Origin of the sequence: Bilophila wadsworthia ATCC 49260 (genome assembly GCF_000701705.1) — a bacterium.
GTDB lineage: Bacteria > Desulfobacterota > Desulfovibrionia > Desulfovibrionales > Desulfovibrionaceae > Bilophila > Bilophila wadsworthia.
Window position 1 is genome coordinate 1 of record NZ_JNJP01000023.1, and the last position, 50,618, is coordinate 50,618.

Sequence of the window (50,618 nt, forward strand, 5' to 3'; positions counted from 1 at the left end):
CACATGTTACTGTCGATTCCACCTAAATATGGGGTGGCAGAAGTAGTGGGCTATTTAAAAGGAAAAAGCGCTATTGAGATAGCGAAACATTTTGAAAAAGTTTGTAAAATAACAGGAGCGAGTTTCTGGGCGAGAGGATATTTTGTAAGCACGGTAGGAGTAGGAGAACGGGAAATTCGGCTCTACATAGGGAACCAGGAAAAAGAAGACAGGAAGGTGGAGCAGCTTAAGCTGCTGTAATTCGCCGTAGGCGAATAGCAAAAACCGCTTTGAGCGGTTACCGCGTTTCAAGCCCCCGGCTTTGCCGGGGGTTTTGACAGTCTTGGGAAAAGGAGGGATGGGGGTTCGGGGGAAGGGAGGGGAAACCTTTCTGAAGAAAGGTTTCCCCTCCCTTCCCCCGATTTTCTCCTACTGCATCTTGTTAATAGGCGAACCGTAACCCTGCACGCGGCGGACGGCGAGCTTGTGCTGGACGGCGCGGGTGTGGCCGCTTCCGGGTTGATCGTCGCGGTAGTTTTCGTGGAAGGCGCGGAGCCGCCGTTGCATACGGAGGATGCGGCGCATGATCTCGCTCATGCCGAAGTAGGCGGCGGAGAACAGCACGCTGCAAAAGAGCAGCAGGAACGCCCCGTAGATAAACAGCTTGTTGGTTTCCGCATCCGGGCTGTCCGTCTGCCAGAGAAGGACGAGAAAACCGATGGTCCCCACCAGCCAGAGCAGGTGGCCGCAGGCTTTCAGGAACGTCTCCATCGGCATCCGGGTATAGGGGTTGACCTCCACGAGGCCGATCCACTCTTCACTGCCGCATTCAGGGCAGCGGGCCAGATAGTCGGGGAAGATGGCCTTGCAGCGGGAGCACTGCAATTCGCGCTCGACTTTGACCTCGACGGAAGTGGAGGACGAAGAGCCGCGCGAGATCAAGCGCTTGCGGCGGAAAGGCGTTTTGGTCCTCATGCTGCGGCCTCCGTGGTCTGCGTGGTGCGGGCGTGCTGCATGTAGGCGAGCAGGCCCATGATGCCGATGCCGATGAGGTAACCCCAGTACCGCTGATCATGCGGCAGGAAGAAGCCCGTCAGCAGGGCCGGGTAGAGCATGATGATCGTGGAGCACGCGAGGAGCAGGGCATCCGGCAGGGTGTTTTTGGCGATGAACCAGCCCTGCGTGAGCGAGGCGAAGGACATGCAGCCGAGCACCGTCATGAAGAACAGGAAGATTCCCTCGGGCACGCTGTCGATGCCCCACAGGATGATGTCATGGTTGAAGATGAACATCAGGGGCAGGATGGCCGTACGGATATCGTACAGGAAGCCCTGAATGCCCGTGGCGATGGGCGACGTGTCCGCAATGGCCGCAGCGGCGTAGGCGGCGAGGCCCACGGGCGGCGTGTCGTCCGCGAGGATGCCGAAGTAGAAGCAGTAGAGGTGCGCCGCTATCAGCGGGACGGCCAGCGCCACGCCGTGGACCACGATGCCGGAGGCGAGCTGCACCAGAATGGGCGCGGTCAGAGACGCCATGATGATGTAGTTCGCCGTGGTGGGCAGACCCATGCCGAGGAGCAGGCTCGCCAGAGCGGTGATGAGCAGCAGCAGGAAGATGTTGCCGCCGGACAGGATCTCCACGAAGGACGTGATCTGCTGCCCGAGGCCGAGCGAGACGCAGCCGACGATGATGCCCGCCGAAGCCGTGGCCATGGCGACGCCCGCCATGTTGCTGCCGCCGGCGGACAGGGACAGGAGAAGCGTCTTGATGCCTTCCTTGAGGGCCTTGCGCTTGGACTTCTTGTGAACGAAGGCTTTCACGACGGGCTGGCCGAGCATGATGAGCGCGAGCACCACGATGGCGCGGAACACGGACATTTCGGCGGAATGCTGCATGATGATGAGCTCATACAGCAACATGCAGATGGGGATGAGGAAGTGCAGCCCCTCTTTGAGCGTGGTCCAGAAAGACGGCAGTTCGGATTTGGACAGGCCGCGCAGCCCGAGCTTGCAAGCTTCCACGTGGGTGATCCAGAGCAGGCCCGCATAGGCGGCGAAGGCCGGGATGGCGGCCGCCTTGGCGACTTCGATGTAGGGGACGTTGACGTATTCGGCGATGATGAACGCCGCCGCGCCCATGACAGGCGGGGCAAGCTGGCCGTTGATGGACGAGGCCACTTCCACGGCCGCGGCCTTTTCGGGCGGATAGCCCACCTTCTTCATAAGCGGGATGGTAAAGGTCCCGGTCGTGACCACGTTGGCGATGCTCGAACCGGAAACCACGCCGGTGAGGGCGCTGCCGAGGACGGCGGCCTTGGCTGCACCGCCCCGGAAACGTCCGAGCCCGCTGATGGCGAGCTGGATGAAGAAATTGCCGCCTCCGGCCCGTTCGAGCATTGTCCCGAACAGCACGAAGAGGAAGACGACGGTGGCCGAAACGTGCAGCGGCACGCCGTAGATGCCTTCCGTATCCATCGTCATCTGGGAGATGAAGCGGGACAGGGATGCGCCCTTGAAGGCAAGGAAATCGGGCAGGTGCGGCCCGGTAAACACGTACAGGATAAATATGCTGGCGATGATCGGCAGGGCGGGGCCGATAACCCGGCGGGTGGCCTCCAGCAGGAGGACGACCAGCATGAGGCCGAAGATGATGTCGCGTGTGGTGGGCACGCCCGCACGCGAGGCGATGCCTTCGTAGTCAAGCACGATGTACAGCGCGGAGACGGCGGCTATGATCCCGAGCAGGTAGTCGAGGATCGTGACCCGGTTCATGGCGAGCAGGATGCGCAGATCCCAGCGCCATGAGGTTCCCGAGATTTTGATCATGGGGATATTGAAGTAGACGAGGCTGATGGCAAAGGCCAGATGGATGGCCCGGATATAGACGGTATCAAGGAGCAGGATGCTCGCCGAGGCGAGCTGAAACAGGGACCAGCAGAGAGCGAGGATCATCGTGATGATGCGGGTGATGCCTACCGTATCGCCGCGCAGGCCGTGCTCGGCGGCTACCAGCTTTTCCCTGTAGTCATCCCCGTTGGGGGACTGCTCGATGTGCTCTATCATTTTGTGGGGCATGTGACTCCCGGCGTGATCTGAGGTGACGGCGACGCGGGGCGCCGCCCGGATAAACTCGGGCTGATTGCAAGGATGCCGGGATTGGGCGATATGTCCAATCCCGGCCGAAAGGCTTCACGGTGAAGCGGAGGGAGGAACGGGGTGTTCCTCAGCCTACTTCATCAGGCCGGCTTCCTTGTAATACTTCAGGGCGCCGGGATGGATGGGGGCCGTCAGGCCTTCGAGCATGGTCTCGCGGGTCAGGCCTTCGAGGGCGGGATGGAGCTTCTTGAACTCGTCGAGGTTCTCAAAGACTTCCTTCGTAATGGCGTACACGACGTCGTCCGGCACCTTGGCTGAGGTCACGAAGGTGGCGAGCATACCCACGGTGGTGACCTTTTCATTGGCGTTGGTGGCTTCGGGATACTGGGCCATGTCGATGTTGGTCAGGGAATAGTAGGGGAACTTTTTGACCAGCGGCTCAATGTCGGTGATGGACACGATGCGGGTCTTGCGCTTCCCGGCGGTGGCTTCCTTGATATTCCCGTTGGGATGGCCCACGGTGTAGAAGAAGCCGTCGATACGGCCGTCCTGCAACATGCGGGGTGCGTCGGCGGCCTTGATGCTTTCGGCCTTGAGGTCTTTTTCGATATTGATGCCGGCGGCTTCGAAAACGTCAATGGCGTTCTGGCGGTTGCCGGAGCCGGGGTTGCCGATGTTGACGACCTTGCCCTTGGCATCCTTCAGGCTCTTGATGCCGGAATCTTCGGCGGCGACGAAAGTGACGGCTTCGGGAGCCAGAGCGAACACGGCGCGGAGATCCTTCTGGGGCTTGCCTTCCCATTCGGAAAGCCCGTTGTAGGCCTGATACTGGCGGTCGGCCTGCGCGATGCCGAATTCAAGATCGCCCGCCATGATGGCGTTGATGTTGAATACGGACGCGCCGGTGGATTCGACGGTGGCCCGGATGTCGTACTTGTCCTTCTTGGCGTTGACGATCTTGGCGATCGCGCCGCCGGTGGGGTAGTAGACGCCGGTGATGCCGCCGGTGCCGATGGTAACGAACGTCGTCTTGGCGTGGGCTTCAAGGGCGGAAGCGCCCGTCATGGCCACAGCAAGGCTGAGAACAGCCGCGAGCAAATGTTTGTGCATGTCGTTGTCTCCCTTTTGTCGACATTTTCTTGTCAATTATATGAAGAAGGGCTTCAAAGCAAGGGAGGTTTTCATGGTTTCAGGTATATTGGAAGTGTACATTTTTGTGAAGCGTGCCGTTTCCTTCCGGGATGGGAACCGTTTCGGGGATATGGGACAATGGTTCCGGGAAAATTGACAGGTTATTTCCTTTGTCGTAACACTTTGATATTCTATTACCATTTTTTGTTATAACCGTTAGGGGGCCGAGAAGTCCCGGTGAGGTAACGTCTATGTCGGTTTCCTCTTTGCCTTTTTTGCATGGCGCGCTTGCCGCTGTGCTCCCAAAGCTGGCGGCGTGGCGGCGCGATTTCCATGCCCATCCGGAAGCCGGCTGGACTGAATTCCGCACGGCGGCCTTGATCATCAGGCGATTGCGCGAGCTTGGGTACGCGATCCGCATGGGCGAAGCCGCTTGCGCCTCCGACCGGAGGATGGGCGTCCCTTCTTCCGCTGTTCTTGCGGCGGCGCGGGAGCGTGCGCTTGAGCATGGAGCCGATGCCGAGCTGGTTGCGGGCATGGGGGACGGCTATACGGGGTTCTGGGCGGATCTGGATTGCGGCCCCGGCCCCGTGACGGCGTTCCGGTTCGATATGGACTGCAACGAAGTCGCCGAGTGCGCGGAAGAGAGCCATAGGCCCGTGCGCGAGGGGTTCGCATCACGCTGGCCCGGTCTGATGCACGCGTGCGGACACGATGGGCACGCCGCCGTGGGGCTCGGCTTGGCTGAAGTGCTTGTTTCGATCCGGCGGCACCTGCGGGGGCGGATACGCCTGATCTTCCAGCCCGCCGAAGAGGGGGCGCGCGGGGCCCTCCCGATGTCGGAGGCCGGAGCCGTGGACGGCGTGGATGTGCTGTTCGGTTTCCATATCGGTTTCAAAGCCGAGGGGCCGGGCTCATTGATATGCGGCACGCAAGGATTCCTGGCCACCACCAAGCGCGATGTCCTTTTCTCCGGAGTGCCCGCCCATGCCGGGGCCGCGCCGGAGGAAGGGAAGGATGCCCTGCTGGCGGCCTGTTCGGCGGTGGTGAACCTGCACGCCATTTCCCGGAACGGCAAAGGCGGCACCCGTATCGCCGTGGGCAGGCTGGAAGGGGGAGAGGCCCGCAACGTCATCCCCGCTTCCGCGAGGCTGTTCATGGAAACGCGGGGAGAAACCACGGAACTGGACGCCTACATGACCGCCGAGTCCGAGCGTATCCTGCGCGCTTCAGCCGATCTGTGGGGCTGCGCTTGCGAGTGGCGGACTGTGGGGAACAGTTCCGGGGGAGGGAGCAGCCCGGAGCTTGCCCGCCTTATTGCTACGGTCGCGGAAGCGATGGGTGGCTGGAAGACGGTTATCCCGATGAGCGGTTTCGGGGCGACGGAAGATTTCGCTTGCCTGATGAGCAGGGTTCAGGCCTCGGGAGGGCTGGCTTCCTACCTGCAGGTCGGGACGGACAGGGCTGCGGGGCACCACAGCGACCGCTTTGATTTTGATGAAACGTGCCTCGGGCGGGCGCTGGAACTGCTGGCCCGGCTGGCCGTGCGCATGGCGGGCGGCGGACAGGAAGACACTGAAACGGAGACGGAGAGCGACATGGAATTTTTGGATGAGGTCGTAAGGCGCAAGGGCATCCACGTGCAGCTATGGCTGGAGGGCGAAGATGGGGAAGGCTTCGGCAGGGGGCGTGTGGAGCTTCTCCAGCTTGTCGACGAACTCGGATCGCTGAGCAAGGCCGCAAAACAGCTCGGCATGTCCTACCGCGGGGCGTGGGGCAAGATAAAGAAGGCCGAACGCATCGCGGGCGAGACGCTTGTCGACGCTTCGGGGACCAAGCGCGACGGTTACTCGCTGACTCCGGCGGGGCGGGAGCTGGTTCAGCGTTTTCAGCAATGGTATGCGGATGTCGAAAGTTTTGCCAAGAAACGTGCGGAAGCCTTGTTTAGTGATTTCGATAAGGAATGATGATTCATTGTTTGCCCAATCTATATTCATTGAGTAAACAATCTGTATATCGCTGATAGAGAAGAGTATTTTTATATGCAAAAAGGCTTGCACTGCTATCTTTTTTTGACTAACAATAAGCAAAGAGGGCTTTGCATGGATAAAAAGCCCGCAGGGGGAGTGGAAGAGAGTCACATATTGACGGTATTGGGACCCTCAATAGATGACAAGCATAGTATGTTTTATGGAAAGATGCTTTTGGGGAAGCTTTTTCCTTTAGTGAAACATATATCAAATGCTGTTTAAAGATGGACAGTAGTGCTTTCTTATGCTTATTAAAGCCTTTTCCATTTCTCCTGTTTCGCGATTGCTTTCGCCGTTTTCAGCGCAAACCATCATAGTGTCCTGCGCTGATGAGCAGCAATGCGAGTGACGTGCGGAAGCGTGCTTTCTAACGCTTTATCCTTATCAGGGGGAGAAATGGAAGCTTTCATGGCATGGCTGAAGTCAGTCAACGACGTGGTTTGGGGACCGGGGATGCTGGTATTGCTGGTCGGTACTGGCCTGTATCTGACTGTCGGCCTGAAATTTTTCACATTCCGCAATTTTTTTAGAGGGCTCAAAAACCTGTGGGCCGGGCGTTCCAATCAGTCCGAGCAGGGCGAAATCTCTCCGTTCAACGCGCTGATGACCGCGCTGGCCGCCGACATCGGGACCGGCAACATCGTGGGCGTGTCGACAGCCATTTACATCGGCGGCCCCGGCGCGCTGTTCTGGATGTGGGTGACCGCCCTTGTGGGTATGGCCACCAAGTTCAGCGAAGTGCTCCTTTCCGTGCATTTCCGTGAAAAGACCCCCGCCGGAAACTGGGTGGGCGGCGCCATGTACTTCATCAAAAACGGGCTCGGACCCAAGTGGATGTGGCTCGGCTCGTGCTTTGCGCTGTTCGGCATCGTCGCCTGTATCGGTACGGGCGCTATGGTACAGGGCAACTCCATCGGTGAAGCCATACAGGCCAACCTCTCCATCCCGACGTGGTTTACCGCCATCGCCGTCTTCCTGCTGGCCGGAGCCGTCCTCATCGGCGGCGTGAAGCGCATCGGTGCCGTGGCCGGTAAGGTCGTGCCCGCCATGGCGGTGATATACGTCCTCATCTCCCTTATCGTCATCATCCTGCACATTGACCAGCTTCCCCGCGTTCTTGCTTGGGTTGTCGCCGAAGCGTTCACGCCTACGGCCGCCGAAGGCGGTTTTGCCGGTGCGACCGTGATGATGGCCATCCGAATGGGCATGGCCCGCGGCGTGTTCTCCAACGAAGCCGGACTCGGTACCGCGCCTATGGCTCACGCCGCCGCGACCAGCGCTTCACCGCTGGTGCAGGCTTCCATCGGTATGCTTGATACCTTCATTGATACGATCATCGTGTGCACCATGACCGGTTTCGCCATCCTTGTGACCGGCCAGTGGACCTCCGGCCTCACCGGGGCCGCCATGACCTCCGCCGCCTTCGAAACCTCGCTTCCCGGCATCGGCGGCATCGCGGTGACGATCTGCCTGACCTTCTTCGCCTTCACCACAGCCCTCGGCTGGTGCGTGTACGGCGAGCGCTGCGCCATCTATTTCTTCGGCGACAAGGCGCAGATCCCCTTCCGGATCGTCTACTGCATCGCCATCCCGGTGGGCGTGCTTACGCAGCTTGATGTGGTGTGGCTGCTTGCGGACACTTGCAACGCGCTCATGGCCATCCCGAACTTGATCGCCATCCTGCTGCTCAGCCCGGTGCTGTTCAAGCTGGTGAAGGAAGACGAATCCAAGGATTCCATCTTCAAGCACTAGTCTGCCGTTTTCGGTATAAGTGGGGAGGGGCCGAAAGGCCTCTCCTTTTTTCTGTGCGGCGATAGGGATGCGGCTTATCATAAGGGTAAAAAGGGTATGTCGCCTTTTTCAGATTGTTTCTCAAAGCCTTGAAGGTGGAAAAGGGGAGGTGAACACGCCGGAAACCGGAAAATATGGCCAAATCTATTCTCATCCCCTTGCCAAAAAAAGGAAGTTACGCTAGGAAAACGTCTGCGCCGCTTTCATGGTGCATGCCTGCCTTTTTCAATCACACATCTCCCCTATCTTAATCAGCGTTTGATGCGGCTGTGCCGTGTAATACCGTCTTGCCGTTCGGCAGGACTCATAACGTCCGGCGACACGCCGGGCGAACTTCCATTCACTCCCAAAACAAGTATCGGAACGTATGCGGAAGAAGAAAGTTGCCACGGAGGAGGTTCAGGAAGGCGCAACGATGAGCCTTACTGAACTGAAGAACATGAGCATGTCCGTGCTCATGGAGCTTGCGGAAAAGTACGAGATCGAAAACGCCAGTTCCATGCGGAAGCAGGAACTCATCTTTGCGATGTTGCAGGCTTGTGCGTCCCGGAGCGGTGCCATTTACGGCGACGGGGTGCTGGAAATCCTGCCTGACGGCTACGGTTTTTTGCGTTCCCCACTGTCGAGCTATATGCCCGGCCCGGACGATATTTATGTTTCCCCCTCTCAGATTCGGCGCTTTTATCTGCGCAAGGGTGATGTGGTTTCCGGGCAGATACGGCCTCCCAAGGAAGGGGAGCGTTATTTCGCCTTGCTCAAGGTGAAGGAAATCGGTTTTGAACCCCCGGAAAACGCCCGCCACGTCGTTCTTTTTGATAACCTCACGCCTATTTATCCCGATCGCAAGCTGATCATGGAAAACGGCGAGAAAAATCTGTCCTGCCGGGTCATCGATCTCATGTCGCCCATCGGGCGCGGCCAGCGCGGGGTCATCGTCGCGCCTCCCCGGACCGGTAAAACCATTCTGCTCCAGAGCATCGCGAATTCCATCAACGCGAACCATCCCGAAGTCTATCTCATCGTGCTGCTCATCGATGAACGTCCCGAAGAAGTGACGGATATGGAGCGCACGGTCAAGAATGCCGAAGTCATCAGCTCCACGTTTGACGAACCTCCGCAGCGCCATGTGCAGGTCTGCGAAATGGTGCTCGAAAAAGCCAAGCGCCTTGTCGAACGCAAGCGTGACGTGGTCATCCTGCTCGACTCCATCACCCGCCTTGGCCGCGCGTACAACGCCGTGACGCCTTCGTCCGGCCGCGTGCTTTCCGGTGGTCTGGACGCCAACGCCCTTCAGCGGCCCAAGCGCTTCTTCGGCGCGGCCCGCAACATCGAGGGCGGAGGCAGCCTGACCATCATCGCCACGGCGCTCATCGATACCGGCTCCCGCATGGATGAAGTGATCTTTGAAGAATTCAAAGGCACCGGCAACATGGAAATCTATCTTGATCGCCATCTCGCCGAAAAGCGCGTGTTCCCGGCCATCGACATCAACCGTACCGGAACCCGTAAGGAAGATCTCCTCCTCTCCGACGACGTACTCAAGCGCGTCTGGATCCTCCGCAAGATCCTTGCACCCATGTCTTCCATCGACAGCATGGAATTCCTGCTCGACAAGATGCGCGGCACCAAGTCGAACGAAGAATTCATCAATGCCATGAGTAAATAAGCAAGGGATGGGGAAAAGCTTTTCCAAAAGGGAAGTTTTCCCCAGATTCTTTAGCTGATTCTTCAAAAGAAAAACGCCGTTCCTCCACATGGAGGGACGGCGTTTTTCTATGGGACTCTGTAAGCGTTGTCTGGATGGGTCCGCTATTCCGCAGCTTCCTTCTGGAGGCGGGAAACGAGCTTGTCCATGTTGGCGATGCTGGTGACCTTCCAGCTCTCTCCGGAGGGGCTCATGCCCAGATCAACCTTGTAGTCACGCCCGTTGCCGAAATCATGGATGGTTGCGGGAAGGATGACGTTGCCGTTGACTTTGCGGGATGCGCCGCGTGGGCGCAGCTCTTTACGCCCCGTGGAGACGTTGCCGAAAAGCGGTGCGAGCAGGCCTTTGGGGTTTGCGTTGGCTTTGGGTTTTCCGGCGAAAAAGCCGGATTCGATGCCTGAACGGGTGAACGTTCCGGTTTCTTGAACCAGCAACCCTTTGATCTGCTTCGCCATCGACGGGTCCTGCACAGAGGCGACCATCAGGGCGAGCATGGGAGGGAGGCCGGATGTATCGACTTGTCCGGCTTTTTGCAGCGCTGCAATCAGGGCTGAGGAACTTTGGTCGAGCAGGGCGTCCACATCGACGCGCCGCTCAAAGGCCGCCAGATCGCTGGCGTCGATGGCTGTCTGGATTTCCTTCAAGACAGCCTCCGGGGTCTGGCGGGCCAGGGCGGGGACCGTTACGAGCAAGAGCAACGGAAGGAAGAGAAAAAAGCGGAAGCAGCGGGAAATCATTGAGAGGCTCCTGGGTTGGCGGCCGCGGCGTCGAAGTGCCCCGCCAGATCGCGGAATAGGTTTGCGGCCTGTCTGGCAGCCGTGAGTTTTTCCGGGTTGTTGTGCGTGCGCCGATCGATCCATGAGGCGATGAAGAGCAGTGCGTCATCATCCAGATACCGGGCCTCCGGGGTCCGCTTGAGGGCCTGCACGAAAGCGCTCTTGGCCTGTTCGCGGGCGATGACGGCCTGTTGGTACTGCTGGCCCTTGGCGGCCATTTGCTGGCGCAATGTCGAGTATCTGGTCAGCTCGCCGTTGGAGCGGGCTTCATCGGCGGCGAATGTCAATTCGGAGTATTGGGCGTTGGTGTCCACGACACGCTGGGCCGCGGCGCTGAGGTTTTCCATTTGGCGGTTGAAGTCGGGCATGGAGGCAAGCGCCTGCAACGCCCCGGCAACACCACGGAACTGCCGGGCGTACAGCTTGAAGAACTCGCTCCGCTGGGCGGGCGAGAGAGCCTCGCCGCTCGGCAGGGGGGTAGCCGCGCTGCGGTTCACGGCTTCCATGAAGCGGTCGACGTACAGCCGATAAATGGCGTCCAGCATACCCGGCGTGAAGAGATGGTTCAGCGCTGCGGTACGTCCTGCGGGCAGATCATCGCCGATCCATGCGAGGCCGGTCATCCCCATCCCATAACGGAGATTTGCTCCCTGCAGGCTTGCGGAAAGCCTTCCGCTCCGGCCCGGGGTCGCTGCGGGGACATAGTGGGAAACGAGCCATGAAGCCAAATCGTCGATAAAGGCGATGCGCACGACTTGATCGTCCTTGCGCCCCGCATCGGGAGGAACCTGTTCTCCGGGGGCCACAGGGCCGCGTACTTCGGCTCCGCCCGGCTGCACCGGCCTCTGTTCCGCAAGCGCCTCGTCCAGTTCCGCAGGCGTTTCGATGGGAGAACGGTATTTGGGCGGCGCTCCGGGCAGGCTGTTTCCCGCGACGGCTCCGACATCTGGAGGAGAAGGCGGTGTCGTTGTCCTGCTCATCAGGTCGGCGGCGAGGTTGATGGCCGATTCTCTCAGGTTTGCCATACGGTTGGAGAATTCTTCCCTTGCCTCCGGATCTCGGGCCAGCCAAAACCAGACCACCACGCCCGCGAGCAGGATAAGAATCAGCAGGGCCAGCCCGTGGTGCCCCTTGTGTGACGGTTCTGTTTCGCGGTCATCGTCTTTGTCTGTCCGATAGCGGTTCGGCTTGCTCATGCCACCCTCCAGAGTCTCTTCCCGGATGAAAACGGGCTGTGTACAGGTATCATATTCACTGCAGAATACCCCATTTCATCCGCTCTGTGAAGCTGTAGAGCCGGGGGGGAGCCAGCGATTGTGCACGCTTTCTAACTGGTTGGGTCGCGGAGGAGGCTCCGCTGTGAGAGATTCGCAGCGTATGGGAAAGAATCATGCTCTGGGAACTTGACTTCTTAAGAACCAATCCTAAATACTTAACGCTAAGGCTAATGACGCTCGACGCGCGCGGCGCGAACACTTTTTACTCCAAGGGAGCAAGACAATGGGATGCTGCTGCAATAATACGAAAGACGATAAGAATCAGAGCCCTGACTGCATGGCCAGCAAGAGCACGGTTGTCACCACGCCCGAAGGCGAAGATGTCGAAGTCAACTTCAACATGGGAACCGGTGAAGTGACCTATGGGAAGAAGACCGGATGCTGCTCGGACAAGTCCGACGGTACATCTTCCGGCGGTTGCGGTTGTTCAAAGTAAGGGATGAGAGCGGATTGTTTTTGAAACAGTTCAAAGTCGAAAAGCTCCAAGCCAAAAAAGAACGGAGGAAGATTGGTAAGGTGGGTATCCCTTGCACGCTCTTCCTCCGTTTTTTTAGAAACGGCTGATTGATAGTCTGCGTAAGGGGAATTTCCCTTGCGCTTTTTTATTCCACACGGAGCTTTCCAGAAAGAAATATGTCCCCAATGCCTTTGTTGCCCTGACTCCTCATTGTTCCAATAAATACCAATAGGCCCAATGCCATAACACAGGTTCCCATGAGTGGGAAACCCGAGTGGGGGATTCGATAAACGCGAAAGTCGTGGGAGAGGAAGGGGGGAGGTTTGGAGGGGGAAGGAGGACCTTACTGGAGAAAGGTTCTCCTTCCCCCTCCAATCTTCTCTACAGAATCTGCTTGAGGAACTGCTGTAGGCGAGGATGCTCGGGATCGGAGAAGAACTTGGCCGGAGGCGCCACTTCAAGGATTTGCCCCTGATCCATAAAGACGATGCGGTCGGCCACTTCGCGGGCAAAACCCATTTCGTGGGTGACGCATACCATCGTCATGCCTTCCTGCGCGAGCTTGACCATAACGTCGAGCACTTCGCCGATCATTTCAGGATCGAGCGCGGACGTAGGTTCGTCGAACAGCATGATGTTGGGCTGCATGGCGAGGGCGCGGGCAATGGCGACGCGCTGTTGCTGGCCGCCGGAAAGCATACTCGGGTAGACGTTGACCTTTTCGGACAGCCCCACTTTCTTGAGCAGCTGGAGAGCGCGCTCCTCGGCTTCGTGTTTGGAAATATGGCGGAGCTTCATGGGCGCCATCGTCAGGTTCTGGAGCACGGTCTTGTGCGGGAACAGGTTGAAGCTCTGGAACACCATGCCCAGATCCTGCCGGATCTTGTTGATGTCGTTCTCGGGGGCGTTGATGTCGCTCCCCTCGACAAGGATGGTGCCCTTGTCGATGACTTCCAAGCGGTTGATGGAGCGCAGCAGCGTTGACTTGCCGGACCCGGAAGGTCCGATGATCACGACGCGTTCGCCGGGCTGCACGTCGAAGCTGACATCGTGCAATGCGGTGAGCTGCCCGAAGAACTTCCACACGTTCTGGATGCTGATGATGGGGGCTTCGTTACTTTCTGTCGCGGTCATAGTAGGTGAGTCTCCCTTCCATCATGCTCACGCCTTTGGAGAGCAGCAGGGTGATGATGAGGTATACGAGGGCGATGACCGTATAGGTCTCGAAATAGTCGAAGGTCTGCGAAGCGAATTCGCGGCCACGGCGCAGCAGGTCGGCCACGGCGATGATGGAGACCAGAGAGGTATCCTTGAGCATGGCGATGCATTCGTTGCCGATGGGCGGCAGGATGGTACGCATGGCCTGAGGGAGGATAACGAGCGTCATGGTCTGGAAGTTGTTGAAGCCGAGCGAACGGGCGGCTTCGGTCTGTCCCTTGGGGACGGAGAGGATGCCCGCGCGGAAGACTTCGCCCATGTAGGCGCCGTAGCAGAAGCTGATGGCGATGACCGCCGACACCATGGGCGGGACCTGAATGATGCGGCCGAGGGCGTAATAGATGTAAAAAAGCTGAACGAGCAGCGGCACGCCGCGGATGATTTCCACGTAGGTCGATGCGATCAGGTTGATGACGGGATTGCGGGACAGGCGTCCGAGACCCGTGAGCAACCCGATGGGCAGCGTGCAGAGCAGGGAGAGAACGGTCACCTCAAACGTGATGATCAAGCCGTCGGGAAGGAATTTGACGATTTCCAGATAGGGTTCCGGCTGCGTGGCGCAGAGGGTGACGAGCGCCACCACGGCAACGCAGAACGCCAATGTCCAAGCATTGAGGAGCCTGCGATCCCTTGGATCAGGGATTTGTGCGCCCTCCGTAACCTCAATGCGAATGTTGGGAGCGTTGTTCATAAGTATTCCTAAAATGTGTCAGGCTCCGGCAAACGCCGCATGAGATGCGTGCGCCGCGATGTGGGCCTTGCAAGTTGCGGCGCGCCCGGGCGACGCGCGAAAACAGGGGCCTTACCAAACGGGCGGCAGGGGAGAGGGCTCCCCTGCCGGTATAGAATCGCAACAGGACGATTAAGGATGAGAGTTACGGCCGCTTATTTGCCGATCCACTTCTCGACGACCTGCTTGTCGATACCCTTTTCTTTCACGGCTTTGATGCCTTCGTTGAGCTTCTTCACGAGATCCGTATCCGACTTGCGGACGGCGAACCCGTAGAATTCCACATCGTCGGTGATGAAGGCAACCTTAAGCTTGCCCGCGTATTCCTGCTTCTTGTTGGCGTAGAACTTGGCGACCGGATCGTCGCAGATCACTGCGTCGATGTTGCCCTTGGCGAGGTCTTCGAGGGCGAGGCCCACTTCGTCGTACGTCTTGACGATGGCTTTGGACTTGGCCTTGGGCAGGGTCTCCACGAGGCCGGTGGTACCGATCTGGCCGCCGACCTTCTTGCCGTCCAGTTCTTTCAGGTTTTTGAGGTCCGAATTGGTGGAAACCACAACGGCCTGGCGGATTTCGCAGTAAGGATCGGAGAAGCCCATAGCCTTCTTGCGCTTGTCGGTGATGGTCACGGAAGAGGCGATGATGTCGGCCTGACGGGATTCCAGGGCGGCGAAAATGCCGTCCCACGCGGTGTTGCGGAATTCAACGTTCAGGCCCGCTTCTTTGGCGACGGCTTTCAGGTAGTCAATGGAATACCCGACCACGTTCTTGTTTTCGTCAAGCATTTCAATGGGAGGCCACGTCGCGTCGGAAGCCACGATGAGGGGTTTTTCGGCGGCATTGGCCAGAGAAGCACACAAGAGCAGGGACAACAGGGTCGCACTGAAAAGACGGATCATACCGACAGCTCCTCCAGATGTTGCAAATGTTCCACGGCGACAAACCGCATGAGGAAAAACGCGCCATCTTTTTCTTGCGCGCCGTTCCCATCCTCCATATTCTAAGCGTCCTCTTTTGCAGGAAGATGTACAGCGTGTCAAGAACCGAATCGCGGAACCACGGGTTCTGAAGGCTTGATTTCCGCAACATTCCCGCGTTGTTTTACGTCATTGTTCCGTCATTTTTTCCGGAGGATTTTTCATGTCGGTTTCCTGTGCGGTGCTTCTTGATCGGGACGGCACGCTCATTGAGGATAAGCATTACCTTTCGGAACCGTCCGGCGTCGCCCTGTTGCCCGGCGTCGGCCCGGCGTTGTCGCGTCTGGTTCAGGCGGGGCATCGCCTTTTCTTGGTGTCCAACCAATCCGGCGTGGGCCGGGGGTATTTCACTGAACAGGCTGTCGTGGCGTGCCAAAAACGGCTTGAGGAACTTTTGGAGCCGTATGGCGTAGCTTTTACGGATGCCGTCTGGTGTCCGCACGCGCCTGAAGAGTCTTGCTTTTGCCGTAAGCCCCTGCCGGGTATGTTCGATGAGCTCCGGGATCGGCACGGGCTCTTGCCCGAAACGACGTTCATGATCGGGGACAAGCTGGACGATCTGGGGTTCGCCGCCAATGCCGGGCTGTCCGCCGGGCTGCTCGTATTGAGCGGGAACGGCGCGGAACATGCCCGGAAGGCCGGATATCCCGTGCCCGTTTCCGGTATCGTCGAGGTTCCGGGCGCGCCTCGGCGTGTCGTTGCTGCGGATTTTGAGTCCGCTGTGGCGTGGATAGTGAGGGATATTGAGAACCGGAGAGGGGAAGAGGGGGCTTTCTGAAGAAGCCCCCTCTTCCTCTCTCCGAACTCTACCCCATCTCCCGCAAAGACTTTGGATTGGCGGGGAGGCTGCGCGGCGGGAGAACCTGCCGGATGTGTGGAGCTGGCGGGATAGAGAGTCCTGACGTTTAATCAGGGCATAAAAAAGAGCCTTGTGTTGCTGCAAGGCTCTTTTTTATGTGTTCTGCGGCCGGATCAGGCTTTTCTCTTGATCAGTCGGAGGCGGATGAGCATTTCCCGGAAATCCTGCCATGAGCACCCGAACAGCCACGGGCAGGTGACCACGAGCCCGAAGGACATGAAGGAGTAGAGGATGCCGGAGAGGAAGAAGCGTATGATTTGATGGGCGTCATCCGCAAAATAGATCCCCGTCGCCTGTTTGCAGACCCATGCGATTCCGAGGAGCGAGCCGAGGATGAGCCCTTGCAGCATCAGGTTGCGGAAGAAATTGAGAGGGATGAGCCGTGAGGCCATCCAGAACAGCAGGTTGACCATGATGAACTGCGTGGTCACGGTTTTGAGGGCAAGGCCCGTTGCGCCGAGCCCCATGCCGAGCATGTCCTGCGGCGCGACCAGCAGCCATACGAGGAGGAAGCCTCCGAAGTGCTCGATAAAGGCAAGGTTCCGCAGTACCTTGGTCTTGCCGGTGGCATGGAAAACGGAGCTTGCCAGTTGCCCGTAAGCCTGATGGGCCGGATACAGGGCCATGATCTGCACGGGGACGAGCGCCGCGGCGAACTCCGCGCCGCCGAAAATATGCACGAGCACGGAAGCTTCCACAGCGGTGAAGCAGGAAAACCATGCCGCGATCCCAAAGAGGAGCGGTGCGAACCGGGTCAGAAGGTGCCCCATATGTTCGCGGTCGTCCTTGCCCCAGGCAATGGCGAGTTCACGCATGATCAGCGGGGTCATGGCGGATACGAACAGAAAACACGCGGCGCTGACGCGTTGGGACAGCGCGAAATAGCCCTGCTGTGTGCTGCCGTCGAACCACTGGAGCACCCAGCGTTCGGCGGAAAGGGCCAGCGCCGAGAGCAGCGCCTGCACGAACAGCGGCATACTGTAGTCGGAAAATTCGCGTGTGTAGGAGAGGCGCTGGTCGCGTGTGAGGCTGAGATCGATATGCGCCCATGAGCGCCGCATGATGGCGAGGCACCCGATCACGATGCTTCCCATCATCAGATATTGCAGCCCGAACAGGCTCCCCGCGTTCAGGAAACCGAACCAGAACAGCGCCAGAATGATGATGGCCCCGAGCAGGTTGACCCCGCTCCGCAGAAGCTCGCCGGGCACGGTCAGGCCGAGGGCGTCGTTCATGGAGCGCACCACGCGCGTCCCCCACAGCAGAAAGCCGTAGAAAGCCGCCAGCGGAGCGTACCAGAGCGGCACGTCGGGCAAAAGCATATCCCCAAGCCCCGGGACAAGCAGGAAGACGCCCGCGAGCATGGTAACGAGGAATACCAGCGCCGAAACCCGGCCATAAAAGGCGACGAGCGGCATTTCGTACTGGCGCCGGGACAGGGCGTTGTAAAAACAGGTGGACGTGCCCATGTCCAGAAAGCCGGTAAGCTGCGTGAACACGCTGGTGGAGAAGTTGAAGTTCCCGTAGACCTGCGGCCCGAGCGCACGCGGGAGCACCGCCTCCATGATCAGATAGACGGGGACGGTGGCGATGTTCGCCAGCAGCTTGCCCATATAGCGGCGTGCCAGCGAAGCCTGCGGGGGCCGCTGGTGCGTCGCCTGATCCGTGTCGGGCGCCTGATTGGGGGCTGATTCGCGTTCTTCGGTCATGGGGCGTTTCGAGGGCAAAAGGATTTCGCGTCTCCGTACGCTGTCTTCGGCCTCAGCGCAATGCCCCTTTGGGGTCCTCCAGAGCGCAATAGCAACTATCATGTTATTTTTATACATGATTGTAAAAGGTTTGCTCCGGATGTCGAGGCGTTATTTTTTGAGGGGGTGGGGAAGAAGACCGGGGAAGGGAGGGAGAACCTTTTTTCCAGAAAGGTCCTCTCTCCCCCCGGACCCCATCCCTCCCACTCCCAAGACTTTCGGCTGGTGGGGAGGCTGCTCGGCAGGAGTTCCTGTCGGATGGGAACGGGATAGCGCGGAAAAGGGCGGCTGTACTTACAGCCAACAAATTGCGGTTGGCCCCGTTTCAGCGTTTTTTTTCATCATGTCATGGCGTTTGATATATTGAACCAAACAGATCTGCATAGCGAGGGAAAACGTTGAACAGGGATTCGATAAAGCCGAAAGTCTTTGGAGGGAAAGGGGTGGGCGCGAGCCGCGCTGGCAGGTTTGGGGAGGGGAAACGTGGGCTCACCCTTTTTCAGAACGTTTCCCTTCCCCAAAGTCTTGGCATTCGGCTTACGCTTCCAAAATGGCCTGATACGCGAGCTTGGTAGAGTAGAGGTCGGCCTTGGAAAGCAGCTCGAAGGGGCTGTGCATGGAGAGGACGGCGGGGCCGAGATCGATGGTGTCCATGCCGTAGGCCGCGAGATAGAGGGCTACCGTACCGCCCCCGCCGTGATCGACCTTGCCGAGTTCGGCCATCTGCCACGGGATGTTCTTCCGATTGAGCACGCCGCGCAGCCAGCCGATGTACTCGGGGTGGGCGTCGTTGGCCCCGTACTTGCCGCGCGAGCCGGTGAACTTGCAGAACGTGGGGCCGTGCCCGATGATCGAGGCGTTGAGCTTTTCGTGCAGCTCCTGCCAATCGGGATCGGTGGCCGCGTGCACGTCGCCGGAAACGGCCGTGGAGTTCTGGAAGACGTCTCGGACCTTGGTTCCCGGTTCCCATGCTTCCGTGAGATCCTCCATGCAATACTCAAGAAAATGGCCTTGCGCGCCTGTGGAGCCTTCGGAGCCGATTTCTTCCTTGTCCCAGAAGATCAGGCAATTGGCGTGTTCGGGAGCTTGCGCGTCCAAGAAAGCGGACAGCGCGGTGAACACGCAGACGCGGTCATCCTGACCGTAGCCGCCGATAAGGGCGGCATCAAGGCCGACGTAGCGCGCAGGGCCGGCGGGCACGGCCTGCAGTTCGGCGGACATCAGATCCTCTTCGCGGATGCCGTACTTACGGTTGAGGAGGGCGAGGATGTTCGCCCGGACCGGATCTTTCTGTTCTTTTGCGGTTTCGTCCGTATCGGAAGCGGAAGGCAGCGGGCTGTGCCCCAGGATCACGTTGAGCTTTTCCGCGTCAAAGGCGTCGGCCACGGTCTTGGTGACTTCCTTCTGTGCCAGATGCGGCAGCAGGTCAGCGATGGTGAACACCGGATCGCCGGGGTCCTCGCCCAGCACGACCTTGATGGACGTGCCGTCCTCTTTGATGATCACGCCGTGCAGGGCGAGAGGCCGGGCCAGCCACTGATATTTGCGGATGCCGCCGTAGTAATGGGTCTTGGCTTGCCCGATACCCACCTGTTCCTGAAGTGGGCGCTGTTTGAAGTCAAGGCGCGGGGCGTCGGTGTGGGCGCTGATGAGGCGCACGCCCGAAGCGAGCGGCTTCTTGCCCTTGCGCGCCACGAAGACGGCCTTGCCCCGATAGGTGCGGAACACGAGATCCTTCTTGAAATCTTCGGAAAATCCGGCAGCCTTCAATGCTTCAACCACGAGATCCACGGTTTCGCGTTCGGTTTTCGCATGGGAGAGGAAATCCATGTAGCGGGTGGCCAGCACGTCCATCTGTTCCTGGCTTGCCGCATCGGCGTAGTGTGTCCAGCCGTTTTTGGTGTCGAAATCGAATTCGTTGCTCATGTATGCTATCCTTTATGGTTTGGAACGTCGTGATATGGTTTTCCTGCTCCCCCTTTCCGTGCGGGAGAGTCCGGGGCCTTATCCATGAAGCCGTGTCCGGGTAGGCCGCTATTGTGCTCACGCCTGATTCAGCGCAGCCGCGATAACATTGGCGGCCATGGGCAGTTCCTCGTCGGCCAGCGTGCGCGGATCGAGCAGGAAGGCATGATCCTCAAGGCGTCCGATTAGGGGCGGAACGGTTTCGAGCAGGCGCTGCTTGAGGCATTCCGGCGTGCATCCCGTGGGTACGGCGCGCACGAGCGTTGTCGGCAGCGCGTTCTCGGGGAACGAGCCGCCGCCGACGCGGGATTCTCCCCGCGCCAGCCGGATTTCGGCCTTGTCCCCGCACGCCTTGCGGAGGCGGGAAGCCAGACGCGAGGCCCGGCGCTTGAGTTCGTCCGGCGCTGCGGTGATCATCGCGACCGTGGGGATGCGCTTCCGGGCGAGCTGCTCGTCCAGATACAGCCGTAGGGTGGCCTCAAGGGCGGCGAGGGTCATCTTGTCGACGCGCAGGGCCCGGTTGAGCGGGTTCCGCTTGATTTTCTCGATGATCGCCTTCGTGCCCACGATAATCCCGGCCTGCGGGCCTCCGAGCACTTTGTCACCAGAGAAGGTAACCACGTCCGCGCCGGCGGCAACCACCGAACGCACGGTAGGTTCGCCGGGCAGCCCGGCTGCGGTGAAGTCGAGGAAGCTGCCGCTGCCCAGATCCTCAATGAGCGGGAGGCCGTGCCGGTGCGCCATGTCCGCGAGTTCTTCAACGGGCACGTCCGCATGGAAGCCGACGATGCGGTAGTTCGACGTATGGACGCGCATGAGGGCGACCGTGCGCTCGTTGATGGCGTTTTCGTAGTCCTGCGGGTGGACGCGGTTGGTGCATCCGACCTCGCGCAGGGTGGCTCCGCTGCGTTCCATGACGTCAGGAATGCGGAAGCTGCCTCCGATTTCCACAAGCTGCCCCCGGGCGACCACGACTTCGCCGCCGGAACAGAGCGCGTCCATCGTGATCAGAACGGCGGCGGCATTGTTGTTGACCACAAGGGCGGCCTCGGCTCCCGTAAGCGTGCAGAGCAGTTCCTCAACGTGGCTGTAGCGGCTGCCGCGTTCCCCTGTGGCAAGGTTCAGCTCAAGGTTGGAGTACCCCCGGCAAGCCTTGAGGATGGCGTTCACGGCCTCGTCCGCGAGGACGGAGCGGCCCATATTGGTATGGATGACGACCCCGGTGGCGTTGAGCACGCGGCGGAAGCGCGGTGCGGCCTCTTTTTCCGCGAAGGCGGCGAGCCGGGGGAGCAGGGCGTCCAAGCCGAGCTGTCCGGAATCCGTAAGGCGTCCTTCCTTGATGTCTCTGCGGCAGCCGTCCAGAAAGGCGTTGGTGAGCGACCGGAGCAATGGGCGGGGCGTCGTTGCGTACAGTACGGGCGCGGCGTTTTCCAGTCCGCTCAGGCAGGCGTCGACCGAAGGCAGGGAGCGAAAGAGGTTGTTCATGTTTTTTCCTGCGAAAAGTGTGGGAGGATGCGTCCACTGTAGGAAGGCTCTTCCCACCTGCTCTGATGCCGCATCCGGCGGGATGAACTTCGAACGAGGCATCATTATAATAAATATCCTGCTCCTAGGGATGGCTGCGAACAGGGATTCGATAAACACAACAGTCTTTGAAGAGAAGGGGGCGGGCCGCGTTGGCGGGGTTGGGGAGGGGGGAGAAACTTTCTCCAGAAAATTTCTCCCCCCTCCCCAATTCTCTATTCCTTTTTCCCCTTCTCGCTAGACAAGCTCCTGCTCCAGCGTTTGCGGGTGAAGGTTAAAGAACTCGCCGAGCAAATACAAGGAGCCGCACAAAAGGACGGGGTGCCTGTCCGCATCTTCGGCGGGAACGAAGGAGGCCGTTTCTTTCAGGGCGAGGCTCAGGCGCTGGGTCGGCTGCGTGATGGCTGGCCCGCGCCCTTCGGCAAGGAGTTTTGCGAGTTCTTCACCGTTCATGGCCCGCTCGTTGTCCTGAATCGTCGGGACAAACAGTGGCGCGTCCCCGGCGATGCGGCGGATAAACGGCAGCATGTCGGAAATATCCTTGTCCGCAAGGCAGGAGAAGATGACGGCGGCGGGCTGGATGTCCGCATCTCGGACTGCCGTTTCGAACGCACGCAGGCCGTGGGGGTTGTGCGCGCCGTCAAGGATCAGGGGCGGCAGGCCGTTGCAGGCCGGGATGCGCTGGAACCGTCCGGGGAAGTGCGCGGAAGCCAGCCCCTTGGCGGTGGTTTCGGGCATATTGGGCCAATGGTGCTGATCGGCGAGCCAGTCCCATACGGCGATGGCCAGCCGGGCATTGACGCGCTGGTGCGGCCCGGCGAGCCCGAGGGCGGATTGCGGAAACGGGAGCGAGGCCGTTTCACGGAGTTCCGCGCCTTTTTCCTGTGCGGTGCGGAGAAGGCAGTCGAGAGCCTCGGCTTCCTGCGGTGCGGTGAAGGCCGGGACACCGGGGCGCATGGCCTGCGACTTGTCGGAGGCGATGTCCGTCAGGGTAGGGCCGAGGATTTTTTCGTGGTCCATGCCTATGGGCGTGAAGCAGACGGCCTGTACCGGCATGGCCGTTGTGGCGTCGTAGTGGCCGCCAAGCCCCGCTTCCATGACGACGAGATCCACTCCCGCTTCGGCGAAGGCGAGCAGGCCGAGGGCCGTGAGGAATTCGAAATAAGTCAGGTTGGGTGCCGCTTCCATGACACGGTCGGCCAGCACGGGCCAGCGGTCCGCGGGCAGCATCGTCCCGTTGATGCGGATACGTTCGCGCGGGGTGACGAAATGCGGCGAGGTGTAGAGGCCGACTTTCAGCCCATGCGCGCGGGCGACGCACGACAGGAAGGTGGAGGTGGAGCCTTTGCCGTTGGTGCCGACGATCTGCACGGTCACGAACGGGGGTGTGAGCAGCCCCAGCGCGTCCAACGCGTTTCGCATCCGGTCAAGGCCGAAGTCCATGTGAAAGAGCCCGAGGGCGTCGAGATGATCTTGTACGTCGTCGAAAGAATGGAAGCGCATTATCATGCCTTTGCGGTGGGTTGGGTGATGGACGCCGGGCGGCGTCCCGCCGGCGCGGCACGGGACGGTCCCGCTTCGTCGGCATGGGGCAGAAACTAGCCTCTTTTTTCAGGAAGGAAAAGATGCGGAGAGGCCGCGCATGTGGTCGGCCCGGAGCGCGCCGGACGAGGAAGCGCCGAGGTTTTCGGCGTTCCGGTGGGAATGAGAAAGCCCGTGACGGACGCCGGGGCCGCTTTCGTAACGGGTAAAATATTTTGTATAATAAATAATTACATATGGTTTTATACATTTGTCACCCTCTTGACAAGGTGGGTGGAATGGACGACAAAGTGGGGGAAAGTGGGAAAAAGTGGAGTATCCTGACAAAAGGGCCCCGGAGGCCGGATATGTTGTTTCGCGGACAGTCCTATAGAAGCCTTGATGCCAAAGGCCGCCTGATGCTCCCCCCGGAGTTTCGGGATGCGCTGACGGCGGCTTCAGCGGACGGTACATTTGTGCTGACGACATATGACGGCTGCCTTGTCGGCTATCCCTCACCCCTCTGGAACGAACTGGAAGAGCGTTTTGGTCGTCTCCGGAACAGTTCGAGGAAAATCCGGGACTTTCGCCGTCTGGTGCTCGGCGGCGCGGAGGATCAATCCTTTGACGCGCAAGGCAGGATACGCCTTTCCCGCGCGCATGTGGAATATGCCGGGCTCGAACACGACGCCGTCGTGGTCGGACAGGGCGACAAGTTTGAAATATGGGATCAGGCCCGGTTCAAGGCTCTGCTCTCACAGGATTTTGACGATGTGGCCGATGAACTGGCTGAAAGCGGCATCGACTTCTCTTTTTAAGAATCCCCGGACACGCTGTTTATGACGTGCAGCCGGAACACGTCGGCCGCAGGGGCGGCTATGCTTTTGCAGCAGGACGAAACGAACCAATGAATTCCGATACTTCCATGCCTTCTCCTGAATCCGTACACATTTCCGTATTGCTGAACGAAGCGGTGGACGCGCTGGCCCCAAAAGCGGGCGGGCGCTATCTCGACGGCACGGTCGGCATGGGCGGCCATTCCTTTGCCATCATGGAGCGTACGGGTGGCGAGGGCTTTTTGTGCGGTCTGGACAGGGACAGGCAAGCCCTTGAGCTTGCGCGTATCCGTCTGGCTCCGTTCGGGGATCGCGTCCATCTCGTGCACACCCGCTACAGTGAATTCGAAGCGGCGCTGGACGGGATCGGCTGGGATGCCGTCGACGGGGCCCTCATCGACATCGGCGTCTCTTCGCTCCAGATCGATTCGGCGGAACGCGGTTTCAGCTTCAGCTCCGATGGGCCCCTCGATATGCGCATGGACCGTGATTCCGAGGAACTGCCGGTGAGCCGCCTTGTGAATCGGGCCAAGCTTGAGGATCTGAAGGACATCATCGAACGCTACGGTGAAGATCCGCAGGCCGGGCGTATCGCGCGGGCCATCGTGGAGGCGCGGGTGCGCAAGCCCATCGAAACCACCGGGGAACTGGCGGCTCTTGTGGAGCGCGCCTATCCGGCGGCATGGCGGGCCAAGGCCCGGAACCACCCCGCCACGCGCACGTTTCAGGCGCTGCGCATGGCGGTCAACGACGAGATCGGCGAACTGGAACGGTTCCTCGACGCCATCCTCGGCCGGTTGAAGCCGGGCGGGCGCGTCGCGGTCATTTCCTTCCATTCCTTGGAGGATCGGGTGGTGAAACACCGCATGAAGGCATGGGCGCAGGGCTGCATCTGCCCCAAGCACATCCCCGTGTGCGTGTGCCATCATGCGCCGGAAGCCCTGCTTGTGACCCCGAAGCCCGTTTGCCCTTCCGAACGGGAGCTCATGCTCAACCCCCGCGCGGGCAGCGCCAAGCTGCGTGTGGCGGAAAAACTGGATCCTCATGCCCGTCAGGCCGATGAGGACTCCGGCGAAGAGGCCGCGCGCCTGCGGTACGAAGCCAAGCGCGCCGCGCGCCTGGCCCGGCACGGGCGTGAAGGGCGGGAGCGGGCATGAGCCAGATGTCGTCGAGCGGCTGGCTGCTGGCCTTCATCATTTCGTTGCTGTTGAGCCTGCTTATGGGGCTCGCGCTGGTGTGGCTCAGCATTGAGCGTACGGATAAGGCATACTCCATCCGTCAGCTCAGGAATGAGGTGGAGCAGCGCGCCGTCCTCAAAACCAAACTTGAAGTGGAACGGGATAGGCTGTTGGCTCCGCATGTACTGCGCCGTAAAGCCATCCAGCTCGGCATGAGCGAGGCCAAACCCGGTCAGATTCGGCGGATGCCCGATCCGGGGCCTGAAGCCGGGGTACAATAGCCTCCGCCCGAGCGGGCCAGGGGTCAGGTTTCTATGGCATATCTGGGCGCGCGCAAGCGCACGACTCGACAAGCTTCTTCGCAGGCCGTCAACCGACGTCGTTCGGAAGGCGGGCCTCGCGCATGGTTTGCGTCCATTGACTGGAACAGCGTCCGGTTCCGTACGGTGGCGGTGCTTTTTTTCGTTGTGTGGGGTGCGCTGTGGGTCCGGGCCGGGTATGTCCAGCTTTGGGAAGGTCCCTTTCTTGCCGAACGCGCGAGGCGGCAGCATATGGCCGCCGAAACCGTGGCCATGCCCCGCGGCATGATCACCGATCGCAACGGCCATATCCTCGCCCGCAGCGTGGAGTGCTGTTCCGTATACGCGAATCCGAGCATCATCACGGACATAGAGGCCACGGCGACGACGCTGGCCGGGGTGCTCGGGCGTCCGGTCGATCAGATCAAACCTCTGCTGGAAAAAAAGCGCAGCTTTGTCTGGATTGCCCGCCGCGTGGACGACGCCACGGCCGAGGCCATCCGGCAGGCGGACCTTACGGGCGTCGAGCTGTCCCGCGAATTCGAGCGTATTTACCCTTACCGTCAGGTGGCTGGCCAGTTGCTCGGTTTCGTCGGTATGGACGGCAAGGGGCTTGAAGGCATTGAGCGTTCGTTTGACGAGCAGCTTGGCGGCCTTTCCGTGCGTCAGGCCGTGCGGCGCGATGCTTCGGGCCGTGAATTCTACGTGAACAGCAATTATGAGGCGCAGCCCGCCGAGGATGTGCATCTGACCCTCGATTTGCAGGTGCAGTCCATCGCCGAGGAGGAAATCTCCAAGGCCGTCACCGAGTTCGGCGCGAAATGGGGCGGCGTGCTTGTGGTGGATGTGGCCGCCGGCGATGTCCTCGCCTGGGCGCAGTTCCCCTTTTTCAATCCCAATTCCTATAATCAGTACCGTCCGAGCGAGTACCGCAACCGTCTGGCGCAGGACGCGCTGGAACCGGGGTCCACGTTCAAGCCGTTTTTGATCGCGTCGGCGCTCCAGGAAGGGGTCGTCACCCGCGATACCACGTTCAATTGCGAAAACGGGTTGTGGAAAAGCCGGTACATTACCATCCGGGACGACAGCCGCCCGAAACAGAACATCCAGAGCGTGGCGAAGATCCTCGCCAACTCGAGCAATATCGGCTGCGGCAAAATCGGGCTGGAGCTCGGCGCGGTCAAGTACCAGCGTTACCTTTCCCGGCTTGGCTTCGGCGAACGCACGAGCGTCCAGCTCGCCGAGAGCCGCGGCATCCTGCGCCCGGCGCGCGAATGGAGCGAGGCCGACCTTATTTCCTCTTCATTCGGACAGAGCCTTTCGGTCACGGTGCTCCAGATGGCGCAGGCCTATCTGACGCTTGCCAATGAAGGGGTGTACAAACCCCTGCGGATCGTTCTCACCGACGATGTGGGCGGAGGGGACCAGCGTATTTTTTCCAAGAACACCACGCGGGAAGTGCTTTCCATGATGCGTGAGGTCGTCGATGAGGGCACGGGCAAGCGTGCCGCCATCCCCGGCGTCTCCGTGGCGGGCAAGACCGGTACGGCGCAGAAGGCGTTTCGCGGCAAATATGGCGGAGAGCGCACCGCGTCGTTCGTAGGGCTCGTGCCCGCCGAAAAACCGCAATATCTGGTGGTCATTTTTATTGACGAACCGTCGAAAGTGAAATACGGCGGCGTGATCGCGGCACCGGTGTTCAAGTCCGTGACGTCGCGGGTCATGGCGTATCATGGCTCGCTGCCGGACCCCGGCGCGCTGACCCCTGCGCAGATCAAGGCCCAGGAAAAGGCCGAGGCCCGGGCCCGCGCCCGTGCGGTGCGGCGGGGGAGCAAGGAAAAGACCGTGCTCGGCGAGTACCGCAGCGAGTTGGCGACGAAGAAGACGGCGTTGCCGGTTCGGGATTCGGGAACGGTCCCGGACGTGGTGGGGCAGTCCGTGCGGCGGGCTGTGGAAATGTTTGCCCGGCAGGGGCTTGTCCCTGTCATCAAGGGCAATGGTTCAAGAGTGGTACGACAAACGCCGGAACCGGGCGTGCGTTGGGCGGGGAAGGATTCGGCCCCCACGTCATGCGTTCTTTGGCTTTCGGAGCAGGAATAATGGGAATGTATCCGCTTTCGTTACTGGAATCCCGCGTGGCCGCGCAGGGGATGGAGTTGTGCATCGACTCCCGCAAGGCGACCCCCGGTTGTGTTTTTGTGGCTCTGCCCGGCAGCAGTGCTGATGGTTCTCAGTTCATTGCCGACGCCGTGGCGCGGGGGGCCGGGTACGTGGTCTGTCGCCCTGAATCCGCCGGGAACTGCGGCGAAGCGGAAGTCGTCGACTGTGCCGATCCCCGCCAGGCCCTTGGGCTGTTGGCCCGCGCCCGGTACGGCACGGCCTCTCTCCCGTTCCCCGTGGTCGGCGTGACCGGGACCAACGGCAAGACCACCACGACCTATCTGCTCGATCATCTGTTCGCCTCCGCGGGGAAGAAGACCGGCGTGCTCGGTACGGTTTCCTATCGCTGGCCGGGGCATCATGAGGACGCGCCCATGACCACTCCGGATTGCCTCGACGTGCACACCATGCTGGCCGACATGCGTGCCGCCGGTGTGGACATGGCCTTCATGGAAGTTTCTTCGCACGCGCTGGATCAGAACCGCGTCGCGGGCGTCGGCTTCGGCGGGGCCGTGTTCTCGAACCTGACGCAGGATCACCTTGACTACCATCACGATATGGAAACGTATTTCAAGGCAAAGGCCAAGCTGTTCCTTGATGGGGACGGCAAACCTTTCGCGGATCGCGTGATGGCCATCGGCACGGATAATCCGTGGGGGGCCCGTCTGGCGGGCATGGCCCCCGAAGCCATCGGTTTTGGCCTGACGGCCTCCGGTGCCTCCGGGCGCTACCTTGAGGGGAAAGTCCTTTCCAGTACGACCGCCGGATTGCGCCTGCACGCTCGTTTTGAAGGCCGCGAATGGGAATTCACGTCGCCGCTGGTAGGCAATTACAATGCGGAAAATCTGCTTGCCGTGCAGGCCGTCGCCCTCGGGTTCGGCCTCGATCCCGAAGCGTTCCGTTGTTTCGAAACGTTCTGCGGCGTGCCGGGCCGTTTGGAGCGCATCCTCAATCCGCAGAATCTCGATGTCTTTGTGGACTATGCGCATACGCCCGACGCGTTGATCAACGTCCTCAACGCGCTGCGTGGGGCGGGCTTCAAGCGTATCGTCACCGTGTTCGGCTGCGGGGGCAACCGCGACCGCGCCAAGCGCCCGCTCATGGGCGAAGCCGTGGCCAGGTTGTCCGACGTGGCCGTGCTTACCTCCGACAATCCGCGCCACGAGGAGCCTGAGGCGATCATGGCCGACGTCATGCCCGGCCTCTCCGGTGCCGCCGAAGTGTTTGCCGATCCGGATCGCCGCCGGGCCATTGAAAAGGGCCTTGAGCTCCTGCACCCCGGCGACGCCCTGCTCATCGCGGGCAAGGGGCACGAGAGCACGCAGCAGATCGGCGATGTCAAACATCCGTTCAGCGATCAGCAAACCGTCCGGGAGATTCTGGGATGCGCCTGAGTTTTGAAGAGATTGTCCGCGCCGTGGACGGTTCCGCCGTGGCGGGAGCCGCGCCTTGCGGCATCGTGGAAGGCGTGGGCACGGACAGCCGTGCGGTAAAGCCCGGCTCTCTGTTCGTCTGCATCCCCGGCGAAACGTTCGACGGGCACGATTTTGCGGTTAAGGCCATCGAAGCCGGGGCCGCCGCGCTGCTGGTATCCCGGAATCCGTTCGATGCCGTGCCGCCCGTCCCGCTCATCCTTGTTGAGGATACGGTCAAGGCGCTTGGGAAGCTGGCGCATTGCTGGCGCGAGCGCCTCGGCGAGACCCGGGTGATCGGGCTCACCGGCACGGCGGGCAAAACCACGGTCAAGGAACTGCTCGCGCAGGTCCTGAGCCGCCGCGGGCCTACCGCCAAGACGCACATGAACCTGAACAACCAGATCGGCCTGCCTCTGTCCATGTTGGCGGCGACCGGCGAGGAAGCGTTTTGGGTCATGGAGGCGGGCATCAGCCACCCCAATGATATGGACGAACTGGGGGCCATTCTTGAGCCGGATCTTGCCCTGATCCTCAATGTTGGGCCGGGCCATGCCGCCGGCCTTGGCGATCGGGGGACGGCGCATTACAAGTCGAAACTTCTTGCGCACCTCGCACCCGGCGGGACGGCGATCATCAGCGCCGATTATCCCGATCTCGCCCGCGAAGCCCGTGCCGTACGGCAGGAATTGGTCTTCTTTTCCACCTCGGGGCGCCAAGTGGATTACCGTGCGGCCTATGTCGTACCGGCGGGCGAGGACAAAGGGCTGTTCCGGCTGTGGCTGGACGGCGTTTCCATTGATGTGGAGGCTCCGTTCCGTGGGGCGTTCGGTGCGGAAAACGTCATTGCCGTAGCCGCCGTGGCGCACCGCCTGGGGCTGGGCGCCGAGGAAATCGCCGCCGGATTCGCCGGGGCCGCGTTGCCGAAACAGCGCTTTGCCTGTTCGAGGGCCGGGGATTGGCTGGTCATCGACGACAGCTACAACGCCAACCCGTTGTCTTTTTCCCGGATGTTGGAGGCCGCCGCTGAAATGGCCGGGGATCACGCGGACAGGCCCCTTGTGTGCGTGCTCGGCGAAATGGGCGAACTCGGTTCGCTTTCCGAGGATGAGCACCGCAATCTGGGCCGCCTTGTGGCGGATATCAAGCCCCGCCTTGTCTGCTGGAAGGGCGGGCACCTAGAAGAATTTGAAGACGGGTTGCACGCCGGACGTTACGGAGGCGCATTCTGCCCGGTGACGTCCGCCGAGGATATGTTCAAGGGCCTTGCCGCCTGTGATCTCGGCAGCGGTGGGGGCGTGATCCTGTTCAAGGGATCACGTTCGAACAAATTGGAAACGTTGGTCAGAGCCTTTACGGAGGCACAGGCGGGAGAACCCCATGCTGTATAACCTGCTGTATCCGTTGAGCGTTGACTATTCCATCCTCAACATTTTCAAATACATCACCTTCCGCTCCGCATGGGCGCTTGTGACGGCGCTCGCGGTGAGTATCCTCGTCGGGCCTTATTTCATCCGCTGGCTGCAGGCCATCAAGTGCCGTCAGGAAATCCTCAAGGAAGTGAAGGCGCACCAGTGCAAGGCCGGGACCCCCACGATGGGCGGCCTGCTCATCGTGTTCGCGGTGAGCGTGAGCGTGCTGTTGTGGGCGGACCTGACCAACGCCTATGTATGGATGACCATGCTGGTGTTCATCGGGTTCTCGGCGGTGGGGTTCATCGACGACTTTATGAAGGTATCCCACCATCAGAACAAAGGTCTCAGCCCGCGCGCGAAATTTGCCGGTCAGATGCTGGTGGCCGGGATCGCCATGCTCCTGCTGGTGTCGGAACCGGCCTATTCCACGCGGCTGGCGTTCCCGTTCTTCAAGACCCTGAACCCGGATCTCGGGTACTGGTACATCCCGTTCGCCATGCTGGTCATGGTGGGGACTTCCAACGCGGTGAATCTGACGGACGGGCTCGACGGGCTGGCTATCGGCCCGATGGTCGTCGCCGGGCTGGTGTTTTCGGTGTATATTTACATCACGGGGCATGTGCGGTTCGCCCAGTACCTGCAACTTGAATACATTTCCGGGGTGGGCGAGGTCGCTGTTTTCTGCAGTGCGCTGGCTGGCGCGGGGCTTGGGTTCCTCTGGTTCAACGCCTATCCCGCCCAGATGTTCATGGGCGACGTGGGGTCGCTCGGGCTCGGCGGCGTGTTGGCCTTTCTCGCGGTGCTTTGCAAGCAGGAACTGCTCCTGCTCATCGTGGGCGGCCTGTTCGTGGCGGAAACCCTCTCCGTGATTCTGCAGGTGAGCTATTTCAAGGCCTCGGGCGGGAAGCGCATTTTTCGCATGGCCCCGCTGCACCATCACTATGAAATGAAAGGCATTCCGGAATCGAAGATCATCATCCGGTTCTGGATCATCTCCGTGATGCTCGGGCTGATCGCGCTGTCGGCATTGAAGTTGAGATGACCCGGGAAGACATTCCCTTTACGGCTTTGAAGAAAGGCCGCCTGCTTCGGCTTCCTTTCCCCTCCAAAGCGTTTGGCGATGAGGCAGGGGAAAATTGTTCCCGAATCAATTGAAGAGAGAACTTCCCGGCGCGCTCGGAACCATTTGAACCGATTTCGTAGAAAACGGTTCACGGCGGCTTCGAGGGGGGGCGGGGGAGATCATTCCCCCCGGCGGGATCAAGGGGCGGTGCCCCTTGCCGCCGGAGGCATCATTCTGGAGTCATGATGAAAGCTGCAAACGAAATGTTCACGAAGCCTGCACCGGCGGTGAAACCGGGCGACCTCGCGGTTGTTGTGGGAGCCGGGGTTTCCGGCGTGGCCGCCGCCAAACTGCTGCACAAGCTTGGTGCGCGGGTGCGGCTGCTGGATCGCTCTTTGGATCGCATCCCGGCTGATTTCGCGGAATGGGCGGAGTCCGCGGGAGTGGAAATCGTATGCGGCGAACATTCCCCGAGCCAGTTCCGGGATGCGAAGCTGGTCGTGCCGAGCCCCGGTGTGGCCGCTGCGGTCATCAGCAAATTTCTGCCCGACGGCACCCCGCCGGAAATCATGGCCGAAACCGAACTGGCATGGCGCCAGCTTTCCGGCGAGCCGGTGCTCGGCGTGACCGGGACCAGCGGCAAGACCACGACAACCAGCTTGTGCGCGGCCATGTTGAAGGAACAAGGGCTTACGGTGTTTACGGGCGGCAATATCGGCACGCCGCTGTCCGAATATATCCTGTCCGGCGAGAAGGCGGATGTAGTGGTGCTGGAATTGTCCAGTTTCCAGTTGCAGACCTGTTCGACGCTGCACCCGCGCGTGGGCATCCTGCTGAACATCAGCGAGAACCATCTCGACTTCCATAAGGACATGGACGAGTACATCAGCGCCAAGATGCGCCTGTTTGCCAACCAGACGGAGACGGATCTCGCTGTGCTGCAGGACGGCATGGATGAGCTTGCCGGGAAGTACGGAATCAAGGCGCGGAAAATCCATTATACGGAATCGGACCGTTTCCCGGATATGCAGCTCATGGGCCCGCACAACCGCTGCAATGCCGAAGCGGCATGGCTGGCCTGTCGCGAATTCGGCGTGACCGAGGAAGCCGCGGCCCGTGCCGTTGCCGCGTTCCAGCCCTTGGAGCATCGGCTGGAAAAAGTCGCCGAGATCAACGGCGTGCAGTACGTCAACGATTCCAAGTGTACGACCGTGGAAGCCTTGCGGGTGGCGCTGTCGTCATTCGATCGGCCTGTGGTGCTGCTCGCCGGGGGCAAGTTCAAGGGTGGGGATCTGCCGGGCCTGTGCCCGCTTCTGAAGGAACATGCCCGGTGCGTCGCTCTGTTCGGGGCAAGCCGTGAACGGTTCGAACCCGCGTGGCGGGATACGTTGCCCGTGACGTGGGATCGCACCTTGGAGCAGGCGCTGCGCCGAGTGGCGGGCAAGGACGGCCAGCCCGCGCTGGCTCATGAAGGCGATGTGGTGCTGCTGGCTCCGGCGTGTTCCAGCTATGACCAATATCCCAACTACCTGCGGCGCGGCGAAGATTTCAAGCGCGTCGTCCATGAGGTGCTCGCATGACAATGGCCCGTCGCCGTGTTCCCTCGTCAGGATTCCGTCCGACGCAGGAGAGCGCCCCTGTCGGCCAATACGACTGGGGATTGATTGCGCTGTTCCTTATGCTGTTGTGCATCGGCCTGCTTATGGTGCTCTCCGCCAGCGGCGTGGTGGCGGAACGCATCAACGGAGACAAGTATTTCTTTTTCAAGCGTCAGCTCATTTATGCCGTCATAGGCGGGGTTGTAATGTGGGTTCTTGCGGCTGTGCCGCGCCACATCCTGTACAAACTCCAGTATCCGTTCCTGCTGTTTGTACTGATGCTGCTGTTTGTGACCCTGAGTCCGCTGGGCGCGCGCGTCAACGGGGCGCAGCGTTGGATTTCGGTGAAATTCTTCTCCATCCAGCCGTTGGAGTTCGCCAAGATCGCGCTTGCCCTCTACCTGGCCTACTTCATGAGCACCAAGCAGGAGCTGGTGAAGACGTTCAGCAAAGGTATTATCCCGCCGTTCGCCATGACGGCCCTATTTTGTTTTTTGCTGCTGGCCCAGCCTGATTTCGGCGGGGCCGTGGTGCTTTCGCTGATCCTGTTCTTTATGTGCCTGATCGGCGGGACCCGGTTTATTTATCTGTTTATGGCCATCGGCGTGGGCTTGGCTGGCGCGTTGGCCCTGATCATCTTTGAACCGTACCGCGCCCGGCGTCTGGTGGCGTTTCTCGATCCGTTCGCGGATGCCCAGAATGCGGGGTATCAGCTTGTGCAGTCCCTGTACGCGCTCGGCTCCGGCGGCTTCTTCGGCGTGGGCATGGGCGGCAGTTCGCAGAAGATGTTCTATCTGCCCGAAGCGCACAACGACTTTATCATGGCGGTGGTGGGCGAGGAGCTCGGCTTTTTCGGCATGACGCTGATCATGGTGCTGTTCGCCATGCTGTTCATGCGCTGCTACAAGATCATCATGGGGCAGTCGGATCTGCGCGATCGTTTTTCGGCTTTCGGCGTGACGCTGGTGCTGGCCATCGGTGCTACGCTCAATCTGGCCGTGGTTATGGGAATGGCGCCGCCCAAGGGGGTGGCTATGCCGTTTTTGAGCTACGGCGGCAGTAGCCTGCTTGCGAGTATGATGTGCATCGGCTTGCTGCTGAATTTTTCCCGCACGGCGCGGTGACAGGAAAGGATATGGGCGTTCGGATCATTCTGACCACCGGCGGAACCGGTGGACATATTTTTCCGGCTTTGGCCGTGGCGGAACAGTTGCGGCGCGAAGGCGCCGAGCTGTTGTTCGTCGGTTCGCAGTACGGTTCCGAGGCCAAGCTGGCGAAACAGGCCGGGCTGGAGTTCCGGGGGTTGCCCGTGCGCGGCGTGCTCGGGCGCGGCCTGCGTTCCGTGGGCGCGCTGTGGGGGCTTTTCCGCGCCGTGTTCATGGCTAGGGCTATCGTAAAGGACTTCCGGCCCGACGCCGTGATCGGTTTCGGGGCCTATGCCTCCTTCCCGTCGCTGGTGGCGGCCAAGCTTTCCGGCGTTCCCATCGCGGTGCACGAGCAAAACGCCATGCCGGGCCTGACCAACCGCATGTTGGCGAAGCTGGCAAAACGGGTGTTCCTGTCTCTGCCGGACGTGACCGGGGCTTTTGACGCGAAAAAGAGCCAGCTCACAGGCAACCCCGTGCGCGAGGCGATCGTGGAGTCCGGGAAAAACGCTGTTGGGCATCCCGGTACCCGCCGTCTATTGGTCATGGGCGGCAGCCAGGGGGCAAAAGCCGTCAATTCCGTGATCCTCGCCAGCCTGGAACGGCTGACGAAGGCCGGGATCGAAATCCGGCATCAGACCGGCTCTTTTGATCTGGAGCGCGTGCTTGCCGGGTATCGGGCGCACGGTGTCGACGCTTCGGGCGTGACGCCGTTTATCGAAGATGTGGCCGCGGCGTATCAGTGGGCCGATCTGGTGTTGTGCCGGGCCGGGGCGACGTCCGTGGCCGAACTGGTCGTAGCCGGAAAACCCGCCGTGCTCGTGCCCTTCCCCTATGCGACTCACGATCATCAGACATACAACGCTCAGGTTATGGTTGATCAAGGGGCTGCGCTGCTGGTGGCGGAAAAAGACCTCCCGCATCTGGACGCCGGGGGGATGCTCATCAACCTGCTGCTGGACCCCGGCACGCTGCGCACGATGTCTCAGATGGCGCACACCTGCGCGCGTCCCGATGCCGCCTCCAAAGTGGCGCAGGGCGTTCTTGCGCTGTGCCGTCAGAGCTGAAAAAGGAAACGATGATGCGTACCAAGTTTACGAAAATCCATATGATCGGCATCGGCGGCTCGGGCATGAGCGGTATTGCCGAAGTGCTCTTGAATCTCGGCTATGAAGTGCACGGCTCGGACATGGCGGACGGCCCCGTGGTTCAGCGCCTGCGCTCGCTCGGGGCGGATATCCATATCGGGCACGCCGCCGGGAATGTGGATGACGTCAACGTGCTGGTAAAGTCCAGCGCGGTTGCGGAAGACAATCCCGAAGTGGTCGCCGCCCGCCAGAAGGGCATCCCGGTGATTCCCCGTGCGGAGATGCTGGCGGAGCTTATGCGCCTGCGGACCGGGATCGCCATTGCCGGGACACACGGCAAGACCTCCACGACTTCGCTGACCGCCGCCATTTTCGACGCCGCCAGCCTTGACCCGACGGTCATCATCGGGGGACGGATCAACGCCTATGGGGCCAACGCCCGGCTGGGGCAGGGCGAGTATCTGATCGCCGAAGCCGACGAATCCGACGGCTCGTTCCTCTGCCTGTTGCCGATCATCAACGTCGTGACCAATGTGGACCGCGACCATCTGGATCACTACGGCAATCAGGAAGCCATCGACGAGGCGTTCGTCAGTTTCATGAACCAGATCCCGTTCTACGGGCTGAACGTCGTGTGCGGCGACGACCCCGGCGTGGAGCGTCTGCTGCCCCGCGTGAAGCGTCCCGTCGTGACCTACGGGTTTGGCTCCGGCAACCACATCCGGGCGGAAGTGCTGGAGTGTGGGGTTATCAACCGTTTCAAGGTCTTCATCAAGGGCGAAGAGCTTGGTGAGGTGACGTTGCGTCAGCCGGGCCGCCACAACATCCTGAACGCGCTTGCCGCCATCGGCGTGGCGTTGGATGCCGGCATCGAGCCGCATTTCTGCATCGAGGGATTGGCCCGTTTCGGCGGGGTGGGGCGGCGTTTCGAGCACAAGGGCGAAAAAAACGACATCCTTGTCGTGGACGACTACGGGCACCATCCTGTGGAAATCGCCGCGACGCTGGCGACGGCCCGTACTGCCTACCCGGATCGCCGGGTTGTGGTGGCGTTTCAGCCGCACCGTTTCTCGCGGACACAGGCGCTGTTCGGCGAATTCTGTCATGTGCTCGGTACGGTGGACAAACTGTTGCTGACGGAAATCTATCCCGCGTCGGAAAAGCCCATCCCCGGCGTGAACGGGCAGAACCTTGCGCAGGGCATCCGGCAGGTGTCGGACGCGGACGTGAGCTATTTTCAGAATTTTGATGAGATGGTTGCCGCGTTGCCGGATATCCTCAAGCCCGGGGATCTGTTCCTGACTATCGGCGCGGGCAATGTGACCACTGTCGGGCCGCGTTTCCTCGCGTTGGAGTAGAAGATCCATCGGGGGAGGGCGCTTTTTGCAAAAAGCGTCCTCCCCCGGCCCCCCCACCCGCAAAAACGTTGACTGGTGGGGAGGCTGCGCGACGGGAGTCCCGTTGTACGGCACCGGGAGAGATTGTTGTGAAAATCGGGAACGCAGCGGCGTTTCCGGTACTGCCGGGGGCCGGGGGGCGCTCGCCCCCCGGACGGGGTCAAGGGGCAGTCGGCCCCTTGCCGCCGGAGGCATCCTTTCCGCTCTGAAGGCTTGAGGCGCAAAAGGGGGCGCGTGCCCCGATAAGTGGCCTTTTATCAGGTGAACGGGCTTAGTTCCCTGTAAAAAATAATATTCAACAGAGTCGTTCTCCTGCGAAACAAACGGGAAAGAGGAAAACCGATGGTACGGATCGTTGCGTCGCCGCGCATGGCTTCTTTGACCTCCCTGCACCTGGGGGGCCGGGCGCTGGCACTCGCCACGTTTGAAAGCGCCGCGGATCTGGAAACGCTGCCCGAGGCGGCGGATCGGATCGGGGGGCGCGTGGCCATGCTTGGCGGCGGGACGAATATCCTCGCCGCCGATGGCGAGCTGCCCGTTGTGCTCGTCCGCTGCGGCATGGACGAAGCGCCCGCCGTGATCGGCGAGGACGGCGGATTGCGGCTCGTACGGGTCGGCGCGGGCGTAAAGCTGCCCCGCCTGTTGGTCTGGTGCATGAAACACGGCTTGTCCGGGCTGGAAGGCATGGCCGGGGTGCCGGGCGACGTGGGCGGCGCGGTGGCCGGGAATGCCGGGGCGCACGGGATGGACATGGGCACGGTGCTGCGCAGCGTGGATGTGTTTTCCCCGGACCGTGGCTTTCGGACGCTGGGACGTGAGGACGTGCGCTGTGAATACCGTTTTTTCGGTTTGAGGGACGGCGGGAAGCCGTGGTTTGCGATTTCCGGTATCGTATTGGCGCTGCGCCCGGCGGAACCGGAAGCGATACGCACGGCCCTGCGCGACAATATCGAACGCAAGCTGCGGGTGCAGCCGGTCCGTTCGTGGAGCGCGGGGTGCGTCTTTAAAAACCCCCCGGAAGGGACGTCGGCGGGCAAGCTGCTTGACGAGGCCGGATTCCGGGGCAAGCGGCTCGGAGGCATGTGCTTTTCCGAGATCCATGCGAATTTTTTGGTCAACGAAGGTAAGGGCAGCGCGGACGCCGCGCTTGAGCTCATCCGTTCGGCGCAGAGCGCCGTATGGGAACGGTTTGGGATCCAATTGCAGACGGAAGTGAAATTGTGGGTATTCTGAGTTCGTCGAAGCGCAACAACAGGCGTCCCGCCCGCAACAGCTACACCAGCCCGCAGCGGAGAGCCCCTTCTTCGGGAGGCGGATCGTTTTTCGCCCATGTGAAGTCGGCCCTCAGCTGGACCCTTGGCCTTGGGCTCGGGGCGGCGCTGCTCGTCGGGCTCGGTGTGGGCGGCCTTCAGTTGCACCGCATGGCGACGACCAGCGAGTTCTTCGCCATCAAGCGCGTTGAAATCCGGGGCACGACCCATTTTTCGCGCGAGGAAGTGCTCAAGGCCGCAAACCTGCAATCGGGCGTCAACAGCCTGACCGTCAACATCGCGGACGTGGAGCAGGGCCTCCGCGACAATCCGTGGGTGCTGTCCGTGGCCGTGAAGCGCCGCCTGCCGGATGCGTTTGAGATCCGCATCCGGGAACGCATCCCCGCATTTTGGATGCTCAAAGACGGCGTCCTGTACTATGCGGACAACAGGGGGCAGATCATCGCGCCCGTGAATGTGGGGAATTTCCTGTCGCTGCCGACGCTGGAGATCCTGCCCGGCGGCGAGGAACTGCTTCCCCAGATGGACGAGCTTTCCCGCGCGTTTCAGGCCGCGCACCTGCCTGTGAACATGGCCAGCGTTTCCCTGTTTCGAGTGAGCGCGGCCAAGGGCTTTGAAGTCTTTATCGAAAACAGGAACCTGGTGCTGTGCATCGCCGCTGAGGACTGGGATGCCAATCTGCGTCGGCTGAGTTTGGTCCTTTCCGATCTGGCCCGCCGCGGCGAGTTGAAGACGGCACGGGAAGTTTGGGCCGCCGACGGCAACGTCTGGGTTGTAGAACCTGAGAATGTCTAAGAGCGAGTAGCGGTTTTTTCTAGACTTTTTACGGAAAATATGCTGTATCCGGGGTATTCAGACTGTGAAACAGGGCGGAAAAAGACACCCTTGTTCTGGCTCAGAACAGCAGTGATGAGCAGGGTGACGCCGCAGCGCCTCCCGAAATGATGGATTCGGGTCTGATTTCGCGTGATCGGGATGACGCAATATCCCGACATGCATTGCGAAACGCGCCAAGGAGTAGCGCATGTCCAAATCTGAATTGATAGTCGGCCTTGATATTGGCACCACCAAGATTTGTGCGGTGGTGGGCGAACCCTCTGAGAACGGCGGGATGGATATTGTCGGTATCGGCACGAGTCCGTCCACCGGGCTGCGGAAGGGTGTCGTGGTCAATATCGAGCAGACGGTGCAATCCATCAAGCGGGCGCTTGAAGAAGCCGAACTGATGGCCGGATGTGAAATCCGATCCGTGTATGCGGGCATCGCCGGCAGTCACATCAAGGGGTTCAACAGCCACGGCGTCATTGCCGTCAAGGGCGGTGAAGTCTCGCCCCGCGACATCGAGCGTGCGCTGGATGCGGCCAAGGCGGTCGCCATCCCGTTGGACCGCGAGGTGATCCACATTCTGCCTCAGGAATACATCGTCGACGATCAGCGCGGCATTGCCGATCCGATGGGCATGGCCGGCGTGCGTCTGGAAGTGAAGGTCCACATCGTGACCGGTGCGGTCACTTCCGCTCAGAACATCGTGCGCTCCTGCCATAAGAGCGGGCTTGACGTGTCGGACATCGTGCTGGAATCCCTCGCCTCGGCCAAGGCCGTGCTCACCGAAGAGGAGCGCGAGATCGGCGTGGCCCTCATCGACCTCGGCGGCGGGACCTGCGACATCGCCATTTTCGCCAACGATTCCATCAAGCATACGGGCGTGCTGGCGCTTGGCGGGCAGAACCTGACCAACGACATCGCGTTCGGCCTCCGCACGCCTATGGCTGCGGCGGAAAAGATCAAGATCAAGCATGGTGCGGCCATTGCCGAAATGGTGCGCCCCGATGAGTATATCGAAGTGCCCAGCGTGGGCGGGCGGGAACCTCGCCGCCTGTCGCGTCAGGTGCTGGCGGAAATCTGTGAACCCCGCATGGAGGAAATCCTCACGCTCCTCGATCAGGAGCTGGTGCGTTCCGGTCTCAAAAACATGATCGGCGCGGGTGTGGTGCTCACGGGCGGGACGGCCCTCATTCAGGGCTGTCAGGAGCTCGGCGAACAAGTCTTCAACCTGCCTACGCGCATCGGGTATCCCCGCAATGTGGGCGGGCTCAAAGATATGGTGAACAGTCCCAAGTTCGCCACGGCCATGGGCCTGCTCCGCTTCGGCGCGGAGAAGGAAGGCATGGAGCAGAAATTCCGTATCCGAAGCGACGGGAATGTATTCAATTCGATCCTGTCGCGCATGAAAAAGTGGTTTTCCGAAATTTCCTGACGTCTGGGCGGTCAGCACGTTGTTCTCTTTGAGGAGGAGCTATGATGGATATGCAATTTGAAGCGGATACACCCCCCGCGAATATAAAGGTCATCGGTGTCGGCGGTGGCGGCGGCAACGCCGTGCAGAACATGATCATGGCGGGCCTGAAGGGTGTCTCCTTCATCTGCGCCAATACGGATGCGCAGGCGCTGCTTCGCTCCAAGGCTGAAATCAAGCTCCAGATCGGCGAGAAGCTGACCAAAGGGCTTGGAGCCGGGGCCGATCCCAACGTGGGCCGCGATGCGGCGCAGGAAAGCATCGGCGCGATCAAGGACGCCATCGGCGATGCCGACATGGTCTTCGTGACCGCGGGCATGGGCGGCGGAACCGGGACCGGCGCGGCCCCCATCGTGGCACAGGCCGCCCGCGAACTGGGAGCTCTGACGGTGGGCGTCGTGACCAAACCGTTCCTGTTTGAGGGCACGAAACGCGCCCGCGCCGCGGAGCAGGGCATCGCCGAGCTCCGCGAGAACGTGGACAGCCTGATCACCATCCCGAACAACCGGCTGCTTACCATTGCGCCCAAGAAAGCGAAACTCAGCGATATGCTGAAATGCGCCGACGACGTGCTGCACCGGGCTGTTCGGGGTATTTCCGACCTTATCACCGTTCCCGGCCTCATCAACGTGGACTTCGCCGACGTGCGCACGGTCATGAGCGTATCCGGCCTGGCCATGATGGGCGCCGGCATCGCCGTGGGCGAAGGGCGCGCCATCGAAGCCGCGCGCAAGGCCATCACCAGCCCGCTGCTGGAAGATGTGTCCATTGCCGGGGCCAAGGCGGTGCTCATCAACATTACGGCCAACGAAGATCTGCTCTTTGAAGAATTCAACGACGCGTCCGCCTACATCAATGACGCGCTCGGCGAAGCCGATACCAACATCATCATCGGGTGCGCCACCGACGAGAATGCCGGGGACGAGATCCGCATCACCGTCATCGCTACGGGCATCGAAGGCAACGCCGCGCCGAAGGTCGTGCAGGGCGGGCAGGCCAATATGGCTACCGTCCGGCCCCAGCAGCGCCCGGCTCAGCAGCCGCAGCAGCCTTCCCATTCCGGGCTGAATTACCAGAAGCAGGCCCTTGCCGAGGAGCACGCGATGCCCCGTATGCGTATGCCCCGTACGGTCGGTAACTTTTCGGATGAGGAGCGCATTGTGCCCACGTTCCTGCGGGATCGCGATCAGCTCTCCAAACAGACGACGCATAATCCCGGCCGCGAAGAGTTCATCTTCGAGGAAGAGGAAATCGAGCTGCCTACGTTCATCCGCAAGCAGGCCAACTAAACCGGGCGGAGCGGTTGCATTCCGCTGCCCGGCATTGCAGAGGCAGATCCATCCGGCTCTTTCGAGAGGCTCTTTCCCGCGGAGAGGGCCTCTCGTTTTTTCGGTGTTCTCCGCGCTGGCCGGTTTGGGAATGGGAGGGAACGTTCTTCTCCAGAAAAGCTGCCTCTCCCTTTCCCAATATATCTCATCAGTTCATATGGGAATGGCGGCGTGCTGGAGGCAAGAGGCATCGGTTCCGGAGTGCCCAAAAAAAGAGTGGCGCTCTCAGGGGTTCGGGCGTATTTATCAGGAATAAGATCTCATAAGTCATCCATCTGGAGATAGCTATGAAAACGATCCGTTTTTTCCTGTTGTGGTGTATGGTTGTGGCGATTTCCGCCTGTACGCCGTTCTACCGCGGCTTTGAAGGCTCGACGTTGGTTTCCCCGGCACGGCCTGACGTTTCCGTCAGCGTTGTGGATATGCCGATGCTTGCGCACGGTCAGATCGCCCCGTTCCTGAATACGGATCAAGGCTACCAGTTCCCGGAAACCCTTGTCTCCGTATACGGAACGGACGCCGCGTCTCCCGTAGCCATTGTGGCCCTTTCCTTTGTGCCCAGCAACGCTTGGGAATGGGACCCGCTGTCCTTCAGCGGGCCTATGGCCCAGCAGAACATGGGGACCGTGTTTGGCGGAGAGAGCTTCTACGGGAGCGTCCGCATCGTCAACGGGGCCAAGGATCCTTTTGCGCCCCTGTTCGCGCCCGAGGATCAGTGGGCTTCCCTTGACTGGCTGGTGCAGCGTTTCGCGTGCCTGAATGATTTCAGGCGGTCCAAGCTTATCCTGGAATACCGCGAACCGCTCCCCGCGTCGCTCAAGGGCGTTTCCGAAGTGCCGGTATACAACGAGGCTGTGCAGGCGTTCCGCGAACGGGCGGCCAAGGTGTTCCACGTCCAGTATGGGGAGGCTCCTATGCCCAAGGACGAGGCCCCGTATATCAAGACGCTCAATGCCCGCTATATGGGGAACTTCCTCGGCAGCATGTCCGTGAAGGAACCCTTGTTCCCCAATTATTCTGATTGATGGAGCCCGCTTTCCGGAAAGGTTTCGTATACCCCGAAGCTTCACGTATGCAGCCCGTCCCGCATGGAAAAAAGAGCGGCGGAACCGGGAATATCCGGCTTCATGCCGTTTAGGGGAACAGGGCAGGGATGCTGAGGGATTGCGGGGACATCCCGGACTGGATCGGAAATGTCGTTTTTTCATAAAGGAAAAGCATGTCCGGGTGGACATGCTTTTCTTGTCTCAGCGGGATTGTTTCTTGCGCTGTCCGCGCTCCCAGTCATCCTTGCGGATGGCCTCTTCTTGAAGCATGATGGGGATATTGTCGCGCACAGGAAAAACCAGACCGCAGGCCGGGCATTCCAGTCCGCTTTCGTTGTCCACAGGTTCCAGCTCTCCCCGGCACACGGGGCAGGCGAGCAGGGCAAGCAGTTCGGGATTCAGAGCCATGAAGCGTCTCCTTGGCGCAGTGTTGACGTATAAATGAAGAGTGTAACGCCTTCCGTTGCGGAGGACAAGCCGCCTTCCGGCAGGGCGGCGATGAGGAGGAAACATGCAGCCCCGTTTTGTTGATTTGCATACGCACACTACGGCGTCCGACGGAACGGACGCCCCCCGGGATCTGATACGCAGGGCGGCTTCCTTGAAGCTCGCGGCGGTTGCCGTGACCGACCATGATACGGTTTCCGGCCTTGATGAAGCGGAAGCGGCCGGGCGCGAGTACGGCGTGGAGATCATCCGGGGGTGCGAGCTCGGCGTACAGGGGCAGTATGGGGAAATCCACCTGCTCGGGTTGTGGCTGCCCCGGCATTCCGCCCCATTGGATGCCGAGCTGGCCCGCTTGCGTGGGCACCGGGAAGAGCGCAATCTGAAGATACTTGATAGGCTCCGGTCTATTGGCATCAATATAGGCTATCAGGAAGTGCTGGATGAGGCCGGAGGCGAATCGGTCGGCCGCCCCCACATCGCCCGCGTGCTCCAGAAACGCGGTATCGTGTCCAATTTCGCGCAGGCGTTTGAGCTGTATCTCGGCTATTACGGTGCCGCATACGTGCCCCGGACCCTGCTCACCCCGGAAGAAGGGGTAAGCCTCATGGCGGATCTCGGCGCTGTGGTGAGTTTCGCGCATCCCATGCTGATCCGTTGCCCGCCGTCATGGTTCGACGAAATCATCCCCCGGCTCAAAGAGGCGGGGCTTGGGGCCATTGAAGCCTATCACAGCGAGCACTCCGCGCGTGACGAGCGGTTCTGCGTGGAGCTGGCGGCCCGGTACGGCCTCGGGCTCAGCGGCGGTTCGGATTATCACGGTATGGCCAAGCCGGGCGTGGAGCTCGGGCGCGGCAAGGGGGGCTTGCGGGTGACGGTGGCGCTGCTCGATGCGCTCAAGGCCCGGCGCAAAAGGCCTGTTGACGACGCTCCGGAGGTCTTGTAGGCCAGCCGTATGAAACTGCTCCGACTGTATCAGGATCAGGCGCGGGAACATCCCGGAGAGGCCAAGTACATGCTCGTTGCCAACGCCATCGCGCAGGGCGTTGAGGATGGCTGTCTTGCGCCCGGCGAATCGCTGCCGACGCACAGGGAATTGGCCGAAGCGCTCGGCGTGACCATCGGGACCGTAAGCCGGGGCTACGCCGAGGCCGCGCAGCGCGGTCTGACCGTGGGTGTGACCGGGCGGGGGACCTTTGTGACCGCGCCGTGCCACGATGTGGACGTGTACGAGGGCGCGGGCAGGATGCATGATCTGGGGTTCATCGCGCCTTTCGAATATCTGAATCCGGATTTGAACGAGGCCGTGGCCGAGTTGTCCCGCTACGCCGATTTGAAGGAACTCAGCAACTATCAGCAGCCGCGCGGGTTGTTGCGGCACCGCGAGGCCGGGGCTCATTGGGCGGGGCGGTACGGGCTGGCTGTTTCGCCGGAGAACCTCCTTGTCTGTGCGGGAGCGCAGCACGCGCTCTTAACGGTACTCGCGTCCCTGTTCAATCCCGGTGACCGCATCGCCGCCGAGCAGCTCAGTTATCCGCTCCTCAAGCAGCTTGCCCGCCGCCTGCGGCTCAACCTGACGCCCGTCCGGATGGATCAGGGGGGGATGCTGCCCGATTCGCTGGAAGCGGCTTGCCGGGCCGGGGGCATCAAAGGGCTGTATCTGATGCCTACCTGCCAGAACCCCACGCTGGCGCAGATTCCCGAGTACCGCCGCCGGGAGCTGGTGGAGATCTGCCGGCGTTATGATGTCATGATCATTGAGGACGACGTGTACGCCCTCTCTTTGGAGCACAATCTGCCGCCGCTGGCGTCGTTGGCTCCGGAGCGCTGCTGTTTCATCGCCTCCACGAGCGAAGCCCTGAGCGGTGGGCTGCGTATCGCCTATCTGTGCCCGCCGGATGCCGTTTTTGCCGAACTGGAGCGGACGATTTCCTACACCATTTCAATGGCTCCTCCGCTTATGGCCGAACTGGCGACCATGTGGATCCGCAACGGCACGGCGGATCGCGTGCTGGCCGCGAAGCGCCGTGAGGCGGCGGAGCGGAATGCGCTGGCCCGTCAGTTGCTGGATGGCTTCCCGCTGGAGACGCGGACTACGGGGTTTTTCTGCTGGCTCAAGCTGCCTGATCCGTGGGCTGCGGTGGCTTTTGCCGAAGCCGCGCGCCAGCGTGGGATCATTGTGGCGGACAGTGACCTGTTCGCGCTCAACCATGCCTCGCCGGAGCAGGGCGTCCGTTTGGCGCTCGGCGGCGTGCGTACGCGGGAAGCTTTGGCGGACGCGTTGGGCACGCTGGCTGGGATGCTGCACGGGTAGGGTGTTGTGGGGAAGGAATATTGGGGAGGGGGAGGGAACCTTTCTGAAGAAAGGTTCCCTCCCCCTCCCCAAAACCCACCCCCTCTCTCCCAAGACTTTTGTCCTTATCGAATCCTTATTCGCAGGTTGTGCGCCTTATCGTATGCCGTTCGTTGGATTTGGTTGCAGGGGCTGGAGGGATGCTCTGGCTGATTGGGAGGTTGGGGTGTTGGGTCACTGTGAAGCATGGATCTTAGGCAGGAATTTTTTATCGGTGTTTCGTGAAAAAGGGAGAGTCTGCTGGATTGGAAAGCCGCATGAAGGGGATTTTTCTTTTGAAATATTTCCGCATTTTTATTATATCTCCTTATAATCATTGATTGAAGGATGCCGCAGCGTATTCTGGGCGAAACCAAAGCTTCTTCCGAGGAGGAATCTCTATGCGTGGTTTCATGAAATATGCGTGCGTGTTGGCCCTTCCCCTGCTCGTAGCGGCGGGTGCGGCGCAGGCTCAGACGTGGCCCGATGGCGGCAACCCGTCCGAAGGTGCCACCCTGTATGATAGCTGTGTCCCCTGTCATACGCTGAACGGCAACGGACTCGCCGGAAAGTCGGTATCCGATCTGATGGACAAGATGAAGGCGTACCAGAGCGGCACCTTCACCGACGCCAAATTGCTTGGTATGCAGCAGGTATTGAAGCCGCTGTCCGACAAGCAGCTTCTGGATCTTGCGGCCTATATCAACAAGATGTAATTCCGCGAAAGAAAGGTTTCACCTCCCCTTGCTCCTGAAAGCGGCGGCCATTACGGGCGCCGCTTTTTGGCGTCCGGCGCGGAGGCGCTCCTTGTCCCTGCCCGGGGCTTGTGTTACAGCAAAAGTCCCTTGAGTACCTTTCTTTTTCTGGAATGCCCATGTCTTCTTTCCGTTCTATTCAGGTCGTCAATGTCCGCTGGTTCAACGCCACAGCGTGGTATGGGCTGGAACTCGCCCGTTTGCTCAATGCTGCGGGGCATGAAAGCCGCGTCGTGGCGCTGGCCGATACGGAAACCTTCGCCAAGGCCGAGGAAATGGGATTGCGCCCGTTGGCTATGCCGCTGAATGCCAAGAATCCGCTGGAATTCCCCGGACTCATCCGTGACATGGGGCGTCTTGTCCGCGCATTCCGGCCCGATGTGGTTAACTGCCACCGGGGAGAATCCTTTTTGTTCTGGGGGCTGCTCAAGGGCATGGGCGGATACGCGCTTGTCCGCACGCGAGGGGATCAGCGGCTGCCCAAGGGGAACCTCCCCAACCGAATTTTACATACGCGGGTGGCTGACGCGGTTGTTGCCACCAACTCGGTGATGGCCCGGCATTTTGCGGAAAAGATGCGTGTACCCGCTGAGCGGCTGCATATGATCTTGGGCGGAGTGGACACGGAGCGTTTCCGGTTTGCTCCCGAAGGCAGGGCGGAAGTCCGTGCCCGGTATGGCTTTACGGATGACGAATGCGTCGTCGGCCTGCTCGGACGGTTTGACCTCGTGAAGGGGCAAAGGGAAACCATCGCGGCGCTGGCAAAGCTTGTGGGCGAAGGTGTGCGAAACATCCGGTTGCTGCTTCTCGGCTTTTCCACCGCGACGCTTCAGGAAGAGGTTGAGGCGTGGATCCGCGAGGCGGGCATGGAGCGGTATGTGACCATCACTGGAAAAGTCCCGGATGTGACGGCCTGCCTGTCCGCGCTGGACGTGGGCGTGGTCGCCTCGTTGTGGTCCGAAACCATCGCCAGGGCTGCGCTTGAGATCATGGCCTGCGGGCGGCCGCTCGTATCCACTTCAGTGGGGGTCATGCCGGATCTGCTTCCCGCGTCGGCACTGGTTGCGCCGGGGGATGTGGACGCGCTGGCTGGCGTGCTGCGGCGGGCGGCGACGGATGAGGCTTGGCGGCGGGACTTGGCCGGGCATTGCTCCGAGCGGATTATGTCCCTCCGGGACAAGGATTTTCTCGAACAGACGTTGGCTGTCTACGCGGAAGCGTACCGTCGGCGGTGTTCATCCTAGGGCCGTTCAACTTTGGGATGGTACCGCTTTCAAGACAGTCTGCCCCAAGGAACGCTGCGGACAGGGATTCGATAAACACAAAAGTCTTTGAAGGGAAGGGGGTGAGGGGGGAGGAGAAATGCGGGAGGTGCTCTCCCATTCTCCAGAAAGTTTCTCCTCCCCTCCCCAACGCCTCCATGCCTTTCCAAAGCTCATCTGCCTAAAGGAGGCTGCGAGATGGATTGCACTTTTGCCAGCGACAATACCAGTGGCGTGCACCCGAAAGTGATGGAGGCCCTGAACAAGGCCAACGTGGGCGCGGCGGAGCCTTATGGCGACGACCCGTGGACCGCCGAAGCCGAGGGCTGCTTCAAGGCGCTGTTCGGCGATGACGTCGACGTGTTCCTCGTCCCGCTCGGCACGGGCGCGAACGTGCTCGGGTTCAACCGCATGATACGCTCGTGGCACTCCATTCTGTGCAGCGACATGGCCCACACGCAGACCTCGGAAAGCGGGGCGGTCGAGGCCGTCGTGGGCTGCAAGATGACCCCCATCCCCTCCGTGCACGGCAAGATTTCCGCAGGGGCTCTTTCCGCATACCTGACAGATATGGGCAGCCCGCACCACAGCCAGCCCGGTCTGGTGGCGCTCACGCAGTCCACGGAAGTGGCCACGGTGTACACGCCGGAAGAGATTAAGGCCATTGTCGACGTGGCACACGCGAACGGCTTGTTCGTGCACATGGACGGTGCGCGCATCGCCAACGCCGCGGTTGCGCTCGGCTGTGACGTGCGTTCCTTCACCAAGGATCTCGGCGTGGATATGATGTCCTTCGGCGGCACGAAGAACGGCATGATGATGGCCGAATCCGTCGTCGTTTTTAATAAGGATTTCGTGCGGGACTTCGTGACCCTCCGCAAGCAGAACCTCCAGCTTGCCTCCAAGATGCGGTTCCTTGCGGCCCAGTACATAGCGTATTTCAAGGACGGGTTGTGGCTGGAAAACGCCCGGCACGCCAACAATATGGCCCGTCTGCTTGCGGATCTCATTTCCGGTATGCCGCACGTGGAGCTGGCTCATCCTGTGGAAAGCAATGGCGTGTTCGTCAATATGAAGCCGGAGCACATAGCCGCATTGCAGCGGCAGTACATGTTCCATGAGGTTGAGCCGTCCGCGCATACCGTGCGCTGGATGCTCAGCTTCAATACCTCTGAAGAGCAGGTACGCGCGTTCGCCAAGGCGATCGGCGCATTGGCATAGAATCCGTTTACCGGTTCCCTACGGAAGCCTTTCGGAACATCTCCGAAAGGCTTTTCGTTTTGCGGAAGAGCGGAAGAAGAGTCGCCGCGCGAGCCAGTACGGTTTTGGTGGTCAGCCCTGCGCTGCGTCGGAAGAGGAAAAACTTGCAAGGGATCAGGGAAACTTGTTTTTGAAAGGCATGGAGGCATTGGGGGAGAACTTTTGGGGAGAAGAGCTTCCTTTTCGCAAGCCTGTCGGCGTGGAGCTCCCCCTCTATTTCTAAACTTTTACTTTTATCGAAAGCCCTGTCCGCAGCCTCTTGAAGAACCGGATACCATCTGAAAGCAATATGTTTTCAAAGAAAGACATGCTACGGTGTTTCCGGTGGCATGGTGCCGTCATCAAGCCGTGTGATGAGCACTGCCCCGTCCGTGAGTTCCGTCAGCGCGGTTTCGAGGGCCGGGATGTTTTGATCGGGAAGCAGCAGTTCGTAGGTGGCGTCCACGCCGAAGTTTTCCGAGGCGACGGTGGCCCGGTAGTCCGGCAGCAGGCGGCGAAAGACCGTAATATGCGGATAGTCGAGGACCACCTCGACGCGCGCGGGGATCATATGTTCGCGTGTGGGCAGGGTTTCGAGGCCCAGTTTGACCATGCCCTGATATGCCCTGACGAGGCCCCCCGTTCCGAGCTTGATGCCGCCGAAATAGCGGGTCACGACCGCGGAAAGCTCACCGACCCCGCCGTGCAACAGCATGGTGAGCATGGGGCGGCCCGCCGTGCCGTGCGGTTCGCCGTCGTCACTGTAGCCGACCTTGCTGGTTTGGCCGGGCGCTCCGGCGGCGTAAGCCCAGCAATTGTGGGTCGCGTCGGGGAATTCCTGTTTGATCCGCTCGATGAAGGATTTGGCCGCCTCCGGGGTCGGCGTATGGGCAAGGCTGACGATGAACCGGCTGCGGCGGACGATTTCTTCGCAGCGGTGCAGGTCTTCTGGGGCCAGATCCGGGATGAAATAGGAGACAGACATGGGAACAAGGTGTAGCGTCTGACGGGCGGCGGGTCAAGCTTGCGTGCCGTCATCACCGTATTTCTTGTACTTTTTCCGGGACGATATTTTTTTTTGAAAAAAGTACAGATAAGGCTTTACAAGAGGGCTGGATTCTTATAAACAGGAATCGTTCCTGATTGAGAACGTAAGCAACACACTCTACATAACCTAACTATCCCCAAAGGAGACTTCCCATGAGCAAGACCGAAAAGAATCTGATGGACGCTTTCGCTGGAGAATCTCAGGCTAACCGCAAGTATCTCGCTTTCGCCAAACAGGCTGACAAGGAAGGCCTGCCTCAGGTTGCCAAGCTGTTCCGCGCCGCCGCCGAAGCTGAAACCATCCATGCCCATGCCCACCTCCGCAATGCCGGAAAGATCGGCGACACCACCGCCAACCTCAAGGCCGCCATCGAAGGCGAAACCTACGAGTTCACCAAGATGTATCCTGAGATGATCGCCGACGCCAAGGAAGAAGGCCAGGATCGCATCGCCAAGTATTTCGATATGGTCAACAAGGTTGAAGAAGTGCACGCCAACCTCTACAAGAAGGCCCTTGCCGATCCTTCCTCCATCACCGGCGACCTCTATGTCTGTACCGTGTGCGGCTACACGCAGGAAGGCCCCTGCGACAAGTGCCCCATCTGTGGCGCCGTGGCTGCCGCTTTCGCCAAGATCGACTAGTTTTTTGCGCGTAAGGTGAGCAAGGAAAGGGGGCCAAGAAAACAGCTTTTCGACTCCCTTCCCAACGTTTTGACTGACAGGGTGGCCTGACCACAACGCTAGTGCGCAAGATCGTCAAGCATAGCCCCCACTCAGTCTGGAAAAGGCATCTCTCCCGTAAGGAAGAGATGCCTTTTTCTTTACGATGTTAACCGCTTGAAACAGCGTGGTTTCCACCCATCACCCTTTCCCATGCATTGCTGAAAGGGGAAAGCGGTGAAGAGGGATTCGATAAGGTCAAATCCTTGACGTGATCCCCCGGCTAAGCCGGGGGGCTCCTGCAGTTTGACAATTCCCTAAAACAGCAAACCTCCTTGTCCGAACCGCTCAAGGCAGAACAAGGAGGCTTTTTATGAAGCAATTACAAAGTTTAAGTCATACGGTCTGGGAGTGTAAGTATCATATAGTGTGGATTCCGAAATACCGGAAAAAGGTTTTGTACGGCAAGATTCGTGAGGAGTTGGTGGGCGTATTTCATGAATTGGCCAACCGCCGAGGCTGCAAGATATTGGAAGGGCACCTGTGTGTGGATCATGTGCACAT

Annotated in this window: 43 protein-coding genes; 29 read left to right on the top strand and 14 right to left on the bottom strand. The window is 60.5% G+C overall.

The features are described 5' to 3' along the window. Positions 1–240: IS200/IS605 family transposase (gene tnpA, locus T370_RS22825; protein WP_156034394.1), on the top strand; the 240-nt coding region annotated here is incomplete at its 5' end. A gap of 168 nt (positions 241–408) precedes the next feature. On the opposite strand, the gene T370_RS0109680 is transcribed toward tnpA (T370_RS22825), so the two are convergent. The 3 genes from T370_RS0109680 to T370_RS0109690 form a co-directional block, all read right to left on the bottom strand. Further along, positions 409–954, bottom strand: coding sequence for a translation initiation factor IF-2 (locus T370_RS0109680; RefSeq protein WP_029435600.1), 546 nt, complete (start codon positions 952–954; stop codon positions 409–411). After that, positions 951–3,053, bottom strand: coding sequence for a TRAP transporter permease (locus T370_RS0109685; protein WP_005025915.1), 2,103 nt, complete (start codon positions 3,051–3,053; stop codon positions 951–953). Before T370_RS0109685 ends, T370_RS0109680 begins: the two co-directional genes overlap by 4 nt. A 153-nt stretch (positions 3,054–3,206) precedes the next feature. After that, positions 3,207–4,184 carry a TAXI family TRAP transporter solute-binding subunit gene (locus T370_RS0109690; RefSeq protein WP_005025917.1) on the bottom strand — a complete coding sequence of 326 codons (978 nt, stop codon included), beginning with the start codon at positions 4,182–4,184 and terminating at the stop codon, positions 3,207–3,209. 272 nt (positions 4,185–4,456) lie between these two features. Here T370_RS0109690 and T370_RS0109700 point away from each other — a divergent pair, with 272 nt between their 5' ends. The 3 genes from T370_RS0109700 to rho all read left to right on the top strand — a co-directional run bounded on the left by T370_RS0109700 (position 4,457) and on the right by rho (position 9,692). Then, positions 4,457–6,172, top strand: coding sequence for an amidohydrolase (locus T370_RS0109700; protein WP_029435601.1), 1,716 nt, complete (start codon positions 4,457–4,459; stop codon positions 6,170–6,172). Positions 6,173–6,631: 459 nt separating this feature from the next. Further along, positions 6,632–7,987: an alanine/glycine:cation symporter family protein gene (locus tag T370_RS0109710; protein WP_005025921.1), complete on the top strand. Its 1,356-nt coding sequence runs from the start codon at positions 6,632–6,634 to the stop codon at positions 7,985–7,987. Between the two features lie 454 nt (positions 7,988–8,441). Then, positions 8,442–9,692, top strand: a complete 1,251-nt coding sequence (gene rho, locus T370_RS0109715; RefSeq protein ID WP_009379519.1) for a transcription termination factor Rho — start codon at positions 8,442–8,444, stop codon at positions 9,690–9,692. A 143-nt stretch (positions 9,693–9,835) separates the two neighbouring features. On the opposite strand, the gene T370_RS0109720 is transcribed toward rho, so the two are convergent. Together T370_RS0109720 and T370_RS0109725 are read right to left on the bottom strand one after the other, a co-directional pair. Then, positions 9,836–10,468, bottom strand: coding sequence for a hypothetical protein (locus T370_RS0109720; protein ID WP_029435602.1), 633 nt, complete (start codon positions 10,466–10,468; stop codon positions 9,836–9,838). Next, positions 10,465–11,703 carry a hypothetical protein gene (locus T370_RS0109725; RefSeq protein ID WP_029435603.1) on the bottom strand — a complete coding sequence of 413 codons (1,239 nt, stop codon included), beginning with the start codon at positions 11,701–11,703 and terminating at the stop codon, positions 10,465–10,467. Before T370_RS0109725 ends, T370_RS0109720 begins: the two co-directional genes overlap by 4 nt. 304 nt (positions 11,704–12,007) lie before the next feature. Between T370_RS0109725 and T370_RS0109730 the strand changes: the two genes are divergently transcribed. Next, positions 12,008–12,220 (top strand): hypothetical protein, encoded by a 213-nt coding sequence (locus T370_RS0109730; RefSeq protein ID WP_005025931.1) that lies wholly within the window; start codon positions 12,008–12,010, stop codon positions 12,218–12,220. A gap of 402 nt (positions 12,221–12,622) precedes the next feature. Here T370_RS0109730 and T370_RS0109735 read toward each other — a convergent pair whose 3' ends face one another. The 3 genes from T370_RS0109735 to T370_RS0109745 all read right to left on the bottom strand — a co-directional run bounded on the left by T370_RS0109735 (position 12,623) and on the right by T370_RS0109745 (position 15,088). Then, the gene (locus tag T370_RS0109735) at positions 12,623–13,375 is read right to left on the bottom strand and encodes an amino acid ABC transporter ATP-binding protein (RefSeq protein WP_005025934.1); all 753 of its coding nucleotides are present in this window, start codon (positions 13,373–13,375) and stop codon (positions 12,623–12,625) included. Further along, positions 13,356–14,150: an amino acid ABC transporter permease gene (locus T370_RS0109740; protein ID WP_005025936.1), complete on the bottom strand. Its 795-nt coding sequence runs from the start codon at positions 14,148–14,150 to the stop codon at positions 13,356–13,358. The genes T370_RS0109735 and T370_RS0109740 overlap by 20 nt, the downstream gene beginning before the upstream one ends. Positions 14,151–14,344: 194 nt before the next feature. Next, positions 14,345–15,088: a basic amino acid ABC transporter substrate-binding protein gene (locus T370_RS0109745; protein WP_005025938.1), complete on the bottom strand. Its 744-nt coding sequence runs from the start codon at positions 15,086–15,088 to the stop codon at positions 14,345–14,347. Between the two features lie 241 nt (positions 15,089–15,329). On the opposite strand from T370_RS0109745, the gene T370_RS0109755 reads away from it, so the two are divergent. Further along, entirely contained in the window at positions 15,330–15,944 is a 615-nt protein-coding gene (locus T370_RS0109755; protein WP_029435604.1) for a D-glycero-alpha-D-manno-heptose-1,7-bisphosphate 7-phosphatase, read from the top strand. 194 nt (positions 15,945–16,138) lie between these two features. On the opposite strand, the gene T370_RS0109760 is transcribed toward T370_RS0109755, so the two are convergent. From T370_RS0109760 to T370_RS0109780, 4 genes are all read right to left on the bottom strand, one after another. Next, complete coding sequence (locus T370_RS0109760) at positions 16,139–17,851, bottom strand: lipopolysaccharide biosynthesis protein (RefSeq protein WP_156034395.1); 1,713 nt, start codon at positions 17,849–17,851, stop codon at positions 16,139–16,141. A 459-nt stretch (positions 17,852–18,310) separates the two neighbouring features. After that, a complete protein-coding gene (locus T370_RS0109765; protein WP_029435606.1) occupies positions 18,311–19,699 on the bottom strand; it encodes an aminopeptidase in 1,389 nt (462 codons plus the stop codon). Between the two features lie 117 nt (positions 19,700–19,816). After that, positions 19,817–21,223 carry an L-seryl-tRNA(Sec) selenium transferase gene (selA, locus tag T370_RS0109770; protein WP_029435607.1) on the bottom strand — a complete coding sequence of 469 codons (1,407 nt, stop codon included), beginning with the start codon at positions 21,221–21,223 and terminating at the stop codon, positions 19,817–19,819. Positions 21,224–21,499: 276 nt separating this feature from the next. Beyond that, positions 21,500–22,765 (bottom strand): bifunctional folylpolyglutamate synthase/dihydrofolate synthase, encoded by a 1,266-nt coding sequence (locus tag T370_RS0109780; RefSeq protein WP_029435609.1) that lies wholly within the window; start codon positions 22,763–22,765, stop codon positions 21,500–21,502. Positions 22,766–23,151: 386 nt separating this feature from the next. Between T370_RS0109780 and mraZ the strand changes: the two genes are divergently transcribed. The 16 genes from mraZ (at position 23,152) to T370_RS0109865 (ending at position 42,294) form a co-directional block, all read left to right on the top strand. Then, on the top strand, positions 23,152–23,601 hold the full coding sequence (gene mraZ / locus T370_RS0109785; protein WP_029435610.1) for a division/cell wall cluster transcriptional repressor MraZ: 450 nt from the start codon (positions 23,152–23,154) through the stop codon (positions 23,599–23,601). Positions 23,602–23,690: 89 nt separating this feature from the next. After that, the gene (gene rsmH, locus T370_RS0109790) at positions 23,691–24,776 is read left to right on the top strand and encodes a 16S rRNA (cytosine(1402)-N(4))-methyltransferase RsmH (RefSeq protein ID WP_029435611.1); all 1,086 of its coding nucleotides are present in this window, start codon (positions 23,691–23,693) and stop codon (positions 24,774–24,776) included. After that, positions 24,773–25,078 (top strand): hypothetical protein, encoded by a 306-nt coding sequence (locus T370_RS0109795; protein WP_005025953.1) that lies wholly within the window; start codon positions 24,773–24,775, stop codon positions 25,076–25,078. Before rsmH ends, T370_RS0109795 begins: the two co-directional genes overlap by 4 nt. 33 nt (positions 25,079–25,111) lie before the next feature. Beyond that, on the top strand, positions 25,112–27,196 hold the full coding sequence (locus T370_RS0109800; RefSeq protein ID WP_005025955.1) for a penicillin-binding transpeptidase domain-containing protein: 2,085 nt from the start codon (positions 25,112–25,114) through the stop codon (positions 27,194–27,196). After that, positions 27,196–28,650: a UDP-N-acetylmuramoyl-L-alanyl-D-glutamate--2,6-diaminopimelate ligase gene (locus T370_RS0109805; RefSeq protein WP_016360768.1), complete on the top strand. Its 1,455-nt coding sequence runs from the start codon at positions 27,196–27,198 to the stop codon at positions 28,648–28,650. The genes T370_RS0109800 and T370_RS0109805 overlap by 1 nt, the downstream gene beginning before the upstream one ends. Continuing rightward, entirely contained in the window at positions 28,641–30,059 is a 1,419-nt protein-coding gene (locus T370_RS0109810; RefSeq protein ID WP_029435612.1) for a UDP-N-acetylmuramoyl-tripeptide--D-alanyl-D-alanine ligase, read from the top strand. Before T370_RS0109805 ends, T370_RS0109810 begins: the two co-directional genes overlap by 10 nt. Then, complete coding sequence (mraY, locus tag T370_RS0109815; RefSeq protein WP_005025962.1) at positions 30,049–31,125, top strand: phospho-N-acetylmuramoyl-pentapeptide-transferase; 1,077 nt, start codon at positions 30,049–30,051, stop codon at positions 31,123–31,125. Before T370_RS0109810 ends, mraY begins: the two co-directional genes overlap by 11 nt. A gap of 263 nt (positions 31,126–31,388) precedes the next feature. Next, positions 31,389–32,726 carry a UDP-N-acetylmuramoyl-L-alanine--D-glutamate ligase gene (murD, locus tag T370_RS0109825; RefSeq protein WP_407712044.1) on the top strand — a complete coding sequence of 446 codons (1,338 nt, stop codon included), beginning with the start codon at positions 31,389–31,391 and terminating at the stop codon, positions 32,724–32,726. Continuing rightward, positions 32,723–33,868, top strand: a complete 1,146-nt coding sequence (ftsW, locus tag T370_RS0109830) for a putative lipid II flippase FtsW (RefSeq protein WP_029435614.1) — start codon at positions 32,723–32,725, stop codon at positions 33,866–33,868. Before murD ends, ftsW begins: the two co-directional genes overlap by 4 nt. Positions 33,869–33,879: 11 nt before the next feature. Beyond that, the gene (gene murG / locus T370_RS0109835) at positions 33,880–34,956 is read left to right on the top strand and encodes an undecaprenyldiphospho-muramoylpentapeptide beta-N-acetylglucosaminyltransferase (RefSeq protein WP_029435615.1); all 1,077 of its coding nucleotides are present in this window, start codon (positions 33,880–33,882) and stop codon (positions 34,954–34,956) included. A gap of 14 nt (positions 34,957–34,970) precedes the next feature. Further along, positions 34,971–36,335 carry a UDP-N-acetylmuramate--L-alanine ligase gene (gene murC / locus T370_RS0109840; protein ID WP_016360771.1) on the top strand — a complete coding sequence of 455 codons (1,365 nt, stop codon included), beginning with the start codon at positions 34,971–34,973 and terminating at the stop codon, positions 36,333–36,335. A gap of 381 nt (positions 36,336–36,716) precedes the next feature. Then, positions 36,717–37,607 carry a UDP-N-acetylmuramate dehydrogenase gene (gene murB, locus T370_RS0109845; RefSeq protein WP_029435616.1) on the top strand — a complete coding sequence of 297 codons (891 nt, stop codon included), beginning with the start codon at positions 36,717–36,719 and terminating at the stop codon, positions 37,605–37,607. Further along, the gene (locus T370_RS0109850; protein WP_248604243.1) at positions 37,595–38,440 is read left to right on the top strand and encodes a cell division protein FtsQ/DivIB; all 846 of its coding nucleotides are present in this window, start codon (positions 37,595–37,597) and stop codon (positions 38,438–38,440) included. The genes murB and T370_RS0109850 overlap by 13 nt, the downstream gene beginning before the upstream one ends. Before the next feature lie 229 nt (positions 38,441–38,669). Continuing rightward, on the top strand, positions 38,670–39,902 hold the full coding sequence (ftsA, locus tag T370_RS0109855; RefSeq protein ID WP_005025975.1) for a cell division protein FtsA: 1,233 nt from the start codon (positions 38,670–38,672) through the stop codon (positions 39,900–39,902). 41 nt (positions 39,903–39,943) lie between these two features. Beyond that, on the top strand, positions 39,944–41,230 hold the full coding sequence (gene ftsZ / locus T370_RS0109860; protein WP_009379481.1) for a cell division protein FtsZ: 1,287 nt from the start codon (positions 39,944–39,946) through the stop codon (positions 41,228–41,230). A 326-nt stretch (positions 41,231–41,556) separates the two neighbouring features. Further along, on the top strand, positions 41,557–42,294 hold the full coding sequence (locus T370_RS0109865; RefSeq protein WP_005025979.1) for a DUF4851 domain-containing protein: 738 nt from the start codon (positions 41,557–41,559) through the stop codon (positions 42,292–42,294). A 222-nt stretch (positions 42,295–42,516) separates the two neighbouring features. On the opposite strand, the gene T370_RS0109880 is transcribed toward T370_RS0109865, so the two are convergent. After that, positions 42,517–42,723, bottom strand: coding sequence for a Trm112 family protein (locus T370_RS0109880; protein ID WP_009379477.1), 207 nt, complete (start codon positions 42,721–42,723; stop codon positions 42,517–42,519). A gap of 103 nt (positions 42,724–42,826) precedes the next feature. Here T370_RS0109880 and T370_RS0109885 point away from each other — a divergent pair, with 103 nt between their 5' ends. The 5 genes from T370_RS0109885 to T370_RS0109905 all read left to right on the top strand — a co-directional run bounded on the left by T370_RS0109885 (position 42,827) and on the right by T370_RS0109905 (position 48,329). After that, entirely contained in the window at positions 42,827–43,705 is an 879-nt protein-coding gene (locus T370_RS0109885; RefSeq protein WP_029435618.1) for a PHP domain-containing protein, read from the top strand. 9 nt (positions 43,706–43,714) lie between these two features. Then, on the top strand, positions 43,715–45,073 hold the full coding sequence (locus T370_RS0109890) for an aminotransferase-like domain-containing protein (RefSeq protein WP_005025986.1): 1,359 nt from the start codon (positions 43,715–43,717) through the stop codon (positions 45,071–45,073). A 419-nt stretch (positions 45,074–45,492) separates the two neighbouring features. Next, positions 45,493–45,807 carry a c-type cytochrome gene (locus tag T370_RS0109895; RefSeq protein ID WP_005025987.1) on the top strand — a complete coding sequence of 105 codons (315 nt, stop codon included), beginning with the start codon at positions 45,493–45,495 and terminating at the stop codon, positions 45,805–45,807. A gap of 158 nt (positions 45,808–45,965) precedes the next feature. Beyond that, positions 45,966–47,090, top strand: coding sequence for a glycosyltransferase family 4 protein (locus tag T370_RS0109900; RefSeq protein WP_029435619.1), 1,125 nt, complete (start codon positions 45,966–45,968; stop codon positions 47,088–47,090). Between the two features lie 216 nt (positions 47,091–47,306). Continuing rightward, positions 47,307–48,329 (top strand): threonine aldolase family protein, encoded by a 1,023-nt coding sequence (locus T370_RS0109905; protein WP_029435620.1) that lies wholly within the window; start codon positions 47,307–47,309, stop codon positions 48,327–48,329. 349 nt (positions 48,330–48,678) lie between these two features. On the opposite strand, the gene T370_RS0109910 is transcribed toward T370_RS0109905, so the two are convergent. Further along, positions 48,679–49,332 carry a YigZ family protein gene (locus T370_RS0109910; protein WP_005025997.1) on the bottom strand — a complete coding sequence of 218 codons (654 nt, stop codon included), beginning with the start codon at positions 49,330–49,332 and terminating at the stop codon, positions 48,679–48,681. Positions 49,333–49,547: 215 nt separating this feature from the next. Between T370_RS0109910 and T370_RS0109915 the strand changes: the two genes are divergently transcribed. Together T370_RS0109915 and tnpA (T370_RS0109920) are read left to right on the top strand one after the other, a co-directional pair. Continuing rightward, the gene (locus T370_RS0109915) at positions 49,548–50,036 is read left to right on the top strand and encodes a rubrerythrin family protein (RefSeq protein ID WP_005026000.1); all 489 of its coding nucleotides are present in this window, start codon (positions 49,548–49,550) and stop codon (positions 50,034–50,036) included. 391 nt (positions 50,037–50,427) lie between these two features. Continuing rightward, positions 50,428–50,618: IS200/IS605 family transposase (gene tnpA / locus T370_RS0109920; protein WP_029435621.1), on the top strand; the 191-nt coding region annotated here is incomplete at its 3' end.

Excerpts from the sequence above, each read along its gene's own strand:
- T370_RS0109755 (WP_029435604.1), top strand. The coding sequence starts at position 15,330 with ATGTCGGTTTCCTGTGCGGTGCTTCTTGATCGGGACGGCACGCTCATT.
- T370_RS0109700 (WP_029435601.1), top strand. The coding sequence starts at position 4,457 with ATGTCGGTTTCCTCTTTGCCTTTTTTGCATGGCGCGCTTGCCGCTGTG.
- ftsA (WP_005025975.1), top strand. The coding sequence starts at position 38,670 with ATGTCCAAATCTGAATTGATAGTCGGCCTTGATATTGGCACCACCAAG.
- T370_RS0109905 (WP_029435620.1), top strand. The coding sequence starts at position 47,307 with ATGGATTGCACTTTTGCCAGCGACAATACCAGTGGCGTGCACCCGAAA.
- T370_RS0109800 (WP_005025955.1), top strand. The coding sequence starts at position 25,112 with ATGGCATATCTGGGCGCGCGCAAGCGCACGACTCGACAAGCTTCTTCG.
- T370_RS0109740 (WP_005025936.1), bottom strand. The coding sequence starts at position 14,150 with ATGAACAACGCTCCCAACATTCGCATTGAGGTTACGGAGGGCGCACAA.
- T370_RS0109760 (WP_156034395.1), bottom strand. The coding sequence starts at position 17,851 with ATGTATAAAAATAACATGATAGTTGCTATTGCGCTCTGGAGGACCCCA.
- T370_RS0109915 (WP_005026000.1), top strand. The coding sequence starts at position 49,548 with ATGAGCAAGACCGAAAAGAATCTGATGGACGCTTTCGCTGGAGAATCT.
- T370_RS0109685 (WP_005025915.1), bottom strand. The coding sequence starts at position 3,053 with ATGCCCCACAAAATGATAGAGCACATCGAGCAGTCCCCCAACGGGGAT.
- T370_RS0109900 (WP_029435619.1), top strand. The coding sequence starts at position 45,966 with ATGTCTTCTTTCCGTTCTATTCAGGTCGTCAATGTCCGCTGGTTCAAC.
- selA (WP_029435607.1), bottom strand. The coding sequence starts at position 21,223 with ATGAACAACCTCTTTCGCTCCCTGCCTTCGGTCGACGCCTGCCTGAGC.
- ftsW (WP_029435614.1), top strand. The coding sequence starts at position 32,723 with ATGACAATGGCCCGTCGCCGTGTTCCCTCGTCAGGATTCCGTCCGACG.
- T370_RS0109710 (WP_005025921.1), top strand. The coding sequence starts at position 6,632 with ATGGAAGCTTTCATGGCATGGCTGAAGTCAGTCAACGACGTGGTTTGG.
- T370_RS0109910 (WP_005025997.1), bottom strand. The coding sequence starts at position 49,332 with ATGTCTGTCTCCTATTTCATCCCGGATCTGGCCCCAGAAGACCTGCAC.
- T370_RS0109735 (WP_005025934.1), bottom strand. The coding sequence starts at position 13,375 with ATGACCGCGACAGAAAGTAACGAAGCCCCCATCATCAGCATCCAGAAC.
- T370_RS0109690 (WP_005025917.1), bottom strand. The coding sequence starts at position 4,184 with ATGCACAAACATTTGCTCGCGGCTGTTCTCAGCCTTGCTGTGGCCATG.
- T370_RS0109765 (WP_029435606.1), bottom strand. The coding sequence starts at position 19,699 with ATGAGCAACGAATTCGATTTCGACACCAAAAACGGCTGGACACACTAC.
- T370_RS0109890 (WP_005025986.1), top strand. The coding sequence starts at position 43,715 with ATGAAACTGCTCCGACTGTATCAGGATCAGGCGCGGGAACATCCCGGA.
- T370_RS0109810 (WP_029435612.1), top strand. The coding sequence starts at position 28,641 with ATGCGCCTGAGTTTTGAAGAGATTGTCCGCGCCGTGGACGGTTCCGCC.
- murC (WP_016360771.1), top strand. The coding sequence starts at position 34,971 with ATGCGTACCAAGTTTACGAAAATCCATATGATCGGCATCGGCGGCTCG.
- T370_RS0109730 (WP_005025931.1), top strand. The coding sequence starts at position 12,008 with ATGGGATGCTGCTGCAATAATACGAAAGACGATAAGAATCAGAGCCCT.
- rsmH (WP_029435611.1), top strand. The coding sequence starts at position 23,691 with ATGAATTCCGATACTTCCATGCCTTCTCCTGAATCCGTACACATTTCC.
- T370_RS0109865 (WP_005025979.1), top strand. The coding sequence starts at position 41,557 with ATGAAAACGATCCGTTTTTTCCTGTTGTGGTGTATGGTTGTGGCGATT.
- rho (WP_009379519.1), top strand. The coding sequence starts at position 8,442 with ATGAGCCTTACTGAACTGAAGAACATGAGCATGTCCGTGCTCATGGAG.
- T370_RS0109745 (WP_005025938.1), bottom strand. The coding sequence starts at position 15,088 with ATGATCCGTCTTTTCAGTGCGACCCTGTTGTCCCTGCTCTTGTGTGCT.
- T370_RS0109805 (WP_016360768.1), top strand. The coding sequence starts at position 27,196 with ATGGGAATGTATCCGCTTTCGTTACTGGAATCCCGCGTGGCCGCGCAG.
- T370_RS0109680 (WP_029435600.1), bottom strand. The coding sequence starts at position 954 with ATGAGGACCAAAACGCCTTTCCGCCGCAAGCGCTTGATCTCGCGCGGC.
- ftsZ (WP_009379481.1), top strand. The coding sequence starts at position 39,944 with ATGATGGATATGCAATTTGAAGCGGATACACCCCCCGCGAATATAAAG.
- T370_RS0109795 (WP_005025953.1), top strand. The coding sequence starts at position 24,773 with ATGAGCCAGATGTCGTCGAGCGGCTGGCTGCTGGCCTTCATCATTTCG.
- T370_RS0109885 (WP_029435618.1), top strand. The coding sequence starts at position 42,827 with ATGCAGCCCCGTTTTGTTGATTTGCATACGCACACTACGGCGTCCGAC.
- mraY (WP_005025962.1), top strand. The coding sequence starts at position 30,049 with ATGCTGTATAACCTGCTGTATCCGTTGAGCGTTGACTATTCCATCCTC.
- murD (WP_407712044.1), top strand. The coding sequence starts at position 31,389 with ATGATGAAAGCTGCAAACGAAATGTTCACGAAGCCTGCACCGGCGGTG.
- murG (WP_029435615.1), top strand. The coding sequence starts at position 33,880 with ATGGGCGTTCGGATCATTCTGACCACCGGCGGAACCGGTGGACATATT.
- T370_RS0109780 (WP_029435609.1), bottom strand. The coding sequence starts at position 22,765 with ATGCGCTTCCATTCTTTCGACGACGTACAAGATCATCTCGACGCCCTC.
- murB (WP_029435616.1), top strand. The coding sequence starts at position 36,717 with ATGGTACGGATCGTTGCGTCGCCGCGCATGGCTTCTTTGACCTCCCTG.
- mraZ (WP_029435610.1), top strand. The coding sequence starts at position 23,152 with ATGTTGTTTCGCGGACAGTCCTATAGAAGCCTTGATGCCAAAGGCCGC.
- T370_RS0109880 (WP_009379477.1), bottom strand. The coding sequence starts at position 42,723 with ATGGCTCTGAATCCCGAACTGCTTGCCCTGCTCGCCTGCCCCGTGTGC.
- T370_RS0109725 (WP_029435603.1), bottom strand. The coding sequence starts at position 11,703 with ATGAGCAAGCCGAACCGCTATCGGACAGACAAAGACGATGACCGCGAA.
- T370_RS0109895 (WP_005025987.1), top strand. The coding sequence starts at position 45,493 with ATGCGTGGTTTCATGAAATATGCGTGCGTGTTGGCCCTTCCCCTGCTC.
- T370_RS0109720 (WP_029435602.1), bottom strand. The coding sequence starts at position 10,468 with ATGATTTCCCGCTGCTTCCGCTTTTTTCTCTTCCTTCCGTTGCTCTTG.